Source organism: Serratia sp. M24T3, assembly GCF_000257645.1.
Lineage (GTDB): Bacteria > Pseudomonadota > Gammaproteobacteria > Enterobacterales > Enterobacteriaceae > Rouxiella.
This window is the reverse complement of sequence record NZ_AJHJ01000009.1, coordinates 54,806-112,476: the sequence shown is the minus strand read 5'-3', so window position 1 is coordinate 112,476 and position 57,671 is coordinate 54,806. Positions and strand designations below refer to the sequence as shown.

Genomic DNA, 57,671 nt, shown 5'->3' with positions numbered 1-57,671 from the left:
ACATGCTGAAGTGGGTTAACAGTTCGGCCAAAGGCAGCGTATAATGCTGCACCTGAATTAACCCCGTTGGTTAATGATGAGGGGATTTCCCCACCGAAAGGAGAGAGAAATGACGGCTATGACCTCGTCTATAACCCCAGTGATAACGGTCGATGGGCCTAGCGGTGCCGGTAAGGGCACTCTATGCAAGGCTCTCGCCGAGGCGTTTGGATGGCACTTGCTGGATTCCGGTGCAATTTATCGTGTCTTAGCCCTGGCTGCGCTGCATCACCAGGTTGATATCGTCTCGGAAGAGGCTCTGGTGCCGCTGGCTGCGCATCTTGATGTTCGTTTTGTAGCAAACAACGGTCATCTCAATGTCATTTTGGAAGGTGAGGATGTCACTCATGAGATCCGCACTGAAGCAGTAGGCAATACCGCATCACAAGCCGCCGCTTTCCCGCGCGTACGCGAGGCCCTGCTTCGCAGACAGCGCGCTTTTAAAGAGAAGCCTGGCCTGATTGCCGATGGCCGGGACATGGGCACTGTGGTGTTTCCGGAAGCCCCTGTGAAGATTTTTCTCGATGCCAGCCCGGAAGAACGAGCAAACAGAAGAATGCTACAGTTGCAGGAAAAGGGCTTTAGTGTTAACTTTGAACGTCTTTTAGCCGAGATAAAAGAGCGGGATGACCGTGACCGTAATCGGCCTATAGCGCCTCTGATACCTGCGCAAGATGCATTAATGCTGGATTCAACCAGTATGTCCATCGATACAGTTATCGAGAAAGCGTTGGCTTATGCCACTGAAATTTTAGGATTGCCGCTGCAACAAAAACGGTGATCCCTGCAAATATCTGGTGCTACTCCACTCTTTTTTGTAAAGAATTAGGAGGTAGTGCCAGTTTTTGCTACAGTTTTTTTTAACCTCGCCGCCAGGACGGTAGTGGGGCATTTGAAACAACCCCATCCAGCATGAAGCCAGATGGACGTTAAACTTAAGAAACTAAAGATTATCAATATGACTGAATCTTTTGCTCAACTCTTTGAAGAATCCTTAAAAACAATCGAAACCCGTCCGGGTTCAATCGTTCGTGGTGTTGTTGTGTCTATCGACAAAGACGTCGTACTGGTTGACGCCGGTCTGAAGTCTGAGTCTGCTATTCCAGCAGAGCAGTTCAAAAACGCACAGGGCGAACTGGAAATCCAGGTAGGCGACGAAGTTGACGTTGCACTTGACGCTGTTGAAGACGGCTTCGGTGAAACTCTGCTGTCCCGTGAGAAAGCTAAGCGTCATGAAGCATGGCTGATGCTGGAAAAAGCTTACGAAGAAGCTGCAACTGTTACCGGTGTTATCAACGGTAAAGTTAAAGGCGGTTTCACCGTAGAGCTGAACGGTATTCGTGCGTTCCTGCCAGGTTCACTGGTTGACGTGCGTCCTGTTCGCGACACTCTGCACCTCGAAGGCAAAGATCTTGAGTTCAAAGTCATCAAGCTGGACCAGAAGCGCAACAACGTTGTTGTTTCTCGTCGTGCAGTGATTGAGTCTGAGAACAGCGCCGAGCGCGATCAACTGCTGGAAAACCTGCAGGAAGGCATGGAAGTTAAAGGTATCGTTAAGAACCTCACTGACTACGGCGCCTTCGTTGATCTGGGCGGTGTTGACGGCCTGCTGCACATCACCGATATGGCTTGGAAGCGCGTTAAGCACCCAAGCGAGATCGTGAATGTTGGCGACGAAATCACTGTTAAAGTTCTGAAATTCGACCGTGAGCGTACTCGTGTTTCCCTGGGCTTGAAACAGCTGGGCGAAGATCCATGGGTTGCTATCGCTAAACGTTACCCAGAAAGCACCAAGCTGACTGGTCGTGTAACCAACCTGACTGATTACGGCTGCTTCGTAGAAATCGAAGAAGGCGTTGAAGGTCTGGTTCACGTGTCCGAAATGGACTGGACCAACAAAAACATCCACCCATCCAAAGTTGTTAACGTTGGTGACGTAGTGGAAGTTATGGTTCTGGACATCGACGAAGAACGTCGTCGTATCTCCCTGGGTCTGAAGCAGTGTAAAGCTAACCCATGGCAGCAGTTTGCAGAAACTCACAACAAGAACGACCGCGTTGAAGGCAAAATCAAGTCAATCACTGACTTCGGTATCTTCATCGGTCTGGATGGCGGCATCGACGGCCTGGTTCACCTGTCTGACATCTCCTGGAACGTTGCAGGCGAAGAAGCAGTACGTGAATACAAAAAAGGCGACGAAATCGCAGCTGTTGTTCTGCAAGTTGATGCAGAGCGTGAGCGCATCTCCCTTGGCGTGAAGCAACTGGCAGAAGACCCGTTCAATAACTACCTGTCTGTAAACAAGAAAGGTACTATTGTTACTGGTAAAGTCACTGCAGTTGACGCTAAAGGTGCTACAGTTGAATTAGCAGGCGGCGTAGAAGGTTACCTGCGTGCTTCTGAAGCTTCTCGCGACCGTATTGAAGACGCAACTCTGGTTCTGAACGTTGGTGATGAAGTTGAAGCTAAATTCACTGGTGTTGACCGTAAGAACCGTGTTGTAAGCCTGTCCGTCCGTGCTAAGGACGAAGCAGACGAGAAAGATGCAATCGCCGTGGTTAACAACAAACCAGACGAAACCAACTTCTCTAACGCTATGGCTGAAGCGTTCAAAGCGGCGAAAGGCGAGTAATAACGGGACGCAGCTCTTATTAAATTAAGAGCTGTTTCTATAACGGTAGTTTAGCTGCAAAGCTTGGAGGTTATATGACCAAGTCTGAACTTATTGAAAGACTTGCTGGCCAGCACTCTCATGTCCCGGCGAAAGCCGTTGAGGATGCCGTGAAAGAGATGCTTGAACATATGGCTGCAACCTTAGCTGATGGAGAACGCATCGAAATCCGCGGGTTTGGCAGTTTTTCTCTTCACTACCGTGCTCCGCGCGTGGGACGCAACCCTAAAACGGGCGACAAAGTTGAGTTGGACGGCAAGTACGTTCCTCACTTCAAGCCAGGTAAAGAGTTGCGCGACCGTGCGAACATTTATGGCTAAGGACTCGTCCTTAATATGAACGTATGCCTATAGCGAACAAAACGGTGCCTTAACGGGCACCGTTTTTTTTGGGCTGTGACTTGCCGAACCCCTCTAACTGCAACAAGTTTGATAATCGACTTTTTGTTCTGCGTGACATCTCGCAACCTTCTATTTTGTTGATTGAACCCACTTCCTATCTCGACAACAATCCTTTCTCGCCGGACTTGCACGCTCGTAAATCTTTCGAGGAGAGGAATGATCACTATCACCCTGACACAGGCCGCGTTGGCTTTAGTCGCTGGTATCTTGCCTTTGACGGTGCTACCCGCTTTACCCGGACTTTATTCTGGCATTACGCTGTTTGTTATCGCCTGTATTGCGGGGAGCTTACCCTATCATTTTAGCAAGCTGCTGAGCGTGGCTCTGTTAGGCCTGCTTTGGGCAACTTTTAATGCCCAGCAGATTTTGCAACAAACCAGCGCCCTTGTCGGCAACCGCCAGCAGGTTGTTGCTACCGTCAGCAGTTCATATTTGCAGAAAGAAGAATCACATAAAGTCGTTCTAACTTTAAAAGAAGTAAACGGGCAACGGGTTTTTCCACCCCTTACGGTCAAAGTTTCTAGTGATGGTTTCCCTGGTGGGTACTGCGCCGGGCAGAACTGGCTTTTGACGATGAGTTTGAGGCCGGTACACAGCCAGCTTAATCTGGCTAGTTTCGATGCTCAGCGCTGGGCTGTGGCGAATCGGCAAACGCTTCGTGGAAGTATTCGCTCGGCAGGGCTGTTGTCTGGTGAATGTTCTATTCGTCAGGAGAAAATTAATGTCGCTTCCGGGCAACTTGCTGGCCTGAAGAATATGCCAGTACTACTGGCGCTGGCCTTTGGCGAGCGTGGCTTAATTGACCAAAAGACCCTTCAGCTATTCAAGGTCACCGGAACGGCACATCTGATGGCGATTTCCGGGCTGCATATTGGAGTCGCTGCGCTAATAGGCTGGTTATCGGCTCGCGGATTGCAGTTTCTTCTGCCACTGCGGCTCATTGACTATCGTTTTCCGATTCTCCTGAGTTGGCTGGCAATGGCCTATTATACTTGGCTATCGGGTCTGAATCCTCCTGCAATGCGCGCAGCGCTCGCAATTACACTGTGGCTGGTATTACGCTTGTGCAAGGTGCGTAGCGATCCATGGCAAGTCTGGAGCTGGGGCGTGGCATTGTTGATGGTAAGTGACCCCCTTGGCATTCTTTCCGACAGTTTCTGGCTATCGTGCTTTGCGGTAGCCGGGCTGATTTTCTGGTTTCAATGGGCACCTTTACCCAGCCGCTATTCTCGGCACTGGTATTGGGCCTGGGGTCGATGGGGACATCTTCAGGCGGGTATGACCTTTTTGCTCTTACCGATGCAAATAGGGCTGTTTCACGGTTTAAGCAGCGCATCTTTTGTGGCTAACCTTTGGGCAGTACCCATTGTCTCTCTATTCACTGTTCCACTGGTGCTGCTGGCACTGTTCCTGAACCATTTCCCCTATGATTTAGCTCAGCCCTTGATAGACCTGCTTTGGTTATTGGCCGACCATAGCCTCAAATGGGTCGTTGCAGGTTTACAAAGGGTTGAACATTACTGGTTGCCCTTGGGTGAAACTTCGGTTGCGCTAAGTTTTAGTGGCTGGATAGCGGTGATCGTCTGGCGAATGGGGTGGTTCAAAACGCATTATACGAGCGTGATGGCACTATGCGGTCTAATGTTGCTCTGGCGGCAAACGACGAATAAAGAGAATTGGCGGCTTGATATGCTCGATGTTGGTCACGGACTGGCAATTTTAATCGAAAAGAACGGTCGCGGAGTTCTTTATGACACTGGCAATCGCTGGGAAGGGGGATCGCAAGCTCAAATGCAGATCCTGCCTTACCTGCAGTGGCGAAATATCGATTTGGATCAAATTATTGTCAGCCATAGCCACATGGATCATCACGGCGGTACCGAGCTAGTCAAGGCCGCTTTTCCCGCTGCCATTGTACGTTCATCTTTTATCGGTAACCGGCCTTGTATAAAGGGGCAGATCTGGCATTGGCAAAGTCTACGTTTTGAAGTTCTATGGCCTTTGACTTTGAAGGAATATGCGAATAATAACGACAGCTGCGTGATAAAAGTCAGTGACGGCAGATTTAGCGTGCTGCTCAGCGGTGATATCGAGAAAGAAGCCGAGATGCAGCTAGTCAGAGAGAATAGAAAAAATTTGCGAGTAAATTTATTGCAGGTTCCCCATCACGGTAGCAACACTTCATCTATTGGACCTTTCCTGCGCGCTACAGGTGCCGAGGTTGCAATAGCCTCAGCTGCCCGTTTTAATGTATGGCGCTTACCGGCTGAAAAAATTAAGCAGCGCTATCGGAAAAATGGCGTAATCTGGCGCGACACTGCGCGTTCCGGTCAGTTAAGTGCATTTTTTTTCAACAATCATTGGGTTGTGAAAGGTCTACGCGAGCAATTAATGCCGCGTTGGTACCATCAGTGGTTTGGTGTTAGGGGAGATAATGAGTAGAATAGGCCGCTGTTTATTTCGCTGCTGGTTAATTGCATGATGAATGATAAAGATCTCTCCACCTGGCAGACCTTCCGTCGCCTTTGGCCGATGATCACACCTTTTAGAACCGGGCTTATTGCCGCCGCAATTGCGCTGGTAGTCAACGCTGCCGGTGACACCCTCATGCTATCGCTGCTTAAGCCGCTCCTGGATGATGGTTTTGGTAAAACTGACCGTTCCGTGTTGCTATGGATGCCGCTGGTGATTATTGGACTGATGCTCGTGCGTGGCGTCAGTAGTTATATCTCGAGTTATTGTATTTCCTGGGTTTCCGGCAAGGTTGTGATGCAAATGCGTCGTCGCCTGTTCGGCCACATGATGAGAATGCCGGTGGCGTTTTTTGACCAACAGTCCACCGGGACCTTGCTGTCGCGCATTACTTACGACTCCGAGCAGGTTGCATCGTCTTCTTCCAGCGCCCTGGTTACCGTGGTGCGTGAGGGGGCCTCGATTATCGGCCTGTTTATTATGATGTTCTACTATAGCTGGCAGTTGTCGGTGATCTTGGTTGTTATCGCGCCGATCGTTTCTACTGTGATCCGCGTGGTATCCAAGCGTTTCCGTAATATCAGCAAAAATATGCAGAACACTATGGGTCAGGTAACCACCAGTGCCGAGCAGATGCTGAAAGGCCATAAAGAAGTATTGATCTTCGGCGGTCAGGCTATCGAAACCGAGCGTTTTGATAACGTCAGCAACCACATGCGTCGCCAGGGGATGCGCCTGGTGTCGGCATCTTCTATTTCTGACCCGATAATTCAGCTGATTGCTTCATTGGCCCTGGCTTTCGTGCTTTATGCTGCCAGTTTCCCATCGGTTATGGAAACGCTGACAGCCGGTACCATTACTGTGGTCTTCTCTTCGATGATTGCGCTGATGCGTCCGTTAAAATCACTGACTAACGTCAACGCTCAGTTCCAGCGCGGTATGGCTGCTTGCCAGACGTTGTTCCATATCCTGGATTTAGAACAGGAAAAAGACGAAGGGAAACGTGTAGTTGAACGTGCCAAGGGCGACATTGCTTTCAAAAATGTCACCTTCAGCTATGGCAGCAGTGAAAAACCGGCTCTGCGAGACATTTCTTTTGAAATCCCCGCAGGTAAAACGGTGGCGCTTGTCGGGCGCTCCGGTTCTGGTAAATCGACAATCGCCAATCTGATGACGCGTTTTTATGATATTCAACAGGGTGAGATTTTGCTCGACGGCCATGACTTGCGTGAATATACCTTGTCATCACTGCGCGATCAGGTCGCCTTGGTTTCGCAAAACGTTCACCTGTTTAATGACACCATTGCCAACAATATCGCCTACGCACGTACTGAAAAGTACAGCCGTGAGGAAGTGATTAAAGCAGCGACCATGGCACATGCGATGGATTTCATCAGCAAGATGGAAAATGGCATTGATACGGTGATCGGCGAAAACGGCGTGCTGCTGTCAGGGGGGCAACGCCAGCGTATTGCGATTGCGCGTGCACTGTTACGTGACTCGCCGGTACTGATTCTCGATGAGGCGACTTCGGCGCTGGATACCGAGTCTGAACGCGCAATTCAGTCTGCATTGGATGAACTGCAAAAAAACCGTACTTCATTAGTGATTGCTCACCGCCTCTCAACCATCGAGAAGGCCGATCAAATCCTCGTTGTCGAAGATGGCAAAGTTGTTGAACGCGGTGCCCATGCAGACCTCCTCGCCGAGCGCGGAGTCTATGCCCAGCTTCATCGGATGCAATTTGGCCAATGATTGAGCGTATCTGGTCAGGTCAATCCGCATTGTATCGGCTGTTGCTTCCGCTGAGCTGGCTGTACGGATTGATCACGCTGGTACTACGTTTTTGCTATAAAAAGGGCTGGAAGAAAAGCTGGCGAGCACCGGTACCGGTAGTCATCGTCGGTAACCTTACTGTCGGGGGTAACGGCAAAACGCCAGTAGTTATCTGGTTGGTCGAGCAGTTACAACAGAAGGGGCTAAGCGTAGGCGTAGTTTCTCGCGGCTACGGCGGTAAGGCTGACAGCTATCCTTTAGTTCTTGATAACACTACTACTACCGCAAAGGCGGGGGATGAACCGGTGCTGATTTATCAACGCACCGGCGCCCCGGTTGCCGTCTCGCCATTGCGTTCAGATGCTGTTAAAGCGCTGCTTGCCGCCACGCCGATTGATATCATTATTACCGATGACGGTTTACAGCATTATGCCTTGCAGCGGGATTTCGAAATTGTAGTCATTGATGGTGCCCGTCGTTTCGGCAACGGCCATTGGATCCCTGCTGGCCCAATGCGCGAGCGGGCATCCAGATTACGTAGCGTTGATGCGGTTATAGTGAACGGCAGCAATCAAGAGCAGGGCAGTGAGACATTGATGCAATTGCAGCCGGGTTTGGCTGTAAATTTATTGACTGGCGAAAAGCGCGCTGCAAACACATTGCAAAACGTGGTTGCCATGGCTGGCATTGGCCACCCGCCACGGTTTTTTGCCACTCTGAATCAGCTTGGTGTGGTTATCGATAAAGAGGTGTCTTTTGCCGATCATCAGGCGTATCAGGCTGCCCAACTCACGGCATTAAGCAACGGCCAGCAAACATTGCTGATGACAGAAAAAGATGCCGTTAAGTGTCGTAGTTTTGCTCAGAAAAACTGGTGGTATCTTCCTGTCGATGCTCATCTTTCCGAGCCAGGTGCTACAGCTTTACTTGAGAAAATCAGTGCGATTGTCATTAAAAATAGCTAATCGGGAGGGAATTGTTTCAAAGCGAAAGAAATTAAATTAGTAATTACTTTGATCTTTAAGGAATAATTTCTAAAATTTTGCTTTATCGATAATAACCCCCGACGAAAACTTGACCATCATCACGTTTTATGAGTTAATAAGGCACAGCCTATGAAGTTGAAGGGCTATTTATGAGACAGTATCGTTAGCATCCCTCCAGTTGTTCACTGATTTGTGTGTTAACCCTAAAAATTAGTTGTTCCTCCCAAATACGTTATCTCCTTTGTGACTCACTTTTGTTGACTTTAACAAACTGATTCACTAAAAGTCTGATTCCGCAATAAGACGAAACTTCTGAACATCTCCCATAAGTAACTTTCTTGATCATAGTCAATAAGTCCGTGGATCATAGCTAATATGCCACTGGCAGAACTTGATGAATTGCGCTTTGTGAACTATGTTTGAAACGTGTTGTCAAATTTAACGAACACAAAGAGATGCGTCGATTTATCGTTAAGAATACCCTCCCTGACGGCGGGTTAAAATGTGCTCATTAGAGGTTTATATAAGAATAACTTTAGAATGGGCCAGCGCATCCGAACAATAATAAAAAAGCGTTGTAATGGATGCCCGAAAAAAGGAAATAAATAATATGATGTTAAAAATGGGTTTAGTGAAATGGTTTAATCAGGCTAAAGGCTACGGTTTCATTTCTCCACTCGATGGCACTTCCGAAATTTACGTTAGCCGCAATTCTATTGCGACACGTACTAAATCTCTTAATGCCGGTCAAAGCGTAGAATTTACTATTTATAATAGTTCTTCTCATGGCCCAGCGGCCGCAGACGTTATTGCTTTCTAAGCTGACTTCTTCCGCTAGCCAATAGTCATCACCACCTTAGCGTGATGACAAATCAGCGTGGTGAATTTTACCCTCTGATAAAAATATGATATCGATATCCGTACACAGGTTAAACGCGCTGCTTTCTCCAAATAATTGAAATCAGGCTCGGCCAGCAAACACGGATATCGATATGCCCACAAACAGCATTTCTCTTTCTGCCGCTCGCACGATTCATCTTGCTGCTCAGCAATTGCAACATCCCCCTAAAACTCAATCTACCCCACAAGACGTAATTACTTCTATCCAGCGCATGGCGTTACTGCAAATCGATACCATTAGCGTGGTTGCGCGCAGCCCGTATCTGGTTCTTTTTAGTCGTCTGGGTAACTATCCTTCCGAATGGCTTGAGTCTGCTCTCGCCGACCGCAAAATATTTGAGTATTGGGCTCATGAAGCCTGTTTTATTCCGATTGAAGACTATCGCCTGCTGCGTCACAAGATGTTGAATCCACATAATATGGGCTGGAAATTTAATCCGACATGGTTTGCCGAGCATGAAACCGATATTCAGGCGCTGCTGCAGCTCATTGCTGAAAAAGGCCCGGTGAGATCTGCCGACTTTACTGCCGACAAGCGTGGAAGCAGCGGATGGTGGGACTGGAAACCGCACAAGCGCCATCTGGAAACACTGTTTACCAGCGGTGAGTTGATGGTGGCAGAGCGCCGTAATTTTCATCGCGTTTACGATCTCCGAAAAAATATTTTGCCGGAATGGGATGACGTCACACAGGCACTGGACCAGCAGAGCGCCGAGTTTGAAATGCTCTGTCGATCCGCTGAGGCGTTGGGTATCTTCAGAATTGAATGGTTAGCTGATTATTATCGACTCAAACGAGTTAACGGCAAACAATTGGCCATCAAGTTGCAGGAGGAAGGGGTGATAAAGCCAGTGCAGGTCGAAGGCTTTGCCGAACCGTTGTTTGTTCACCAATCAAGTTATAAATTGCTGGAAGAAGCGCTGACGCGAAAAATTACCTCTACTTTGACCACGCTGCTTTCTCCTTTTGATCCCGTAGTTTGGGATCGAAAAAGAGCGCTGGAGCTGTTTAATTTTGATTACCGGATTGAATGCTATACCCCCGAGGCCAAGCGAAAATACGGTTATTTCACCTTACCAATCCTCAATCGTGGAGAAATCATCGGCCGCACAGATGCCAAGATGCATCGTAAAACGGGCATCCTGGAAATAAAAAGCCTGCATATTGAACCCGGCGTCAAGATCGGATCGCGCCGATCTCGCGATATTCGCCAGGCAATTAGCCGTTTTGGTTGCTGGCAGGGGGCGAGCCAGGTGATCGTGGGCAATATTCCACAGGTGCTTCTTGAGAATTGGGGGGAGGGCTGGGGTCTGACGGAATAATATTCTGCTGAACGGGACTATGAATTGAAAACGGCTGCATTCGGCAGCCGTTTATCTGTCTCTCAACCAGATTAATTACTGTAGTTGGCAAACATAGCGATGATTTTATGGAAAAGTTTCATTTCTTCACTCTTAAATGGCAGTTTTATGTGATGTTGCTCACAAAAAAATCATACGCCCGCTCTTGAGTTTTCGCAATATTCACTCAAAAACTTCTTCCGTCAGGATAGTTAACGGCAGGTAGTCGCTGTGCTATTCTCTGTCACCATAATGGCTTACCTGCTGTCGGCTTTTCGATACAGAGTGAGTGCTCTTTTACGCCTCACGGAGGAATTATGGACCATCGTTTACTTGAAATTGTTGCTTGCCCAGTCTGCAACGGAAAATTGTACTTTAACAAAGAATCCCAGGAACTTGTCTGTAAAGCCGATGGTTTGGCTTACCCGGTTCGTGATGGTATTCCGGTGCTGCTCGAAGTTGAAGCCCGTTCATTGTCTGCCGACGAGATCCATCCATGAGTTTTGTTGCCATTATTCCAGCTCGCTATGCGTCGAGCCGCCTGCCGGGTAAACCGCTGGCCGACATTAATGGCAAGCCAATGATAGTGCACGTGATGGAGCGCGCTCGAGAATCGGGAGCCAAACGCGTGATTGTGGCGACCGACCATCCTGACGTTAAAATCGCGGTTGAGTTGGCGGGTGGCGAAGTTTGCATGACCCGTCCCGATCACCAGTCAGGTACCGAGCGGCTGGCAGAGGTTATCGAGCTGTGTGGTTTTGCCGACGATGAAATTATCGTTAATGTGCAGGGCGATGAGCCATTAATACCGCCGGTCATCGTGCGTCAGGTCGCTGACAACCTCGCCCGGTGCGCTGCAGGCATGGCGACTTTGGCGGTACCGATTACCGACGCGGAAGAAGCGTTTAACCCTAATGCAGTCAAGGTGGTAATGGATGCTCAGGGCTTTGCGCTGTATTTTTCTCGTGCAGCCATTCCTTGGGATCGCGAACGTTTTGCCGTTTCAAAAGAAATCATCGGTGATGCCTTCCTGCGCCATATCGGAATTTACGCCTATCGCGCCGGTTTTATTCGCCGTTACGTGGCATGGGAGCCGAGCCAGCTTGAGAAGATTGAGCTATTGGAGCAGTTGCGCGTGCTGTGGTATGGCGAGAAGATCCACGTTGCCGTAGCGAAGGCTATACCTTCTGTAGGCGTTGATACTCCAGAAGATTTGCAGCGCGTGCGCGATTTTTTTACCAATAAATAATCTTTTCTGAACTGCTTTATGTACCGTTCTTCCCTGAACGGTACAATATTCTGCCGAAATAAATCCCCGTTGTTAATTTCCCGTGCTGGTGGGCTGAGGGTCGCTTCCTGACACTTTGTCGGTGATGAATTGCCAGACTCTCCCGACAAACTCGTACCAGAAACGTTCGCTATGCACTAAATACAGTGGCTGAGGGATGACTCTCTCCCAAGGTTCCATCGGCGAGTCGATAGCCATTTGATTGGCCGGACCCGGAATTGGTGAAAGTCCCTGTTGGTGGAAAAACTCCATTGCGCGCGGCAAATGATTCGCTGATGTCACTAAAACGAAAGGCTGATGTCCAATGCGTTTTGCCACCTCTTTTGCTTCGGCACGAGTATCAAGAGGCTGGTCGAGAATAATAATATCTTTGGCCGGAACGCCCAGGCTTTCTGCTGTCAATGCGCCCACTTCAGCGTTACTTTTCGGATTGGTAAACGCTGCTGCGCCGGTGAAAATCATCTTGGAACCTGGATTCATCAGATAAATCCTGACACCCTCAGTGAGACGCGGTAGCTGGTTATCAATCAGATTCGAACTCGGCGCCCATTTGGGGTTATAAGTATAGCCACCACCCAGCACCACGACATAGTCGACTGGACCCTGACCGTGATAGGTATCATAAGTATTTTCAAACTGTCGTAGCAGGCTATCAGCAACAGGTTGCAGGCTTAGCAGCCCAAGACACAGCCAACTGAATAAAAAAATAACTTTCCCTGTTTTTTGTCTGCGGGTGAACCACAGTAAAAACAGTGCCAACGCCATCAGAGACAACAAAAAGGGCAGAGGCATCAGGAGACTGCCTACAATCTTTTTCAGGATAAAAAGCATCGGTTTTTACTTCCTTTTGGGTGAAAAAACGCCATCCGGCCGAGATTCTCGGTCAGGATGATTTATTCTAGGTCAGGCTGTGCCAAAATAGCAGATTAAGCGGTTCTTCCATACCCGGTCAACTTAGTGGCGCGATGCCAATCAATAAGGGTAATACCCAGGGTAAAAGCAAACAATTGAGCAAGAAAAAACGTATCGAGGTAGAACAACCGTCACCTCAGGGCCGTAACTTCGATGATATGGCAGAAAAATTTTCGCGCAATATCTATGGGACGACGAAAGGGCAGATTCGTCAGGCTGTCCTCGGACAAGACCTGCGACAGCTTTTAACCGAGCTTCCCCAACGCCCTTTGCGTATACTTGATGCCGGCGGCGGCGAAGGTCAGATGGCCTGCGAATTGGCCGCTTTAGGACATCAGGTATTGTTGTGCGATCTTTCAGGTGAGATGATCAAGCGGGCGAAGGCCGCGGCCGCCGAAAAAGGTGTGAGCGACAACATGCAATTTGTACAATGTCCGGCTCAGGACGTTGCGCAGTATTTGGAACAGCCGGTTGATCTGATATTGTTTCATGCTGTAATCGAATGGCTGGCAGAACCTCAACAGGCACTTCAGGCCTTGAACGACTGTCTGTTGCCCGGCGGCGCTATATCTTTGATGTTTTATAACGTCAATGGTTTACTGATGCGCCACATGGTGTTGGGGAATTTTGGCCATGTCGAAGCAGGGTTACCCAAAATAAAAAAAAGCTCGTTGCTCCCCGATTACCCGCTGGAACCCAATCAGGTTTACCAGTGGCTAGAAGAGATGGGATTGCAGATTACCGGCAAAACCGGTGTAAGAGTGTTTCACGATTATCTGCGAAACAGGCAACAGCATAAGCAGGATTTTGACGAGCTTCTGGCGCTGGAACAGCGTTATTGCCGACAGGAGCCTTTTGTTAGTTTGGGGCGTTATATTCACGTGATGGCGCACAAACCCGATCGGAAGGACGAATTATGAGTGAATTTTCCCAGACTGTCCCTGAACTGGTCGCCTGGGCACGTAAAAATGATTTCTCAATTTCATTGCCGACGGAGCGACTCGCCTTTCTTCTGGCGATTGCCACGTTAAACGGCGAGCGTCTTGATGGAGAAATGAGCGAGGGCGAACTGATAGATGCTTTTCGCCACGTCAGCAAAGGGTTTGAGCAAACCAACGAGACGATTGCCGTACGTGCCAACAACGCCATCAATGACATGGTGCGTCAACGATTGATCAACCGTTTTGTCAGTGAACTGGCTGACGGCAACGCGATTTATCGTTTAACACCGCTTGGGATTGGCATTACCGATTACTATATTCGTCAGCGTGAGTTTTCCACGCTGCGACTGTCAATGCAGTTATCGATTGTTGCTCAGGAACTAAAACGCGCAGCGGATGCGGCCGATGAAGGTGGCGATGAGTTCCACTGGCATCGCAATGTGTTTGCCCCTCTGAAATACTCCGTGGCTGAAATTTTTGACAGCATCGACATGACCCAACGCATCATGGACGAGCAGCAGCAAGGTGTGAAAGACGACATCGCGGCGCTGCTCAGCAAAGACTGGCGTGCGGCGATTTCCAGCTGTGAACTATTGCTGTCTGAAACGTCGGGAACTTTGCGCGAGCTTCAGGATACGCTGGAAGCTGCGGGCGATCTGCTGCAAGCCCACCTGTTGCGGATTCAGGACGCGACCATGACCGGTCCGGAAGATCTTGGCTTTATAGACAAGCTGGTTTATGACCTGCAAAACAAGCTGGACCGAATTACCAGCTGGGGTCAACAGGCAATCGATCTCTGGATTGGCTACGACCGCCACGTACACAAGTTTATTCGTACTGCCATCGACATGGACAAAAATCGCGTGTTCGCCCAGCGCCTTCGCCTCTCGGTGCAAAACTATTTTGATAATCCGTGGACACTCACCTTTGCCAATGCCGATCGTCTGCTAGACATGCGCGACGAAGAGCTGGCACTGCGGAGTGACGAAGTGACCGGCGAACTGCCGGCGGATCTCGAGTTTGAAGAGTTTAGTGAAATCCGCGAACAGCTTGCGGCGCTGATTGAAAAAGCCTTGCTGATTTATCAGCAAGATAAAGTGCCGCTGAATCTGGGACTGGTGATGCGCGACTATCTCGAACAGTATCCACGCGTGCGCCATTTTGACGTGGCGCGAATTATGGTCGACCAGGCAGTACGCCTTGGTGTGGCTGAAGCAGATTTTTCAGGGTTGCCAGCACAGTGGCAGGCAATCAATGATTACGGAGCCAAGGTGCAGGCCCATGTCATCGACAAATATTGAACAAATAATGCCAGCCAAGCTGGCGCAGGCGTTGGCTAATTCTCTGTTCCCGGCTCTCGACAGTCAGCTTCGTTCTGGCCGTCATATCGGAATTGATGAATTGGATAACCACGCTTTCCTGATGGATTATCAGGACGAAATCGAACAATTTTACAGCCGTTACAGCGTTGAGCTGATCCGCGCGCCGGAAGGCTTCTTCTATCTGCGCCCGCGTTCAACCACGCTTATTCCACGTTCAGTATTGTCTGAGCTGGACATGATGGTAGGTAAAATTCTTTGTTATCTGTACCTTAGCCCGGAGCGTCTGGCGCATGAAGGCATTTTTACTCAGCAAGAGTTATTTGATGAATTGCTGAGTCTGGCTGATGAAAGCAAACTGCTGAAGTATGTCAACCAGCGTTCTACGGGTTCGGATCTCGATAGACAAAAACTTCAGGAAAAAGTCAGAACTTCACTCAACCGTTTACGCCGACTTGGCATGGTTTATTTCATGGGTGCCGACAGCACCAAATTCAGAATCACCGAAGCCGTGTTTCGCTTTGGAGCAGATGTGCGCAGCGGTGATGATGCCCGCGAAGCGCAGCTGCGAATGATCCGTGACGGCGAAGCGATGCCAATTGAAAACAGCCTGTTGCTCAATGATGAAAATGACGAAAGCGAAGCGCAGGCAGACAATGGGCCAGAAGGTGCAGAGGATGAACACGAATGATTGAACGCGGTAAATTTCGCTCGCTGACGCTGGTTAACTGGAACGGTTTTTTTGCCCGCACCTTTGACCTCGATGCGCTGGTGACCACGCTGTCCGGTGGTAACGGAGCCGGTAAGTCAACCACCATGGCCGCGTTTGTCACGGCGCTTATCCCCGATTTAACCCTGCTGCACTTTCGTAACACCACCGAAGCAGGGGCAACCTCAGGTTCCCGCGACAGAGGTCTGCACGGCAAGCTGCGCGCCGGGGTGTGTTATTCGACCCTCGACGTGGTTAACTCGCGCCACCAGCGCGTGATTGTTGGCGTGCGCCTGCAGCAAATTGCCGGACGCGATCGCAAGGTTGATATCAAACCTTTCACCATTCAGGGGTTGCCAACCGCGGTTCAACCAACGGAAATTCTTACCGAAACCGTGGGCGAGCGCCAGGCGCGCGTGCTGTCTCTGCAAGAGTTGAAAGAGCGCGTTGAAGAGATGGAAGGAGTGCAGTTCAAGCAGTTTAACTCCATTACCGACTATCACTCGCTGATGTTTGACTTGGGTGTGATCCCACGTCGCCTGCGCTCGGCTGCCGATCGCAGCAAATTTTATCGCCTGATTGAGGCCTCGCTGTACGGCGGTATCTCCAGCGCTATTACCCGATCGCTGCGTGACTATTTGTTACCGGAAAACAGCGGCGTGCGAAAGGCGTTCCAGGATATGGAAGCCGCACTGCGTGAAAACCGCATGACGCTGGAAGCAATACGCGTTACGCAGTCTGATCGTGACCTGTTCAAGCATCTGATTTCAGAAGCAACTTCATACGTAGCCGCCGACTACATGCGCCACGCCAATGAGCGTCGTATTCATCTCGACGGTGCGTTGGTACTGCGTAATGAACTCCTGAGCAGCCGTAAACAGCTGGCCGGTGAACAATATCGCCACGTCGAAATGGCGCGTGAGCTTGCAGAGCAAAGTGGATCGCAGAGCGATCTTGAAACTGATTATCAGGCCGCCAGCGATCACCTGAATCTGGTGCAGACCGCGATGCGCCAGCAGGAAAAAATCGAACGTTATCAGTCTGATCTAGAAGAATTGACCTATCGCCTGGAAGAACAGAACGAAGTGGTCGCCGAATCCAGCGAGCTGCACGCCGAGCACGAAGCCCGTGCCGAAGCCGCCGAGCTTGAAGTGGATGAGCTTAAAAGTCAGTTGGCCGACTACCAGCAGGCACTCGACGTTCAACAGACCCGTGCTATTCAGTATCAGCAAGCGTTGCAGGCTATCGAGCGTGCCCGCGAGCTGTGTCAGCTGCCAGATTTAAGTATCGCCAATAGCGAAGACTGGCTTGAAACCTTCCACGGACGTGAACAGGAAGCGACTGATATCCTGTTGCAGCTCGAGCAGAAAATGAGTGTGGCGCAGGCCGCACACAGCCAGTTTGAAAACGCTTATCAGCTGGTGGTGAAAATCGCAGGTGAAGTTAGCCGCAGTGAAGCCTGGCAGACTGCCCGCGAACTGCTGCGCGACTGGTCTTCTCAGCAGCATCAGTCTGAACGCGTTGAGCCGCTGCGCGTGCGTTTGTCCGAGCTGGAAGGGCGTTTGCGCGAGCAGCAAGACGCCGAGCGCCAGCTGCAAGAATTCTGCAAACGTACTGGGCAGGACGTGCAGCCGGAAGATCTCGATGAACTTCAGCGCGAACTCGACGTGCAGATCGAAGAGTTGTCGGTGACCGTTTCGCAAGCCGGCGAACGTCGCATGGAAATGCGCCAGGAGCTGGAACAGATTCAGGCACGTATTCGCGAGCTGACTACCCGCGCCCCAGTGTGGCTGGCTGCGCAGGATGCCCTGAGCCAACTAAGCGAACAGAGCAAAGAGCCGCTGGAAAGTAGCCAGCAGGTGACCGAGTTCATGCAGCAGCTGCTGGAAATCGAGCGCGATACCACGGTTGAACGCGACCAGGTCGCTGCCCGCAAACGCAAGATTGAAGGGCAGATCACTCGCCTGAGCCAGCCGAGCGGCGCTGAGGATCCGCGCATGATTGCACTGGCCGAGCGTTTTGGCGGTGTGCTGCTGTCCGAAATTTATGACGACGTAACCATTGACGATGCGCCTTACTTCTCCGCGCTGTATGGCCCGTCGCGTCATGCGATCGTGGTTCCTGACCTGTCGCGCATCCGCGATCAGCTAGACGGCCTCGACGACTGCCCGGAAGACCTTTACCTGGTTGAGGGCGATCCGCAGTCATTTGATGACAGCGTATTTGCGGTCGAAGAGATGCAAAAAGCGGTGCTGGTGAAAACCGGCGATCGTCAATGGCGTTATTCCCACTTCCCGGAGGTGCCGCTGTTTGGCCGTGCCGCGCGTGAAAATCGCCTGGAAGTGTTAAATAAAGAACGTGAAATGCTGTCAGAACGTTATGCCAACCTGTCATTCGACGTACAAAAAATTCAGCGTTTGCATCAGGCATTCAGTCGCTTTATCGGCAGCCATCTTGCGGTAGCTTTTGATTCCGATCCTGAAGCAGACATCCGCTCATTGAGTGGCCGTCGCGGCGAGCTTGAACGCGCTTTGAGTGCCCACGAAGGTCAGAATCAGCAGCAACGTCAGCAGTATGAACAGTCGAAAGAAGCTGCGGCTTTACTGAACAAGCTGCAACCGCGCGTTGGCCTGCTGTGTGATGAAACACTCATTGATCGCGTGGAAGAGCTTCGCGACGAGCTGGACGAAGCCCAGGACTCTGCGCGCTTTATTCAGCAGCACGGTGTTTCGTTAGGCAAGCTGGAGCCGCTGGTTTCCGTGCTGCAAAGCGACCCGGAGCAACACGAGCAGTTAAAGGAAGATTACGCACAGGCGCAGCACGCTCAGCGTCTGGCCAAGCAGCAGGCGTTTTCCTTGACGGAGGTGGTCCAGCGTCGCGCGCACTTCAGCTATACCGACTCTGCCGGCATGTTGACCGAAAACTCGGATCTCAACGACAAGCTGCGTAACCGTTTAGAAAGTGCCGAAGCGGAACGCAGCCGTGCCCGTGAACAGGTGCGTCAGCATCAAACTCAGCTGACTCAATACAGCCAGCTTCTGGCCTCGTTGAAAAGCTCGTTCGAAGCCAAGCGCGACATGCTCAAAGAGCTTGGGCAAGAGCTGCAGGACATTGGTGTTCCAGCCGATCCAAACGCTGAGGCCCGTTCCCGCGCTCGTCGTGACGAACTGCATCAGATGCTGAGCACCAACCGCGCGCGCTGCAACCAGCTGGAAAAACAGATTACCTTCTGTGAAGCCGAGATGGACAATTTGCAGAAGAAATTGCGCAAGCTTGAGCGCGATTATCACCAGAGCCGTGAGCACGTAGTCACAGCGAAGGCTGGCTGGTGTGCGGTGATGCGTTTGGTGAAAGACAACGGCGTCGAACGTCGCCTTCATCGCCGCGAGCTGGCCTATATGGACGGCGACGAGCTGCGTTCTATGTCGGATAAATCACTGGGCGCGCTGCGTCTGGCCGTTTCAGACAACGAACATCTTCGCGATGTGCTGCGCCTGTCGGAAGATCCGAAACGTCCTGAGCGTAAAATTCAGTTCTACATTGCGGTTTATCAGCATCTGCGCGAACGTATTCGTCAGGATATTATTCGTACCGACGATCCGGTAGAGGCCATCGAACAGATGGAAATCGAGCTGGGCCGTCTGACCGAGGAGCTGACTGCACGCGAACAGCAGCTGGCAATCAGCTCGAAAAGCGTGGCCAATATTATCCGTAAAACCATCCAGCGCGAGCAGAACCGTATTCGCCAGCTGAATCAGGGATTACAGGCTGTGGCCTTTGGACAGGTGAAAAGTGTTCGTTTGAATGTAAACGTTCGCGAGGCGCATGCCGGGCTGCTGGACGTATTGTCAGAACAGCAAGAGCAGCATCAGGACTTGTTCACCAGCAATCGCCTGACCTTCTCAGAAGCGTTGGCGAAACTCTATCAGCGCCTCAATCCGCAGATTGATATGGGCCAACGCACGCCGCAGACCATCGGCGAAGAGTTGCTGGACTACCGCAACTATCTCGAGATGGAAGTGGAAGTTAACCGTGGCTCCGACGGCTGGCTGCGCGCAGAGAGTGGCGCGCTGTCCACCGGCGAGGCGATCGGTACCGGTATGTCTATTCTGGTGATGGTAGTACAGAGCTGGGAAGACGAGTCCAGCCGTCTGCGCGGCAAGGATATTTCCCCTTGTCGCCTGCTGTTCCTCGACGAAGCCGCGCGTCTGGATGCCAAATCCATCGCTACGCTGTTCGAGCTGTGCGACAGATTGCAGATGCAGTTAATTATTGCAGCGCCGGAAAATATCAGTCCCGAGAAAGGCACCACCTACAAGCTGGTACGTAAGGTGTTCCAGAATACTGAACACGTACACGTAGTGGGGCTGCGCGGATTTGCCGCCGAGCTTCCAGCGGTGGAAAATTCGGCGGCAGATATTGCTGCTGAAGGCTGATTACCTACGCTGAAGCCTGAAAGCCATATTTAGTTGCAAATTAGTCAGCTTAAAATATTGCTCATTTTAAAGCCTCAACCGAATACTATTGGTTGGGGCTTTTGTTTTTTTTCATAAAAATAGGCCACAGATACCAGCAAAAGTTGCAATAAATAGATGATTGCCGATTTTTCACTCATTTAACAGATTAAAAACTATAAAGCGCAACACAAGGCTTTAATTTGTACAGCCGCTAACATAGAGTCTCCTTATGAATGAGGAGGCAATTATCTTGTCGGCCTGAGCAATTTAAAATTCTGTCTATATACTTAATCTATGGGCAGTTTCCGGCAGTAATTTTATGTTATTCAAGTGAGGCAGGGGATGATGCTTAAGCGTAATGAGTCTCTGAGGGTGCTGCTGGCGGGGAGTTTGTTGGCTGCCAGTATTGCCCCATTAACCCAGAGCTATGCGGCAATGCCGACAATGCCGGTGAGAACCACCACGCTTTCCAGCGTGCAAAGTATGAATCACCTGCAGGCTGAGCTGCCGATTGGGGTTAAGCCGCTGTATCTTTCCACTTTGTCCTCGCTCTATGCGGCCAACCATATGCAGCCAATGTGGCAGGACAGGGACGCCGTGCATCAATTCCAGCAGCAGCTGGCAGAGGTGGCGATCTCCGGTATTCAACCGCAGTTTACTCAATGGGTGAGGTGGCTGACTGATCCTAGCATCAAAGGCATGGCCCGCGATGTCGTGCTGTCCGACGCGATGATAGGCTACCTGCAATTTACCAGCGGAGTTGAGGTCAACGGCAGTAACTGGCTGTACAGTAATACTCCTTATAAAATGACTACGCCGCCGCTGACAGTCATCAATCAGTGGCAGCTTGCGGTGCGCCACGGGACGACGGCCCACTACGTGACGACGCTTGAGCCGCAGCATCCGCAGTACAAGAAAATGCATGCTGCGTTGAAGACTTTGCTGGCCGATAGTCAAACTTGGCCGCAAATGACGAGTCGCGTTAGTCTGCGTCCTGGACAGGTCAGCGACGACGTGCCGGTACTGCGCCAAATTCTGGCTCGCAGTGCTTCAATGATTGACGTAACTGATAATTCGACCCCGGCTCCAACTGCAGAAACTATCGCCCAGAATCCGACCAACAATAATGTCGAGGATTTCTCTGTCGATGAGACGGCTGATAAAACTCAGAAACCGACCCCGGCAGTCAGTCCTTCAGCGACCTCGGTGCAAGACGTTTTGCCGACACCCACTCCTGATTCAACTCAGACGCCAGCCACACAGACAGGTTCTGCGCCGATTGTGACTGTGTCTGATAACATTTATACCCCTCAGCTGGTGGACGCGGTCAAGCGATTCCAGAAATGGCAGGGTCTGGAGGCTGACGGTATCATTGGCCCCGGCACTCGTCAGTGGCTGAATGCATCGCCGCGACTGCGTGCCACTTTGCTGGCGTTGAATATTCAGCGACTGCGGATTCTGCCGGGTGATGTCAGCACCGGCATCATGGTCAATATTCCGAACTATTCGCTGAAATACTATCTTAACGGCAGTGAAGTCTTGGCTTCCCGAGTGATTGTCGGCAGGCCAAGCCGCAAGACGCCGTTGATGAGTAGCGTCTTGAGTAACGTGGTGCTGAACCCGCCGTGGAATGTGCCAACCACTTTGGTGCGTGAAGATATCGTACCTAAAGTGATGCGTGACCCGAGCTATTTGCAAAAACATGGCTTCCAGCTGTTATCTGGTTGGAGCAATGACGCGGAAGTGATTGATCCTTCAACCATAAACTGGAGCATGGTATCACCGGACCACTTCCCGTACCGCGTTCGCCAGGAAGCCGGTTCGATGAGCGCGCTGGGTCGTTACAAATTCAATATGCCAAGCTCGGACGCAATCTATCTTCACGATACGCCAAATCACAATCTGTTCCAGCGCGATGCGCGTGCTCTAAGCTCTGGCTGTGTGCGTGTCAATAAAGCTTCCGAGCTGGCAAATATGCTGCTGCAGGATACGGGTTGGAATGACGCAAGGATCTCTTCAACCGTGCAGGGTGGCAGCACGACATTTGTGCCGATTCGCCATCGCATACCGGTAAAATTGTTCTATCTGACAGCTTGGGTCGCGGAAGATGGTAAGCCTCAATTCCGTACAGATATTTACAATTATGATTCCACAGTGAGATCTGGCGCACAAATCCTGACACAGGCAGAAAAATTGCTTTAATAAATGCAGTAAATTTAACCTGATAAGTGTCTGAAAGACTGACTCGAAATGATTGAATTGGGTGTTATAGGCGATTATGACTGCCTGTACGCCCGGTTGACTCACCAATTCGGTGCGGTTATGGTTGCCAGGGGCCAAGATTTGGCCCTGCGTAATAACCTTCTTTTTTGACATAGCTATCGGGTAATTGACTGTTCATGGACCAAATAGACAAAATTCGTCGTAAATGGCTCGCACTTGGTGGTGCGGCCATGGGCGCAGCGATGCTTCCCCGTGAAGCATTTGCCATGCTTGCCACACCAAGACCCCGTGTTTTGGTGATTAACAACCTCCACACTGGTGAAACCCTCAAAACCGAGTTTTTTGACGGCAAGAAATACAACAGGGATGAGTTGACGCGACTAAATCATTTGTTCCGCGATTATCGCGCTGGCGGCCAGGTCACAAAAATCGATCCTCAACTGTTTGATCACCTCTATCGCTTGCAGGTTGCCCTGGGTACCAATAAGCCGGTACAGCTGGTTTCCGGCTATCGGACCTTGGCGACCAACAATATGTTGCGCAAGCCAGGCAGCGGCGTTGCAAAACACAGTTACCACACGCTGGGAAAGGCCATGGATTTCCATATTCAGGGCGTTGATTTGGCAAATATCCGCAAAGCGGCGTTAAAAATGCGGATGGGTGGTGTAGGATATTATCCACGAAGTGACTTTGTGCACATTGATACCGGACCAAACCGTACCTGGTCCTGATCTTGTGCAAAAATCAGGAAAAAATCATAGCCTTCGTCCTTGAAACTATTGTCAGAAAATAAGTTTTCATCCTAATGAACTGGTTTAGGCCACTAATTCGGATCGAGAACTGAGGCAATGCTGTAGTTTAGGGGCGAGGGTTATGCGTGGAGAGCCAATGAAATATCATATCATCCCGGTCACGGCATTCAGCCAGAACTGTTCAGTTATCTATTGTCCCCAAACCCAGCAGGCCGCAGTAGTTGATCCCGGCGGTGACGCCGAAAAAATCATCAAAGAAGTCAGCTCGTTGGGGGTGACTGTGACCCAGGTTTTGCTGACCCATGGGCACCTTGATCACGTAGGGGCCGCCGCTGAGATTGCCGCGTATTATCAGGTGCCAATTATTGGCCCGCATAAAGAAGATGCCTTCTTGCTGGAGTCTCTGCCACAGCAGGCAAGGATGTTTGGGCTCGAGGATTGCGCGGCTTTCACGCCAAATCAGTGGCTTGCCGAGGGCGACGTGGTCAAGGTCGGCGAAGAAACTTTGTCTGTTCTTGAATGTCCTGGGCATACTCCGGGTCATATCGTGTTTATCAACGATGCTGCTAGATTCGCTGTCTCAGGGGATGTGATTTTCAAGGGCGGAGTGGGGCGTAGCGATTTTCCACGCGGCAGTCATGAAGATTTAATCAACTCGATCAAAACCAAACTGCTGCCTCTGGGCGATGACATTGTGTTTCTGCCGGGACACGGCCCAATGTCCAATCTAGGCTATGAAAGAAAGACGAATCCGTTCCTGCAGGATGAGCAGCCAGTCTGGTAAAGATTACCCTCTAAGACTTGAACTTCACTTGCGCGCCCAAACCGCTTAACTGTGTAAGCTCATTCTCAAGCCTGCTGCACTAATGACTTTGCAGAGATTTGTGATTAAAAAAGCCAGCGGGCGATTAACCGGCTGGCTTTTTTATTTCTTCTATATCAATAGCTTATAAAACGGCGACAATGGCTTCACACAGTGGCGCCATGTTGTCCAGCGTGATGCCGGCAACATTGATACGACCAGAATTCACCGCGTAAACACCAAATTCTGAACGCAGGCGCAGAACCTGATCTTTGCTCAGTCCACTGAACGAGAACATACCGTTCTGTTCAATGATAAAGCTGAAATCCTGGCTGGCACCTTTCTGCTGCAAAGTAGTGACAAACAGCTCGCGCATGCGGTGAATACGCTGGCGCATATCGCTTAACTCTTGTTCCCACTGCGCACGCAGCGCGGGGTTGCCAAGAATAGTCGCGACTACCGCAGCACCATGCGCCGGTGGGTTGGAGTAATTGGTGCGAATTACCGATTTCACCTGGCTGAAAGCGCGATCGGCAGTTTCAGCGTCGGCAGTTACCAGAGTGAAAGCCCCTACGCGCTCGTTATACAGGCCAAAGTTTTTCGAGAACGAGCTGGCAACCAGCAGTTCATGATGTTTGGCAGCAAAGATTCGCAGACCTTGTGCGTCTTCCTCTAGCCCCTTTGCGAAGCCCTGATAGGCAAAGTCGAACAGCGGCAGCCAACCGTTAGCTACGGAAAGTTCTGCCAGTTGTTGCCATTGCGCCACGGTAGGGTCGATACCGGTCGGGTTATGGCAGCAGCCGTGGAACAACACGATATCGCCCGCTTTGGCTTCGCTCAGGCTTTTCAACATGCCGTCAAAATCTAAAGCGTGCTTTTCGGCGTCATAATAATTGTATTCTGCAACTTCCAGGCCAGCGGAAGAAAATACGCCAACGTGGTTTGGCCAGCTTGGATTGCTTATCCAAACGCGTTTAGCGTCGGTCTGGGTGGCAACGAAATCAGCGGCGATACGCAGTGCTCCAGTGCCGCCAGGAGTCTGAGCGGTACGCGCACGCTTGTCGCGAATCAGGGCGCTATCGGCACCAAACAGCAGTTCTTGCGTGCAGTGGGCGAAGTCCGGCAAACCGTCGATGCTCAGATAAGTTTTAGTGGTTTCATTCTCCAGCAAGAACTGTTCGGCTTTTTTTACACTGGCGAGAACCGGTGTCTTACCTGTTTCGTCTTTATATACACCAATCCCCAGGTTAATTTTGTCCTGACGAGCGTCGGCGCGGAAAAGATCGGTAAGACCCAGGATAGGATCAGCGGGTGCGGCAGTGATTTTTTCAAACATTGGGTGACTTCCATGGCCTGTTATTAACAGAAATAGGTGTTCAGGTTACCGTCTGAATAGGTCTTTGCCAACCGTTTGCGGCAAAAAGAAAGCAGAGTTGTGAGCGGTCTGTCAGCATTAATTTTACTGATAACGGGTTTTAATTTTCATGATAAAAATAAGTCTGCTAAGGAATCGCACAATCCGGTAAAAGTTTTAACCGAGAAAGGTATTTAATAGTTTTAGACAATAAAAAAGCAGGGCCAAAGCCCTGCTTGATTTGAATCGTTGAATACGACTTAAGCTAGATTAGAACTGGTAAACCAGACCAACAGCAACAATGTCGTCGTTCGCCAGACCCAGTGGGTTGTCTTTCTTCAACTGGTTGATTTTGTAGTCAACATAGGTAGACATGTTTTTGTTGAAGTAGTAAGTCGCGCCAACGTCGTAGTATTTGTACAGGTTAGCTGAGCCGATACCTTCGATATCTTTGCCTTTAGACTGAACATAGGCGATAGAAGGGCGCAGGCCAAAGTCGAACTGGTACTGAGCGATAACTTCTGTGGTGATCGCTTTGTTGGCGAAGCCTTGCAGATCGTCGCTCACATCAATGCGGGCTGCATCGCGAGTTTCGGTGTAGAGAGCAGCGATGTAGATGTTGTTGGCATCATACTTGACTGCAGTACCCCAGCTTTTAGCTTTGTTTTTACCGTTGCCGTAAACCAAGTCTTTCTGGCCATCGGTACGGTTGGACTCAGACCAAGAACCTACGATGCCCAGGCCGATTGAAGAGGTGTAAGAGGTTGACAGTGCATAGCCGTCACCGTTTCCACGCAGAATGTCGCCGTTGTCACGGTCATTTTTGCCCTGGTACTGAACGGCGAAGTCCCAACCGTCTACCAGACCAAAGAAGTTGTTGTTACGGTAAGTTGCTACGCCGGTAGAACGACCAGACAAGTAACCGTCCGAGTAACCAGAGTCGCCGCCGTATTCAGGCATCATATCGGTCCAGCCGATAGTGTCGTACATCAGACCGTAGTTACGACCGTAGTCGAAAGAACCGTATTCATTAAATTTCAGACCAGCGAAGCCCAGACGGGTTTTGTTGCCGCTTTGCGCGTCAGAACCTTCAGAATTATTAGCCTGAATGTTGTATTCCCACTGGCCGTAACCGGTGATGTTGTCATTGATTTTGGTTTCGCCTTTGAAGCCGAAACGCACGTATGACTGATCGCCATCGCTGCCGTCATCGTTAGAGAAATAATGCAATCCGTCGACTTTACCGTACAGATCCAGCTTGTTGCCGTCTTTATTATAGATTTCGGCTGCATTAGCTGCGCCAGCAGCTAACAAGGCTGGAATTACCACTGCAAGAATGTTGCGCTTCATCATTTATTATTACCCTCATTGGAGTTATTTGGACACCTTGCCACTGCCTACAATATGTTACGGAACTATTGTTGAAAGTTTGGTGTCTCCTGTGTCTGAACGCAGTGTTCCATTGAGGGTGCGCTTAATCTACATCGAAAATGCTACTAAACACCTAAATATGTTTCAATAAGAAAATTTGTGTTACAAAATATTAAATTTACGGAACTTTGTGACAGGGATCTTGGTTTAAAAATAGCTAAGGCCAGCATTGCTGGCCTTAAATTTGTATCAAAACTTGTTTAATTAATAACTTTTAATTAATTAGAAGGTTGCACTGCGTGGAGTACGTGGGAAAGGAATGACATCGCGCACGTTTTGTACACCAGTAACGTAAGCAACCAGTCGCTCGAAACCGAGGCCAAAGCCTGAGTGTGGCACGGTGCCGTAGCGACGCAGATCGCGATACCACCAGTAATCTTCTTTATTAAGCCCCATCTCTTCCAGACGAGCATCCAGAACATCCAGGCGTTCTTCACGCTGAGAACCGCCGATTATCTCGCCAATTCCCGGTGCCAATACGTCCATCGCGGCGACGGTTTTGCCGTCTTCGTTCATACGCATGTAGAACGCCTTGATATCTTTAGGGTAATTTTTAACCACTACCGGCGCTTTGAAATGTTGCTCTGCAAGGTAACGTTCGTGCTCTGAAGACAGATCTACGCCCCAAGAGACGTCATTTTCGAATTTTTTACCTGAATCGATCAGAATTTTTACAGCGTCGGTATAGTCGACCTGTGCGAAATCGGAAGTTACAAATCGTTCAAGGCGTGAAATAGCATCTTTGTCTACGCGTTCGGCGAAGAAGGCCAGATCGTCGGCTCTTTCGTCCAAAACTGCCTGGAAAACATACTTCAGCATGTTTTCGGCCAGTGCAGCGATGTCATCCAGAGTGGCAAAGGCAACTTCCGGCTCCACCATCCAGAACTCGGCCAGATGGCGGCTGGTGTTGGAGTTTTCAGCGCGGAAGGTCGGGCCGAAGGTGTAAATTTTTGACAGCGCACAGGCGTAAGATTCGCCATTCAGCTGGCCCGATACGGTCAGGAATGCTTCTTTGCCGAAGAAATCTTCGTTGAAGTCGATCTCGCCCTTGTCGGTACGCGGCAGGTTTTGCAGATCTAACGTTGAAACACGGAACATCTCACCGGCGCCTTCTGTATCAGAAGCGGTGATCAGTGGGGTCGATACCCAGAAGTAGCCGTTTTCATGATAGAAACGGTGAATCGCCTGCGACAGGGTGTTACGAACGCGCGCCACGGCACCAATCAGGTTGGTACGTGGGCGCAGGTGAGCAACTTCGCGCAGATATTCGATGCTGTGGCGTTTGGCCGCCATCGGATAGGTGTCAGGATCGTCAACCCAGCCGACTACCTTGATAGCCGTTGCCTGCAGCTCAAAACTCTGGCCTTCGCCAGGCGATGCCACAACGGTTCCGGTCACTTCTACAGAACAGCCAGTGGTCAGGCGCAATACTTCATCCTGATAATTAGGCAAAGAATTATTTACGACGGCCTGTAACGGATTAAAGCAGGAGCCGTCATATACGGCGAGGAAGGAGATGCCAGCTTTTGAATCTCTCCGGGTACGTACCCAACCGCGTACGGTGACTTCACTGTCAACCGCAGCACGGCCTTGCAGTACGTCGACTACAGGCGCAACGCTCATAGATTTCTCTCTTAAATAGTTCTGATGATACCGATGGTTTTAAATTCGATTTTAAAAACCTGCTAGAAAGCCACACACCTTTTTAAAAAGGGTTTTGCTATGTTACTTAGGGTTTTTCAGGACACAAGCAGAAATCACCCATTGACCGCAACATTTGTGCCCTTGCAGCGATAACTTTAAGCATGACAAAACGAGAGAGGGTAAAAGTGGTGAAAAAGTGGCTTATTCAGTTTCTGTTTCTATATATAGAAAGGAATCAAGCAGACGGGTGGGTAATGAAGGAAAAAATCTGCAGCATTTGTTGGCGGGTAAATGTTGGCGGGTAAAAAGCCGGAGTCCACATTCCCCCCACTTTTATAGCTGAATCCCAGATTTAGCGCAGGCTTCATAAGCAGGGGGAGGGCAGGCATCGGCAAGGAGAGAAGCCGAGCTGCCTTGGGCAAAACAAATCAGGACGCTTTCTTTATCAGCGGTAAATCGAAAGCTTTGCGCAATGCCTGCACAAAGGCTTTATCCTGACAGATGGTTTTACCCGGACTGTCGGAAAGTTTAGCTACCGGCTTACCGTTGCACTGCACCAGCTTGATCACGATGTTCAGCGGTTTAACCTGCGGAATGTTACAGGTCAAACGAGTACCGATGCCAAATATCAGATTGACTCGCTTATGGAAGCGACGATACAAATCCAACGCTTTATCAAGGTCAAGATTATCGGAGAACACCAAAGTTTTAGTCAGCGGATCGATGCCAAGCTTTTCATAGTGAGCCACGGCTTTCTCGCCCCATTCAAACGGGTCTCCAGAATCGTGGCGCAGTCCCTGATAGGCATTCGCGAATTTGCTGCCAAAATCACGCAGAAATGCATCCATAGTGATGCAGTCAGTGAGCGCAATACCGAGCTGGTCAGGATATTCATCCAGCCAGGCCTGCAACGCGGCACGTTGACTGTTGGCCAGCACCGGGCTCAGCTGCTGATGCGCCTGGAACCATTCGTGTGCCTGAGTCCCCACCGGATTGAGTTGCAACTTATGGGCTAAATCGTAGTTGCTGGTCCCCACCAGATAAGGGAATTCTGCTTTCAACGTACTGACAATGGCTCGCTGCACCGCGCCTGAAAAACGACGACGGGTGCCGAAATCCATCAGCTTGAAAGCCGATATGTCGATGTCCGCCGATGCCTGCTTAAACTTCAGCAAATTTTTACGCAGCTGGGCAACCGCCATTTCCGGCGTGACGTCAGGCGAGCGATGCTGATGCACCACTTCACTTATCACTGCCAGCAACGGCACTTCCCACATAATCACTTCCCGCCATGGACCCGCGATACGAATGTGCAGATGCCCGTGACGGTCGGAAACCTCGACATGCGCCGGGTTATAACGGAACGATCGCAGCCATTGCAGGTAATCCGACTTGAAAAATGGCAGGCCCGAGAGATAGGCAAACTCTTCTTCGGTCAGTGCCAGCTCGCTCATCAGCTCAATCTGGTGGCGGATTTCATCCGCATATTCGCCCAGTAATTCGTCACCACGGCAACGGAACTCGGCTACAACATGACTATTAGCATATCGATGATAGACCGCCTGCTGCATGTGGAGCTTATAGGCATCGGTATCTAACAGCGAAGTCAAAATCGGGGAGGCGAATGAGGTCATACGCGCAACATCCTCGTCAGAAGCAACAAACCTTACTCTCCGTCCTGGAAACTGCAGCGGCGTTAGCTGCGCTCACTCACCCGAAGCACTGACCTGTGTCAGCTCATCGGGATTCGGCTCGCTTGCTGCCTTGCTGCCGCTCCAATGACATAGAGTAATAAAAGTTAGTTAGTGGCCTGAATAAAAGCGGCAAAGTTCGAGAAGTATACCGCATTATCAAGTCAATGAACCCACATCTCAGCACAATCCCCCGCCTGAGGTCGAGGGCTAAACGTGCCTTGTTCAGGATACTAAACACGAGTTTCCGATAAATATTAACAAAGTAATAACCCGTTAGTTATTAATGTTTTTCACTTAATTTTCATGAAATACATGGAGTTGATCACATTTGTAGCGGCAGTAAACTTATGCTGGAGCGGAAGTCGGAATTGACGACAGGCGAAATTATTTAATTGCGGTGTTAACGTAAATAGCACTAAAAAGTTAAAAAAAAGTGAAATATAAGCTGAAATATTTTTTAGCTTTTAATGGCGCTTTTGACTGTTTCGTCTAAAAGCTCGCCTGTTGCAGCTATCAGCCCGCCAGCAGTCTGGGAATTTTCACCTTCTGTGATAAAGTTTATTTAACCCGCGTCACGCGTATCCTCCTGTAAAACGCCAAAAGGTTCTTTTATGACTGACCAGCTGCAAACAGAACAACAGACCGACGCACTATCACAACCGCAGGTAAAATATCGCCATGATTACCTTGCGCCAGATTACACCATTACTGATATCGACCTCGATTTCGACCTTGATGCGCAGACGACGACCGTCACCGCCGTTAGCCAGATCAAACGTCTTGGCGCTGAAGGTGCGGCCCTGGTATTAAACGGTGAAGATCTTACTCTGATCAGCCTGCGCGTTAACGGCCAGGACTGGCCAAACTACCAGCTGCGCGAGAATACGCTGGTGATTAACGGCCTGCCGGAGTCCTTCGAGCTGTCAGTGGTCAACGAAATCCATCCGGCTAAAAATACCGCGCTGGAAGGGCTTTACCTTTCAGGTGAAGCCCTTTGTACTCAGTGTGAAGCCGAAGGGTTCCGCCACATTACCTATTATCTGGACCGTCCAGACGTTCTTGCACGTTTCAGCACCCGTATCGTCGCCGATAAAGCGCTGTATCCTTATTTACTTTCAAACGGCAATCGCATTGACGGCGGAGATCTTGAAGGCGGTCGTCACTGGATAAAATGGCAAGATCCGTTCCCGAAACCTTGCTACCTGTTTGCTGTCGTTGCCGGTGATTTTGACGTGCTGCGCGACAAGTTTGTGACGCGCTCGGGCCGTGATATCGCACTGGAAATCTTTGTCGATCGCGGCAATCTTGATCGTGCCGACTGGGCAATGGAATCATTGAAGCAGTCGATGAAGTGGGACGAAACGCGCTTTAATCTGGAATACGATCTCGACATCTTTATGATCGTGGCGGTAGATTTCTTCAACATGGGCGCGATGGAAAACAAAGGTCTTAACGTATTTAACTCTAAATACGTGCTGGCCAAGGCAGAAACCGCCACCGATAAAGACTATCTCGGCATTGAAGCGGTTATCGGCCACGAATATTTCCATAACTGGACCGGCAACCGTGTGACCTGCCGCGACTGGTTCCAGTTGAGCCTCAAAGAAGGTCTGACGGTGTTCCGCGATCAGGAGTTTAGCTCTGATCTGGGTTCTCGTTCGGTCAACCGAATTGATAACGTGCGCGTAATGCGTGGCGCTCAGTTCTCGGAAGATGCCAGCCCGATGGCGCACCCGATCCGCCCTGAAAAAGTTATTGAAATGAATAACTTCTACACGCTGACGGTATACGAAAAGGGGTCTGAAGTTATTCGCATGCTGCATACCCTGCTGGGCGAACAGCAGTTCCAGGCGGGTATCGCGCTGTATTTTGAGCGCCATGACGGCAGCGCAGCAACCTGTGACGATTTTGTACAGGCGATGGAAGATGCCTCTAATGTCGATCTGTCGCTGTTCCGCCGCTGGTACAGTCAATCCGGTACGCCAGTCCTCACCGTGCGCGATGACTATGACGTCGAAAAGCAGACTTATACTCTGACTGTTAGCCAGAAAACGCCGCCGACGCCGGACCAGACCGAGAAGCTGCCTTTGCATATCCCGCTGGATATCGAGCTTTACGACCCGCAAGGCGGGGTGATTGCGCTGAAACAGCATGGCCAGAAAGTCAGCAACGTGCTTAACGTGACCGAAGCCGAGCAGACTTTCGTGTTTGAAGATGTCGAATATCAGCCGATCCCTTCTTTGCTGCGCGAATTCTCTGCGCCGGTGAAGCTGGACTATAAATATGGTGATCATCAGCTGACTTTCCTGATGAAACACGCGACCAATGATTTTTCGCGTTGGGATTCCGCGCAAAGCCTGCTGGCGATTTATATCAAGCTTAACGTGGCGCGCCATCAGCAGAAACAGCCCCTGTCATTGCCGCTGCACGTTGCGGACGCGTTCCGCGCCGTACTGCTCGATGAAAATATCGATCCGGCACTGGCGGCGCAGATTCTGACTCTGCCTTCTGAAAACGAAATCGCCGAGCTGTTCGAAACCATTGATCCAGAAGCGATTAGTGCGGTTCATGAGTCAATCACTCGCTGTCTGGCGGTTGAGATGGCCGATGAATTCCTGGCGGTTTATCACGCCAACAGCCTGCCGTCTTATCGCGTTGAGCATGGTGATATTGGCAAGCGTTCGCTGCGCAACGTGTGTTTGCGTTACCTGGCGTTTGCCGATCAGGTTCAGGCTGACAGGCTGGTCAGCGCGCAGTTCGAGCAGGCAGACAACATGACTGATTCACTGGCGGCGATGTCTGCGGCGGTGGCGGCCAACCTGCCTTGCCGCGATCGCCTGCTGGCGGCTTACGATAACCGCTGGCATCAGGATGGTCTGGTGATGGATAAATGGTTCATTCTGCAAGCCACCAGCCCGGCAGCCGATGTGCTGGCGCAGGTGCGCGGCCTGTTGAACCACCGTTCGTTTACCATGGGTAACCCAAACCGCATTCGATCGCTGATTGGCGCGTTTGCACAGGGCAATCCGGCAGCGTTCCACGCGGCAGACGGCAGCGGTTATGCCTTCCTGACTGAAATGCTGACTGACCTCAACACCCGTAACCCGCAGGTTGCCGCGCGAATGATCGAACCACTGATCCGCCTGAAACGCTATGACGAAAACCGTCAGGGCCAGATGCGTCAGGCGCTGCTAAAACTGAAAGGGCTGGAAAATCTGTCTGGCGATTTGTACGAGAAAATCACCAAGGCGCTGGATGCCTGATTAACGGCTGACATTTAGTTTGCAAAAGACAAGGGCGACAGAGATGTCGCCCTTTTTTAATCGCTTGAAAATAAGATCAACGCCTTGCCACTTTAACTTCGGCGGCAACGGGCTGAGGGCGCAGCACGCGGTCGAGCACCTGTTCTTCCAGCTCGGCAAGTTTTATAGAACCTCGTCGGCGAGGACGGGGTAAGTCAACCAGCATATCCAGGCCTATTTCACCTTGCTCAATCAAGATCACTCGGTCAGCCACGGTTACCGCTTCGCTGACGTCGTGAGTGACCAGCAACACCGTGAAGCCGTGCTGTTGCCATAGGCGTTCAATCAGGCTCTGCATCTCGATACGTGTCAGAGCATCCAACGCGCCTAAAGGTTCGTCAAGTAACAGCAGGCGAGGTCGGTGAACCAGTGCGCGAGCCAGCGCGACGCGCTGCTTTTGTCCCCCGGATAACGCAGCGGGCCACTCATTGGCGCGGTCAGCGAGGCCGACTTCTTCAAGCGCGGCCTGTGCTGCCGGTCGCCAATGGCCTTTCAGGCCCAATCCGACATTATCAATCACTTTCTTCCACGGCAGCAGGCGGTCATCCTGAAACATCAGGCGGGTGTCTTCCTGCACCTTGCTCAGTTCGGCACTGCCACTCAGCAGATCGCCGCTGGTGGTTTTCTCCAGCCCGGCCAGCAGGCGCAGCAGGGTGCTTTTACCACAGCCGCTGCGGCCTACCACGGCGACAAACTGTCCGGGAGAAATCCGCAGATTGACTTCTCTCAGCACCGTGCGATTGCCGTATTTTTTAACAATACCAGCCAGAGTAACCGGCGTGCCTTGCGGAATTCGAGTCGGTTCAGTCATGCGGTTGCTCCTTGTTTACTCTGGTAAGCCGGGTGCCAGCGCAACCAGACATGTTCAAGCGAACGCGCCACGATATCGGCCAGTTTGCCGAGGGCAGCGTACAGGATAATGGACACGACCACGACGTCGGTTTGCAGGAATTCGCGGGCGTTCATCGCCAGATAACCAATCCCCGAGTTGGCAGAAATAGTTTCGGCAACAATCAGCGTCAGCCACATAAAGCCCAAGGCAAAACGCACACCGACCATAATCGAGGGCAGTGCGCCCGGTAATACCACCTGCCAAAACAGTGGGAATCCGGATAAACCATAGCTGCGCGACATTTCGAGCAATCCACGGTCGATATTACGAATGCCGTGATAGGTGTTGAGGTAGATTGGGAACAGCGTGCCGAGGGCAACCAGAAAAATTTTCGCCGACTCATCGATGCCAAACCACAGGATCACCAGCGGGATCAGCGCCAGATGCGGGATGTTGCGCAGCATCTGCAGCGAGCTATCCAGCAGGCGTTCGCCCCAGCGTGAAAGTCCGGTAATAAAGCCGAGCAACAGACCTATGCTGCCGCCAATCACAAAACCGGCCAGCGCCCGATAGGTACTAATTTTCAGGTTGACCCAAAGATCGCCGGATTTGGCCAGCGTCCAGAAGGCTTCAATTACCGCACTGGGCGAGGGCAGAATGCGGGTTGAAAGCCAGCCTGCCTGCACGGAAATCTGCCAGCTGGCGACTAACACCACCGGAACAATCCACGGCGTTAAGCGATTTATCCAACGTTCAGTCATGTTGCTCATGATTCGTCCTTAACTTTCTGACACGCGCTGTGGTGCAAAATCATGGGCAACCAACTCACCGTGAGCCTTGATGGCGCGGCGGGCAGGGCTTTCAACGTCTTCGGAGGTTGCCAGATTTAGATGTGGGAACAGCAGTTCGCCGACTCGGTAGGCTTCTTCCAGATGCGGATAACCGGAAAGCACAAAGGTATCGATACCCAAGTCAGCATATTCCTGCATTCTTGCGGCGACTGTTGGACCGTCACCGACCAATGCAGTGCCTGCGCCACCCCGAACCAGGCCAACGCCGGCCCACAGGTTCGGGGCGATTTCCAGCTTGTCGCGCTTGCCGCCGTGCAATGCCGCCATGCGGTGCTGCCCCACAGAGTCGGTTTTAGCAAATTTGGCCTGCGCCTTGGCGATGGTCTCATCATCCAGATTGGCAATCAGGCGGTCGGCGGCTTTCCAGGCCTCTTCCGTGGTTTCGCGCACAATTACGTGCAGACGAATGCCGAATCGCACTGTACGGCCATGTTTGGCGGCCTTGGCACGGACTTCAGCAATCTTTTCCTTAACTGCCGCCAGAGGCTCACCCCAGGTCAGATAAAGTTCGACTTGTTCACCCGCCAGCTCTTTTGCAGCTTCAGAAGAACCGCCGAAATAAAGAGGTGGGCGCGGCAGTTGAACCGGCGGATGCAGCAGGCTGGCACCCTTAACGCTGATGTGTTTGCCTTCGAAGGTCACGGTTTCACCTTCCAGCACTCGACGCCAGATATGAGTGAACTCGGCAGAGGCCTCATAACGTTCTTCATGATTGAGGAACAAACCTTCTGCGGCCAGCTCTTCCTCGTCACCACCGGTCACCAGATTGAACAGCGCACGGCCATTGGACAGGCGATCCAGCGTGGCGGCCTGACGGGCGGCGAGGGTCGGGGAGATGATCCCCGGACGCAGCGCGACTAAAAACTTGAGCTTTTGCGTAACCGGGATAAGCGACGCAGCCACCAGCCAGGAATCTTCACATGAGCGGCCAGTCGGGATAAGCACGCCGCCAAAACCGAGGCGGTCTACGGCCTGGGCAATCTGGGTCAGATAGCCGTGATCCACGGCGCGCGCGCCTTCGCTGGTGCCGAGATAGTGACCGTCACCGTGAGTAGGTAAAAACCAGAATACGTTCAGACTCATGTGATATTCCTTTTTTCTTTACACCGCGTGGGTGTGCTTTCAATTTGGGTAAACAACGGCGCTTTGCGCCATGGTCGATGGATTAAGTAAACTTACTGGGCCAGCGCAGGCGCCTGCCAGATACGATCTTTTATCTCGATGGGTTTTGGCAGCAGGTGATTGGCATAGAACAAATCGGCCGTGGCCTGTTGACGTTTTTCTGTTTCTGCATCTACTGGGCGAATTGTTTCGTCATCAGGTAAATGAGAGAAATATGTGGCGATGACTTTTTCTGGCAAACCAGTCGATTTCGCCAACAGTTGAATACTCTGCTTGGGCTCGCTTTTGATCAGCGCATTCGCCTGACTCAATACCTGCAAGACTTGCGAAATAAACTGCGGATGGCCCTCGGTAAATTTCTTCGGCGCCAAGTAGAAAGAACCGGTCTGGTTCAGCGTGCTGCCATCGAGCAGGACGCGAACGCCACCGTGGTTCAGTGCCGCAGAATAGTACGGGTCCCAAATCGCCCAGGCATCGACGTCGTGCTGCTGGAATGCGGCCATTGCGTCTGAAGGTGCCAGATACTGTGGTTTGATATCGGTGTATTTCAGGCCGGCATTTTGCAGTGCGCGCAGCACGAAATTGTTGGAGCTGGAACCTTTCTGGAACGCCAGCGTGTGTCCTTTGAGGTCAGCCACAGTTTTAATCGGGCTGTTTTCAGGCACCAGAATCACCTCGGCCTTGGGCTGCGGGGGCTGATAACCGACATAAAGCAGGTCAGCACCGGCTGCTTGAGCAAACAGCGGCGGTAAATCACCCGTGCCGCCGAAGTCGATACTGCCGACGTTCAGTGCCTCAAGGATCTGCGGGCCTGCGGCAAACTGATCCCAGGTAATCCTGGTATTCGGAAAACGCTTTTCGAATAAATGATGGCTTTGCGCCAAAATCAGCCCAATCGATCCTTTCTGAATCGCAATATGGAATTCAGCCGGATCTTTTTCCTGCGCCTGAACCGACATGACGCTGCTCAAACCTAATGTGAGGGCCAAGGTGGCAAAAATACGGGAGCCAAAAATAGTCATTAATAGTTATCCATATCAGGCGTGAGCGTGTTGACGTTTTGCACGGGCAATAGCAAGAGAATGGCGATGGCCCAAAGCGGCCAGGAAAGTTTCCAGGGAGTCATCAAGACGTGACTGCAAACCCTCTTCCAGTTCGGCCGGGAAGTTCTGGTATTGGCCGACCAGCCGGTCGTCGGCAAACACACCTTGCAACACTTCTTGAGCTTTCAGTGCATTGAGAACGGGTTTCAGCGCGTAATCGATTGCCAGCATATGACCGATCGAACCGGCGGTGGCCAGTGGCAAAACGACTTTATGTTCAAGGGCGCGCTCGGGCAGAAGATCAAGCAGCGTTTTCAATGCACCAGAAAATGAGGCTTTATATACAGGGGTAGCAATAAGCAAACCATCGGCGGTCTCTAACTGCGCAATGAGTTCTTTCAGCTGCGGGCTATTGAAGTTGGCAAACAGCAAGTCTTCGGCTGCAAAGTCTTGCAGGCTGTAAGAAATAACTTCTACGCCACGCTCCTTTAACCACTGTTGGCTAATGGCCAGCAAGGCGGAAGAGCGAGACGGCTGACGCGGGCTACCGGCGAGTGATATGACTTTCATTGCATCCCCTTATAACTGTAAGTTATATAACTAACAAATTTGTGCAGAATTTGAATTAAATTAACAGGCCTTAGCTTATGACTGGAAATCTAAATTCTGGGTTTTAATAGATTGAAAATGGATATAAGGTTAAAAATCGTCCGACATTGAGGAGTTACTGTGGCGGGAATGTTTTAGAGAAGAAGATAAAAAAGGTATCGTTTGCCTGCCAGCGCGATTTTTCACGGGAATCAATTCCAATTAGTCGTGCCTTAGTCGATAATATCGCCCCGACTGGCCACCAGCCATTAGCCACCGGGACCTCAGGAGAATCCATGTTTTATCCCTTAGTAAAGAAAGCACTGTTTCAGCTCGATCCAGAGCGTGCGCACGAATTAACTTTTCGCCAACTCAGCCGTCTTTCAGGTTCTCCGTTCGAGTTTCTGATCCGTCAATCGGTGCCTTCCAAACCTGTTACCTGCATGGGATTAACCTTCAAAAATCCATTGGGGCTGGCAGCAGGTCTGGATAAAAACGGTGAATGCATTGACGCCTTTGGCGCAATGGGATTTGGATTCGTAGAGGTTGGAACCGTCACGCCACGCGCGCAGGATGGCAATCCCAAGCCGCGTATGTTTCGCGTAGTTGAAGCGGAAGGCATAATTAATCGCATGGGGTTTAACAACCACGGTGTCGATAATTTAGTCAATAACGTTAAAAAATCACACTTTGGCGGCGTGCTGGGTATTAATATTGGCAAGAATAAAGATACCCCGGTCGAAAATGGCGCAGACGATTATTTAATCTGCATGGAGAAGGTTTATCCTTATGCCGGTTATATCGCCATTAATATTTCGTCACCAAACACTCCGGGATTACGTACTCTGCAATATGGTGAAGCGCTTGATGATCTTTTGGGGTCAATCAAGAATAAGCAGCTTGAATTGCAACAGCGTCATCAAAAATATGTACCCGTTGCGGTTAAGATCGCGCCGGATCTTTCTCATGAAGAGTTGATCCAAATAGCCGACAGTTTGGTCAAGCATAATATGGATGGCGTAATTGCGACCAACACTACGCTGGAGCGTAATTTAGTTGCCGGTCTGAATTATGGTAATGAAGCGGGTGGATTAAGCGGTCGCCCCGTGCAGCTGCAAAGCACGCAGATTATCCGCATGTTGTCCGAAGAATTGAAAGGCAAGATGCCAATTATTGGCGTTGGCGGTATTGATTCTTTAACTTCTGCGCGTGAAAAAATGGCTGCGGGTGCATCATTAATTCAAATCTATTCCGGGTTTATCTATCATGGCCCGCAACTGATTAAAAATATTCTGATGAATATATAGTTGTTGCTCACAATTATTTTGTAAACAAAACGGGCCGGGGCTTTATTTCTGCTTCCGGGTCGTTTATATTTTATTCATTGAGTATTTAGTGTACTAGTCAGTGATTATCTCTCTTTGCGGGCCACCAACCTACGATTTGTCCTATATTGAGGTTCCCGCAAATAGTGTTACCGTTGGGCAATAAATTCTGTGGCCGGTCACTTGCATTGAGTGGCACTGTGCCAATCATGCGGGCGAGGTAAATAGGATAACGTAATGAAAATCAAACCAGACGATAATTGGCGTTGGTATTTTGACGCTGAACATGACCGATTGATGCTGGACCTTGCCAATGGCATGATTTTCCGTTCCCGTTTTCCTGCGAAAATGCTGACGCCTGATGCTTTTGCCGAATCTGGTTTTTGTGTCGACGATGCTGCGTTATATTTTGATTTCGAAGAGCAGTGTAAGAAAATTAAATTAGCCGCCGAACAACGCGCTGAATTAGTTCTCAATGCCTTAGTCGCTTTTCGATTTTTAAAACCGCTGATGCCAAAAAGCTGGCATTTCACTCAACAATATCATCCTTTCCAGCCGGATAATGGTCAGTTGGCCTGCGTTAATGTTATGGAATCGGGTGAACAGGTCACTTTGCTGGTGGTTGAGTCAGGGGATAATGCCAGTTTGTGCCTGTTGGCACAGGAACGGCTGACTTTGGCCGGCCGAGGCATGGTGCTGGGTGACGCCATTAAAATCATGCATGACCGTTTGATGCCGGCGCAAATTAAAGCTGAAGCCGTTTACGACAGGGCAGTATAAACAGGCTCCTGAGTACTTTTATTACCCGACTCACTTTTCTATTTAAGATCATCGGGTTTATAAACCGCTTCGCTGAAGCCGAACTCTATATTATTCCAATATTAGATCCGACGCCGGAACACAGCTGCAAGAAAGAATTTTACCCTGTTTACCAATGGCGCTGGCTTTAAGTGCATTAACTTCACCCTCGACCATCGTCAATTTACAACTTCCGCAAATCCCCGCGCGACACGAGTAAGGGATCTTGAATCCTTGCTGCTCCAGCTGTTCTAACAGGATCTGCTGATTATTACCCTTAAACTCGCTGCCTTTATATGTGATAGCCACTGGTTGCGCTTCGGTTTCCGGCAGTTCGACATTCTCGACCACAACACCGGCCGAATAGCGGCGCGCAGGTTTGGTTGCGAGGATCTCCACGCTGTCGCCAGCGCGAATAATGCCACTGTTACGGGCAATCATATTCTGGCCGAAATCGACGTCGCCATCATCGGCGGTGCGATAACTCTGCAGCGTTTTCAAAGGTTCACCGGAAGGATGCTTCCTGCCGCGTTCGGTACTGACAGTAGTCAGCACGCAGCGGCTGCAAGGTTTGACCAAATCAAAAATCACGCTGCCGACGCGGATAGTCTGCCAAGTATCTTCGGCGTAGGCTTCAGCACCTGTTATCACCAGATTAGGTCGGAACTGCTCCAGCTTGACGCTGGCCGGGCATCGCTGCTTGAGATCGAACATCGAGGCTTCGTTGAGTAATAGATAAGGGAAGCCGTCAGCAAAAGAAAGCGGGATCTCAGGCTGGTTTTTAACGCGGCGAGTAAGATCCTTTCCGACCCAGCGCAACTCTACGTCACGTTCAAGATAACCGCTTAACCAGCGGTTGATGTCGGCGGGGGCAATCTGGGCAGTGAACTGATTTCCCCACACCTCGGTGGGTGCAGGCTGCTCGGCAAATTCAGCGAATTTTACCGATACGCTGTCGCGACCATCGGGGCTGGTTAAAATTAAACCATCAGGTAATAAAGCCGGTGTAAACTGCACCAGCTGCGGATACTGGCGGGCGGTAATAAACATTCCCTGGGGATCGGTTAGCATGAAGAGGCGGTCAAATGCCAGACCGCTGGGTGTAACCTGAGCATGCGAAAGTTGCAGACCGCGCATGGATTTGACTGGGTGAACGTACAAGCGTGACAAACTGACCACTATTACCTCCGGGCCACACCAACAATCGGCTTTCTATACGGGCGCTAATTATTTGGTATTGGGCTCTTTTTATGTTGTAGCCACAGACTTTATGACAATCTTGCAAGATTAGCTATAATGCGCAGCTCATTATACCCGTCGTCCTTGCAACCGCAGCGGTGTTGGCTGCGCTCGCGCGCCCTAATCACTTACTGATGTAAGCTCTCGGGGAGATTTACTCGCTTGCCGTCAGGCTGTCTCATCTGGAGTTTTCTCCAGCAAATGCCAATGGCGTTGGGTATGTACCTTACTGATTAAAGTAAGGAAAGTTTTTAATTGTAGGAAATAACTTCTAGGTGATTACGTCAATATGAACTCTTTGTTTGCCAGCACGGCGCGTGGATTGGAAGAACTATTAAAAAGCGAACTTGAAACGCTGGGTGCGCAGTCCTGCAAAGTAGTGCAGGGAGGAGTCCATTTTGAGGGCGACGATCGCCTGCTTTACAAAAGTCTGCTGTGGAGCCGTTTGGCTTCGCGCATCCTGCTTCCTTTAAATGAATTTAAAGTTCACAGCGATCTCGACCTGTATCTGGGCGTGATGGCTATCGACTGGCCGAGCATCTTTGGCGTCGAGAAAACCTTCGCGGTGCATTTTAGCGGCCTGAATGATGAAATCCGCAACAGCCAATACGGCGCGTTGAAAGTTAAAGATGCGATCGTTGACAGCTTTACCCGCAAGATGGACGAGCGTCCGAATGTGGCAAAGCAGCAGCCTGATATCCGCGTCAACGTTTTCCTGCAGCGTGATACTGCAAGCGTTGCCCTCGATCTCAGCGGCGAAGGCCTGCATCAGCGCGGTTATCGCGACCTGACGGGTCAGGCTCCGTTGAAAGAAAGCCTGGCGGCGGCAATCGTCATGCGATCCGGCTGGCAGGCGGGCACGCCGATGGTCGATCCGATGTGTGGTTCTGGCACCCTGCTGATTGAAGCCGCGATGATCGCCGGCGATCGCGCTCCGGGCCTGCATCGTCAGCACTGGGGCTTTACCGCCTGGTCTAACTTTAATGAGGAACTGTGGCGCGAGTTGACCACTGAAGCCCAGGTGCGTTCGCGCCGTGCGGTACAGGAAACCACCTCACGCTTCTTCGGTTCAGACATCGATCGCCGGGTCATTGAAATGGCGAAAGCCAACGCCCGCCGCGCCGGTGTTGCCGAGTTGATAAGCTTTGAAGCCGCAGAAGTCGGCAAGCTGAAAAACCCGCTGCCTGAAGGTCCGGTAGGTACTATTATCAGCAACCCGCCCTACGGCGAGCGACTGGAAAGCGAACCGGCACTGATTGCCTTGCACAACCTGCTGGGCCGCGTAGCTAAAACGCAGTTTGGCGGTTGGCAACTGTCGTTGTTCAGCGCCTCACCAGAATTGTTGAGCTGTTTGCAACTGCGTGCCGATCGTCAGTTCAAGGCGAAAAATGGCCCGCTGGAGTGCGTGCAGAAAAATTATCAGCTGGCTGAAAATCCAAATGGTACCGCCGGAACACAGATTGCCGAAGATTTCGCCAATCGCCTGCGGAAAAATGTTAAGAAATTGGAAAAGTGGGCGAAGCAGCAGGGCATTGAATGTTACCGTCTATACGATGCCGATTTGCCAGAATACAACGTTGCGGTAGACCGTTACGGCAGCAAGGTTGTGGTGCAGGAATACGCGCCGCCGAAAACGGTGGATGCGCAAAAAGCCCGCCAGCGTTTGTTTGATGTGATCAATGCCACCTTGTCGGTGCTGGATATCTCTTCCAGTCAGCTGGTGTTGAAAACCCGTGAACGGCAGAAGGGCACGAGTCAGTACGAGAAGCTGGCACAAAAAGGTGAATTCTTGCAGGTTGAAGAGTTTAACGCCAAATTCTGGGTTAACTTGACCGACTATCTCGATACCGGCCTGTTCCTGGACCACCGTATCGCCCGCAAAATGCTGGGTGAAATGAGCGATGGCAAAGATTTCCTGAATCTGTTTGCCTACACCGGAACCGCAAGTGTGCATGCGGGCCTGGGTGGCGCGCGCAGTACGACGACTGTCGATATGTCGCGCACTTATCTGGAATGGGCTGAAAAAAATCTGCGAGTTAATGGCCTGACCGGTCGTCAACATCGCCTGATCCAGGCCGACTGCCTGTCGTGGCTGGCCAATGCCGATGAGCAATTCGACCTGATCTTTATCGATCCGCCAACGTTCTCCAACTCGAAACGTATGGCCGAAAGCTTTGACGTTCAGCGCGATCATCTGGCGCTGATGAAAGATTTGAAACGCATTTTGCGTCGCAACGGCACTATCATGTTCTCAAACAACAAGCGCGGTTTCCAAATGGACGCCGAGGGTTTGAGCAAACTTGGCCTGAGCGCGAAAGAAATTACCGGCCAGACTCTGTCTCAAGACTTTGCCCGTAACCGCCAAATTCACAACTGCTGGTTAATCACTCACGCCAGCGAGGAAAAATAAAGTCTATGTCGTTAATTAGCATGTCAGGTGCTTGGTTGTCTTACAGCGATGCGCCTATTTTGGATAACACCGAACTTCATATCGAACCTAACGAGCGCGTCTGTCTGGTTGGGCGTAACGGCGCGGGCAAATCGACTCTGATGAAGATCATCAACCGCGAAGTGCCGCTGGATGATGGTCGTATTGTGTACGAGCAGGACTTGATTGTGGCGCGACTGCAACAGGATCCGCCGCGCAATGTTGCCGGTACGGTATTCGATTTCGTTTCTGAAGGTGTTTCTGAACAGGCCGAACATCTGAAAGCCTATCATGCCATTTCTCATTTGGTCGAAACCGATCCGAGTGAGAAAAACATGAACAAACTGGCACAGGTTATGGAAATCCTCGATCATCAGGGCCTGTGGCAGCTCGACAGCCGTATCAGCGAAGTGCTGTTGCAGCTGGGTCTTAACGGCGATACTGAGCTTTCTGCCTTGTCCGGCGGCTGGTTGCGTAAAGCCGCGCTGGGCCGTGCGTTGGTGAGCAACCCGAAAGTATTGCTGCTCGACGAACCAACGAACCACCTTGATATCGAGAGTATCGCCTGGCTGGAAGAGTTTCTGAAAGAATTCCAGGGCAGCATCATCTTTATCTCGCATGACCGTTCATTTATCCGCAACATGGCGACCCGCATTGTCGATCTCGATCGCGGCAAGCTGGTGTCTTATCCGGGTAACTACGAGCTGTATCTGACCAGCAAAGAAGAAGCGCTGCGCGTTGAAGACTTGCAGAATGCCGAATTCGACAAAAAACTGGCGCAGGAAGAAGTGTGGATCCGTCAGGGCATTAAAGCGCGTCGTACCCGTAATGAAGGCCGCGTGCGTGCATTGAAAGCCCTGCGTAAAGAGCGTTCCGATCGCCGTGAAGTGATGGGGACCGCCAAAATGCAGGTTGTCGAGGCTTCCAGCTCCGGCAAAATCGTCTTCGAGATGGAAGACGTTAACTACAGCGTGGCCGGTAAGCAGCTGGTTCGTGACTTCTCTGCGCAAGTTATGCGTGGCGATAAAATTGCTCTGGTTGGCCCGAACGGCTGTGGTAAAACCACGCTGCTCAAGCTGATGCTCAGCCAGCTGGAGGCCGATAGCGGCCGCGTACACTGCGGGACCAAGCTGGAAGTCGCCTATTTCGACCAGCACCGCGCAGAGCTTGACCCGGAACGTACCGTGATGGACAACCTGGCCGAAGGCAAGCAGGAAGTCATGGTAAATGGCCGTTCACGCCACGTACTGGGCTATCTGCAAGACTTCCTGTTCCACCCGAAACGTGCAATGACGCCGGTCAAGGCGCTGTCTGGCGGTGAGCGTAACCGCCTGCTGCTGGCAAAACTGTTCCTGCGTCCAAGCAACCTGTTGATTCTCGATGAACCGACCAATGACCTGGATGTTGAAACACTGGAACTGCTGGAAGAGCTGATCGACAGCTATCAGGGTACTGTGATGCTGGTAAGCCACGACCGTGAATTTGTTGATAACTCGGCGACCGAGTGCTGGATTTATGAAGGCGACGGGGTGATCAACAGCTATGTTGGCGGTTATCACGATGCGCACCACCAGCGCAGCTCGCAGCGTATCCTGCGTTCTTCTGCTCCGGCCGAAAGCAAGGCAGCGCCAGCGGCCAAAGCTGAACCGGCAAAACGCACCGCTAATAAAATGAGCTACAATCAACAGCGCGAGCTGGAACAGTTGCCTCAGAAAATCAGCGAGTTGGAAGGGCGTATCGAAGACCTCGGCAAGCAGATGAGCGATGCCAGCTTCTTTACGCGTCCTCACGATGAAACCCAGCAAGTGCTGAATGCTCTTGCCGGCGCCGAGCTCGAGTTAGAGCAGGCGTTTGAGCGCTGGGAAGCGCTTGAAGCTCAGAAGAACGGCTAAGTTCGCATCTTGCTTCTGCCGTCTCTCCCTTGAGAAAGGCGGCAGAAGTGTCGTTTTTCCCCGTGTTTCGCCATTGAGGAGTTGAATGTGTGTTCACACTCTAATGACCCGCACATCTTGTGCCCCCAGTGCGATCTGCTCGTTACTCTGCCCACTTTACAATACGGCCAGAAGGCTAACTGTCCTCGTTGTAAATCAACGCTTACCACTCGCTGGCAGGAGCCGCGCAAACGCCCGGTGGGTTACGCCATAAGCTCGCTGTTTATGCTGCTGTTGGCTAACCTGTTCCCGTTCGTGAACATGAATGTCAAGGGTCTGACTAGCCAGATTACCTTGATTAAAATCCCTCAGGTGCTGGTCAGTGATGACTATTCCAGCATTGCTTCACTGTTTATGATCGTGGTGCAACTTATCCCGGCATTCTGCATGGTGTCGATCATCATCCTTTGCGGCGGCGTTCCGTTGCCCAGAAAATGGAAAATCCGCATCGCCTGGGTGTTGTTCCACCTTAAAGCCTGGTGCATGGTCGAAATTTTCCTGGCCGGCGTGCTGGTCAGCTTTGTGAAACTGATTGCCTATGGCGAGGTCGGGATTGGCACCAGCTTCATTCCTTATGTCTTATTCTGCCTGTTACAAGTGCGCGCGTTTCAATGCACGGATCGCTTCTGGCTATGGAATCAGGCGGTACCGGCACCGGTGATTGCCCAGCCTTTGCGCGTCGGCCAAAGCGGGCTTTCTCAGGGATTGCGTTCTTGCGCCTGCTGTATGGCGATTTTGCCGGTCAGCCAGCAAACCTGTCCGCGCTGCTTTAGCAAAGGCTATGCCCGTAAAAAGCACAGCCTGCAGTGGACCATGGCGCTGCTGATCACTTCCATGATGCTGTATATCCCGGCAAATTTAATGCCGATAATGATCACCCAGTTCCTCGGCACCAAGATAACCTCGACTATTATGGCGGGCGTGGTGTTGCTGTGGAGTGAGGGATCTTATCCGATAGCGATGGTGATTTTTATCGCCAGTATCATGGTCCCTTCGCTAAAAATGCTGGCTATTGCCTGGCTTTGCTGGGACGCCAATGGGCGTAAGAAAGTTGACCGTGAAAGACTGCACGTTGTCTATGAGGTGGTTGAGTTTGTCGGGCGCTGGTCAATGATCGACGTTTTTGTAATCGCGGTGCTGTCGGCACTGGTCAGAATGGGGCAATTAATGAGTATTTATCCGGATATCGGCGCGTTGCTCTTTGCACTGGTCGTGATCCTCACGATGTTCGCCGCAAGTACATTCGATCCCCGTCTGATTTGGGATCGCTCAGGAATCTTTGAAACCAAGGAGCAACTCGATGGCGGAAAATAAGCCTACTCACGAGGAAAAAAACGCCGGGATCGCTGAGGTCGGCAAGATCAAACGCTGGTCGCCCGTGTGGATCATTCCGGTACTCACCGCGCTGATAGGCGCGTGGATCCTGTTCTATCACTTCAGTCATCAGGGCCCGGAAGTGACGCTTATTACCACCTCCGCCGACGGCATTGACGCGGGTAAAACGGCAATCAAAACCCGTAATGTGAACGTCGGGCAGGTTGAAAGCGTGACCTTAAGTGATGACTTGCAGCATGTCATCCTCAAGGCGCGTCTTGATTCTGGCATGGAAAAAATGCTCAAGAACGATTCTGTGTTCTGGGTGGTCAAGCCGCAGATAGGCCGCGAAGGGATCTCGGGTCTTGGCACGCTGCTGTCGGGCGCTTATATCCAGCTGCAACCCGGCTCAAAGGGCGATGAGAAAGAACAGTATAAATTACTCGATTCTCCGCCGCTGGCCTCCCCGGATGCGCAGGGTATTCGCGTAGTGTTGACCAGCGATCGTGCCGGTCAGCTTAATCCGGGCGATCCCGTGCTGTTCCGAGGTTTCCAGGTGGGTACAGTGGAAACCAGCCACTTTGATCCCGCTTCGCGTCAGCTTCGTTACCAAATTTTCATCCGTGCGCCTTACGACAGTCTGGTGACGACCAATGTCCGATTCTGGAAAGACAGCGGCGTTAACTTCGATATGTCATCGTCAGGTATTCGTGTCGAGATGGGCTCGTTGACCACGCTGTTTACCGGCGGTGTCAGCTTCGACGTGCCAGACGGCTGGGAGCGCGGCGCTAAAGTTGATAGCAGTGCAACCTATGCATTGTTTAACGATCAGCGCAGCATTCAGGATTCTCTGTATACCAATCACACCGACTATGTGCTGTTCTTCAGCGATTCCGTGCGTGGCCTGCAACCTGGTGCGCCTGTTGAGTTCCGCGGCATTCGATTAGGTACTGTCGGACAAGTTCCGTATCAGAAATTCGGCATGCAGAATCAAATCGACAGCGATTATCGTATCCCGGTGTTAATCCGTATCGAGCCTGAACGCTTCAACAAGCTGTTGGGTAAAGATTTTAATATGGATGAACGTTTGCAGGACGCGCTGAAGCACGGCTTACGCGCTTCGCTGAAATCGGCCAACCTGTTGACCGGTTCGCTGTATGTTGATTTGGACTTCTATCCGAATGCTAAACCGTGGAAAGGTCCGTATGCCCTTGATGGCCAGGCACTGTTGCCAACGGTTAGCGGCGGATTGGCGCAGATTCAACAAAAACTGATGGCAACATTGGATAAAATCAACGGCTTGCCATTGAATCCTATGATTACCGAAGCGACGAAGACGCTGGCGCAAAGTCAGAAAACGCTTCAGTCGACGCAGAAAACCATCGATTCGCTCAACGCTATTGTGGCGAGCAAAGAGATGAAAAATCTGCCACAGGATATGCAGAAAACGCTGTTGCAGCTCAATCGCAGCATGCAAGGCTTCCAGCCTGGTTCACCGGCCTATAACAAGATGGTTGGAGATATGCAGCGCCTGGATGAAACTTTGCGTGAACTGCAACCGGTGCTTAAAACTCTGAATCATAAGAGTAATGCGCTGGTATTCGCCGCCCCAGGGCAAGATGATCCTCAGCCGAAGAAGGCCAAATAATGATGAAATGGATACCTGTCGTCTTAGCGTTGTTTCTGGCTGCCTGTAGCAGCGATGGCAAGAAAACCTATTACCAGTTACCGACTGTCAATAGTTCAGCTCCGGTAGCGCTGGTGAGCACGGGCGGCGGATTAACACCGACCGTTGAACAGCCAAAACTGTGGATTTCGCAGGTTAGCGTGGCTGATTTCCTCGGCACTTCGGGACTGGTTTACCAGACCAATGATGTGCAATACGTGATGGCGGCCAATAATCTGTGGGCCAGTCCGCTGGACCAGCAGTTGCAACAGACTTTGCAAACCTATCTGGGGCGCAGTCTGCCAGGCTGGGTTATTTCGGGTCAGCAGGCCAGTGACGGCAAGCAGGAGCAGCTTGCGGTCAACGTGACGGGCTTCCACGGCCGTTATGATGGCAGGGCGCTGATAAGCGGTACGTGGACGCTTACGCGCGATGGCCAGGTCACTCAGCACAACTTTAATATCGAATTGAAGCAGCAAAAGGATGGCTACGATGCGCTGGTCAGAACTTTGGCTAGCGGATGGCAGCAAGAAGCCAACAGCATTGCTGCACAAATAAGATAAATTATTTTTATTGGTTCGATAAAAAATCCCGATTTTTCCGCTTGGAGAGGTCGGGATTTTTTTATGGTGATCAGGTGGATGAGGCTCTGGCTTGCACGATTAGCTAGTGCGCAATCTATAAAGATAGCCCAATATTGTGACAATGGCGTGAATTTTGCGCATTGACCTGCACGACGATCGAGGCTATTTGTTAGATGTGGACGCAGATGCGCACCACTGTTTTCTTTCCACTTGACCTGAATAACGAGGGACACGAGGCATGAAGAGACAAAAACGCGACCGCCTGGAACGAGCACAATCACGTGGATACCAAGCCGGCATTGGAGGACGTTCGAAAGAAATTTGTCCTTACCAATCATTAGACCAAAGGTCACACTGGCTTGGAGGTTGGCGAGAGGCCATGGAGGTTAGGGCAGTTAACGCATAACTTGCGCCTGACAGTAAAGGGATAACCTCCGCCCGCGGCGGAGGTTTTTTGTTTTGAGCCTGAGTTTTACCTCTTCTCTTTAGTTTTCCGAATCAGATTTCTTCCTGCATAACCTGTTCTTTGATTGCTCTGGCTGTCTTTGAGGCATCTGTTGGGTTATCTATTAATAAGCTTTTTTCCCGCAGACTGTCTTCCAGAATATCTAAAATTTCCCCATCGACCTCACTGTCAAATTTTCGGGCAAACAGGTTCGGATTCGTCAGCAGAAAATTGGCATCGTTTGCAGTAAAATCACGCGGACGCAGTTTGACTGTTCCCATCGGTACCCAATCAATTGCTCGCATATCATCATTCACCAACTGTGGCTGGAAGCTGGTATTCATCATCACAGTCTGGAAAAAACCTTCATCGGCGATCAGCGTATTACGATAAAAGTCTTTAAACTTTTTAATCTCGGGGCTGTGGGTAACAAATTCGCAAAATTCACGGCTGAGGATCACCCACTGATTACCGATATAGGGCGTGATGTTGGGAATAAATTTGCGCTCAATAATCGGATCACAAACCACTTCATTATCATTTTCATAAACATAGTTGTGAATACGGTGCAGAGTATCTGGCCTGACTTTTTTCTGATCTAATACTTTCAGAAATTCTTTACCCTGATGCGCTGACAGGTATTCGCGAATATATTCCTGCGATTTAAGCGGAAAATCCTGACCGCTAAGATTGATAAAGAACTTCCATTTATTACTCATTTTCAGCAGCTTATTAATGCCGCGCAGTTCTGCGTCCACCAGGCTGTAACCTCCCCAAACTGCATTTTCACTTTTCAGCAGAGTCGTATTGGGAAAGTGGCTAAGGAATTCTTTAATTTCTTCCTGTAATACCGGACCTGAGCGTTTATCAATGTGGATAACATAATGATTTTCAAGGTGATAGATAGCTTTGAAAAGGCGTTTGAACTGATTCGGAAAACGGTGAACCAACAAAAGATAGGCAATCATGATTAAAATCCTGGGTGAGCCATTCTTTTGTCTACATTTATATTTAATCAACGCAGCGCAAACTCTGCCGGTGAGCTGACTCAGGCAAACAAAATAAGGATAAAAATAAAATGAAAACCCCCCGTCTTAATCGATTAAGACTGGCGGCAGCAAATGTCACTAAAAAAGTAAAGAATTGACGGACTTGATGAGGATGGAAGGAATGAATTGTGCAAGACAAACAGCAACGCTTCTGCGCCACTATAACACAGTTAGGTGGCAACACTGTTGGATTGCCAGAGATAAACGCTTAGAGGACAGTTACGCGCAATAAAAAAGGCAGGAACCGTGAGGAGCCTGCCTTTTTATCGAGACGAAAAGTATTAGAAAGCGGCTGTGTCTTTAAACAACCCAACTTTAAGATCGGTAGCGGTGTAGATAACCTCGCCATCAACCAGTACTTCGCCATCTGCCACACCCATGATCAGTTTACGATTAATCACGCGTTTGAAGTGCAGACGGTAAGTCACTAATTTTGCCGTTGGCAGAACCTGACCAGTGAATTTAACTTCACCTACGCCCAGTGCGCGGCCTTTGCCTTCGCCGCCCAGCCAGCCGAGGTAGAAACCTACCAGCTGCCACATAGCGTCGAGGCCCAGGCAACCTGGCATTACAGGGTCACCAACAAAATGGCAACTGAAGAACCAAAGATCTGGATTGATATCTAACTCGGCTTCAACGTAGCCTTTGTCGTAGTTACCACCATCAACGGCCATTTTGACGATACGATCCATCATCAGCATATTGCCTGACGGCAATGGTGGTCCACCTGCTCCGAAAAGTTCGCTACGGCCAGAGGCCTCCAAGTCTACTTTCGTATAGGAATCGCGTTTTTCTACCATGTCTTCTTTAAGCCTTATTTTATTGAAGCACGCATGTTAGCTAACACCTGTAAGCTGAACAAGTCCGATCAGCTGCGACTGAACCAGTTTAACCAGCGAAGAGGCCATATGAACCGCGGACGTTCTGATGCAGAAACCAGCGCAATCCTTTCCTGAATTAGCCCCAATAGATTAGGGGTTTCCTGTTCTTCTTCCGAAACAGTATAAGGTAAGCCAGTCAAGATAGGGAGAGCATCTGCAGCATTTTCTACCGCCCAAAGATGGAATGTTCCTTCACGCACGGCATCGATAACCTGTTGATGTAAACAAAGATTACGCACGTTGGCGAGAGGAATAATCACCCCTTGCCTACCGGTCAAACCACGGCGCTGACAGACCTCGAAGAACCCTTCGATTTTCTCGTTGGCACCGCCGATAGGCTGCACGTTACCGAACTGATCGACTGAGCCAGTAACGGCAATTTGCTGATTAATTGGCTGCATCGCCAATGCGCTGACCAAGGCGCAAAGTTCTGCCAGCGAGGCGCTGTCACCGTCAACCTCACCATAAGATTGTTCAAAAACGATCGATGCCGAGAAGGGCAGGGGCTGATCGAGTTCGAGTTCGGCAATCAGGAAGGCTTGCATAATCATCATGCCTTTAGCATGAAGATTGCCGCCCAGTTCAGCTTTGCGCTCAACGTCCGTGAACTCGCCGTCGCCAGTATGCACCACGCAGCTTATCCGCGAAGGTTCGCCGAATGCGCGCGGATGACCCGGATATTCAAGCACTGACAGGCCGTTGATCTGGCCAATCACTTCGCCGTCGGTCTCAATAAAGATCTGTCCGAGTTCGATTTCGTCCTGCATACGCTCTTGCAGGTAGCTTTCACGCCACGCACGGGTAGAAATGGCGGCATCAAATGCTTTGGCTGTCAGCTGAGGTTCATCATTGTACAGCTCGGCTTCCAGCAGTTGGGCAGACAGCCATGACGGACAAAGTGGCAAACAGCCCTGATCGCTGCTAAATCGCACGGCGGCCTTCAGTAATTCAGGCCACGCGTCTACGGAAAGACGAGGTATTTCCAGTTCATCTGCCAGCGTATTGACGTAAGCGCACCATTTTTCCATGTCGTCAGTGTCGGACAGTGGCAGGTCGGCTTCAAATTCGCCATAAAACGCGGATTCCAGAAGCTCTGGCTCCATGTCATTAAGTTCCCCAAGGGAAACGCGATCGCCAACCAGGATCAGTTTGACGTCGAGCGGCATAGGGGGAATGCTGACAGGTAAAGGCCGAGATTCATCAGGAGAAACCCAGTAATAGCTCTCCTGAGTAATCATTTGCTTGAGGCGAAGCCACAGTAGCGGTTGCGCCAGCAGCGAGCGAATCGACAGGATCAGCACACCGCCATTAACCTGATGAATTAAACCGGGTTGCAGTTCAACTTGGTCCTTATAAACGCGGACACAGCCGAACAGCTGCTCTGGCTCAATCCATTCCTGATAAAGACAGCCTGATGTTCCGACGAAAGGTGCATTGGCATCCTGTGCAGGCTTAACCTGGATCTTGCGTCCGTCAATCTGGTATTCGCTGCCTGCGAGTTCATCGGCTTCTGGCAATATCTCGGTTACAGCGTCGGCAAGACGTGAGAGGTAGTCTCGGCTTTCCTGACCTTTAACGGTCATAAAACGCGTGCGCGAATTGGGATGACAAAACAGCGAAAGCCCATTTTCCAGACGTGGCTGGATCGCGGAGAAATCAACCGGCTCCAGCTGATCGGCTGTAGCAAAAATTGTCTGGTATGGCGTAGAATCCGGCAGTAAGAGCTGCCAATCAAGTCGGTTATTGGTCAATGTGTTAGCTGTAGTCTTCAAAAGGGAAAGGGCGATTATACAAGAATAAGTTCTGCTGCATACCACGAGAGTCACGCAAAGGTCATGCAGATGTGACATTCTGTCGCTTATGGCTGAAAAATAACCACTTGGTTCCTCTGGATGTCGTGACATATTTAGAGTAAAAAGTGACATAAAGCTGCTATGCTTATCAACGTTACGGGGTCACAGAAGAGCTTGCGATGAAATATCAGCAACTGGAAAATCTTGAGAGCGGTTGGAAATGGAAGTATCTGGTCAAAAAACACCGCGAAGGTGAAAGGATCACCCGACATATCGAGAACAGTGCGGCGCAGGAAGCCGTGGATCAACTCCTTCGACTCGAAAATGAACCGGTAAAAGTGCTTGATTGGATCCACAATCACATGAGTAAGGCGTTAGAGAATCGCCTAAAGCAGACTATCCGTGCGCGCCGTAAGCGCCATTTCAATTCAGAGCATCAGCACACTCGTAAAAAATCTATCGATTTAGAGTTTCTGGTTTGGCAGCGACTTGCCGCGCTGGCACAGCGTCGAGGATCAACGCTTTCTGATACTATCATTCAGCTGTTGGAAGATGCGGAACGTAAAGAGAAGTACGCGACACAAATGTCATCTCTCAAGCATGATCTTTTACAGATCCTCGATAATAAAGAAAGCCAAGGTTAAACAGGGCATTCAGGCCAAGTGCCTGATTCAGCTAAAGCTAAGGCATAAAAAAAACCCCGCAATGCGGGGTTTTTTAATTCAGAGCTATCAAAAGATAGCGCTATTACTTAAGCCTGTGGCTGAGTAACAACGTCTTTGATGCCTTTAACTTCAATTTCTACGCGACGGTTTGGTGCAAAGCCAGCGATCTGAGCTTTAGTTGCACGACCAGATTTGTAACCGAGGTTACCAGTGATCTGGTTACGTTCGCCTTCACCACGTGCAGAGATCTTGTTAGAAGGGATACCTTTAGATACCAGGTAATCCACTACTGATTGAGCACGTTGCTCAGACAGTTTCTGGTTAGATGCTTCTGAACCGACTGGGTCAGTGTAACCCAGAACTACTACTGAACCGTCTTTCGGATCCAGTGAGCTCAATTGGGTGTACAGCTGATCCAGAGCCTGACGGCCTTCTGGTTTCAGAGTTGATTTGCCGAAGGTGAACAGAACGTCAGATTTCAGAGTGAACTTGTGAGTCTGTACAACTGGAGCTGGTGCTGGTGCCGGAGCAACAACTGGAGCTGCTGCATCTTCCTGACCGAAACGGTAAGAAACACCAACAGACAGGTTAGCGTTGTCTGGACGCGCGCCAACAGTAGCAGCATCACCAATGTTGTTAACCCACTGGTATTCCAGGCGGGTAGCCCATTGTTTGGTGATTGCATATTCGAAACCAGCTGCAGCCACTGGAGAAACACCAGTGTCGTTATCGCTGATGCGAGTGCCGTTGCCAAAGTTGCCTTTAGAATCTGCACGCCAAACCATTGCACCCAGACGAGTGTAGACATCCAGATCGTCAGTCAGTGGGTAGCTCAGTTTGGTGGTCAACTGAATACCTTGAGTTTTGAATGCGCCGTTGTTTACGCTGCCCTTGTAAGCCATACGACCAAGCCAGTCATATCCCAGTTCGAAGCCCACGTATGGGTTCACTTGGTAACCTACAAACGCACCAGCACCCAGTTGGCTGTCACGAGTTGGGCCATTGCCTACGCCTTTGTATGCGTTTGACATACCATGGTCGTGATACTGGGACCAGCCCAGTTTACCACCGGTGTACCAGGTGTTATCTTGCGGTGCGGCTTGCGCTACGGTCGCGAAACCTGCCAGTGCCACTGCTAATGCGATAGCTGTCTTTTTCATTTTTACGCCTCGTTATCATCCAAATAGGCAATTGAGCTTTAAGCTTTAAGCCCTTGGTTAAATTCCTTCGTCCAAGTTATTGCTTCACTTAGGTACTTGCTACTTTATCGTAAGCATTATAAGAGCAACCTTGGCGAACTAAAGTCTACAACGTGGCGGGAAAGTTACAAGCTTGATGTGATAACGCTCAGGAAAAAAAGAGGAAAATGTACACATTTCTTAACATCATAGACAAAATGTTGACGAAACTATGGGTTTTAAAAGCTCTAAAACACCCGAATTTACTGGGCTAAAAGGCCTTTTCAGCACAAAAAACTGAAAAGGTCTCATTTTTCGTAGGATTACTCCTAATTTGAATTAATGGTATACGGAAGAGTGAATTTTTACTGCTGAGGGTTGTCCGGCGACAGAAAAGGGGTCGTTTTGAGGCTTCATGATGAAACCATATGATCCTCCGACCTCTGCCGCGATCTGCAATCTTTTGCGATCTGAGTCACTTAATTCTGGCAACCATCCCAGCACAACGCTGTAGTTCCCGGTCAATAAAGCGCGCTCCATGGCATCGACGGATGCGATCCCCTGTAATTGGCTTACCTGCACTATTTTACTGACCGGCAGACCTGATTGAGCAAGCCAGCGACGGCTAAGCTTTTGCGTTGGCGTCAGCCACAGTAGCCACCGAGACTGCTCACCGAGGTGGTGTAAAAGAGGTAAAAGCAACTGAACTAGCGCGGGTTGATCTTCACTATAGACGAACTCACTGAGTAAGCCACTGTTAGCCTTGGAATTCTGGCTCATCGGCGCAGCGCTTGCCGAAAGGGGATGCTGACTTAAATGAGGGTAATGACGGTGATGAGTTCGCATAGTATTGTTCCACTAGTGAGTAACTGTATGGATATACAGTACTGCTGCTGTGGCGAGAGATCAACCTAAATTTTCCAAGACGTCTCGCATTTTTTTAATGCAATGGGCAGTAAATGAATTTTAGATTTGGCGGCTTCCCTCGCTTTGCGTATTTTGCCTTTAGCGTTTCATGTACTTATAAATTTCTCATTGATAGCTACCATGGATAAGGAAATCAATATGTTAAATGCAACTAAAGCAAGGGTGGCTCAGGCCATAAAAGTGCTTATACCACTTGGATTGATCCAATCACGGCCACAGTTTGGTGGTTACAGTCTGTCATCGGGAGGCGCGATGTTTGCTCTTGTCGCCGAAGGGGAACTTTATTTGCGTGCGACTCATGAAAACGAAGCAATGATGAAGCAGCTTGCGATGCGGCAGTTTATCTATCCCAAAAGAGGGATCGAAATCTCGCTGCGATATTTTCAGGTTGACGAAGCTCTGTGGCAACAGCCGCAGCGTCTGATTGAGCTTGCCAATGACTCAATTGCGGGGATGCACAGTGAGCAAGCGCAAAAAAAGAACAATCCTGCACGATTAAAAGATCTGCCCAACATTAGTCTGTCGATGGAGCGTCTGCTGTGGCAAGTTGGGGTGAAAAGTTTCGATGAACTGCGATCGCAAGGCGCAATCAACACCTACGTTAAGCTAACTTTAATCAATAAGAAGGCGGGGTTGAATATGTTGTTTGCGCTGGAAGGGGCGATTTTAGGGTATCATCAGACCGTATTACCTGACGCTTCCCGCCATGAACTCATTAACTGGTTCAATCTGCAAAGGCAGGAGGGCCAAGTGTAAGCATAACCAGCAGGCAAACACTTTCCCTGCTGGTTAATGCGTTAATTTTATGCGACTTTTTCGACGGTGGAGATTTTCACACCCAGCGTGGTCATTTCCGGCAGATGCTCAATCAACAATCTAAGCTGCTGTAGCACCAGCTGTTCTTTGGTATCTGCAGCCGTGGTTTTAGCCTGGATCCTTTCTGACAATTGACTGCGCAACTGATGGATATGGGCCTTTTCTGCGCCTTCGCTATGCAGTGCTCCATCAACATAGCTGGCTGCATCATCCAGCAGCTTTAGCGTTTCAGTATCCTCAAGTTTTTCACGATGAGCCCCCAGCGTGGAGATATAGCTGAGCATGGTGTGATTGAGGCAAAGCAGGCGAAATGCCGATTCCAGCGTGTCCGGATTATTGTCTTTCTCAGACGTCATATTCGACACCACCGACGCTAACTCCGCGTCGCAATTATGCGCGTCGCGCCTGGCGATACGATAATCCAGGCCATTATCTTTGCCCTGATGATATTGCACCAGAATGGCATCCAGATAACGACAGTTGGCGTAAAAGGTTTTGTTGACCACCGCGGGTAACTGTCGGAATCGCCAGTCCGGCCAAACATAGCTGACGGCCAACCAGGCAATCAGGCAGCCTAGCAGGGTGTCGATGATGCGCGGGATAGCGACCTCAAACCCTTGCCCCATGAGGTTGAACAATAGCAGCGCCAGCAGCGTAATAAACATGGTGGCCTGCGCGTATTGCACGCTGCGAAAGGTAAAGAACAGCATCCCGCAGAGTACAATCAAGATCATTTGCCCCTCAAGAGAGGGGATGAAGTAGAGGATTGGCATCCCCAGTGCC

46 protein-coding genes (1 of these 46 cut by a window edge) are annotated in these 57,671 nt (G+C 50.5%); 28 read left to right on the top strand and 18 right to left on the bottom strand.

The window, feature by feature from the left end; all coding sequences use genetic code 11:
• Window positions 1-118: 118 nt before the first annotated feature.
• The 10 genes from cmk to kdsB all read left to right on the top strand — a co-directional run bounded on the left by cmk (window position 119) and on the right by kdsB (window position 11,834).
• Entirely contained in the window at window positions 119-820 is a 702-nt protein-coding gene (gene cmk / locus SPM24T3_RS10055) for a (d)CMP kinase (protein WP_037378180.1), read from the top strand.
• A gap of 177 nt (window positions 821-997) precedes the next feature.
• Entirely contained in the window at window positions 998-2,671 is a 1,674-nt protein-coding gene (rpsA, locus tag SPM24T3_RS10050; RefSeq protein ID WP_009636639.1) for a 30S ribosomal protein S1, read from the top strand.
• Window positions 2,672-2,745: 74 nt separating this feature from the next.
• Complete coding sequence (ihfB, locus tag SPM24T3_RS10045; RefSeq protein ID WP_009636638.1) at window positions 2,746-3,030, top strand: integration host factor subunit beta; 285 nt, start codon at window positions 2,746-2,748, stop codon at window positions 3,028-3,030.
• A 237-nt stretch (window positions 3,031-3,267) separates the two neighbouring features.
• Window positions 3,268-5,553, top strand: coding sequence for a ComEC family protein (locus SPM24T3_RS10040; RefSeq protein WP_009636637.1), 2,286 nt, complete (start codon window positions 3,268-3,270; stop codon window positions 5,551-5,553).
• Window positions 5,554-5,589: 36 nt separating this feature from the next.
• Window positions 5,590-7,338 (top strand): lipid A ABC transporter ATP-binding protein/permease MsbA, encoded by a 1,749-nt coding sequence (gene msbA / locus SPM24T3_RS10035; RefSeq protein WP_009636636.1) that lies wholly within the window; start codon window positions 5,590-5,592, stop codon window positions 7,336-7,338.
• On the top strand, window positions 7,335-8,324 hold the full coding sequence (gene lpxK, locus SPM24T3_RS10030) for a tetraacyldisaccharide 4'-kinase (protein WP_009636635.1): 990 nt from the start codon (window positions 7,335-7,337) through the stop codon (window positions 8,322-8,324). The genes msbA and lpxK overlap by 4 nt, the downstream gene beginning before the upstream one ends.
• A gap of 631 nt (window positions 8,325-8,955) precedes the next feature.
• The gene (locus SPM24T3_RS10025) at window positions 8,956-9,165 is read left to right on the top strand and encodes a cold-shock protein (protein ID WP_009636634.1); all 210 of its coding nucleotides are present in this window, start codon (window positions 8,956-8,958) and stop codon (window positions 9,163-9,165) included.
• A gap of 172 nt (window positions 9,166-9,337) precedes the next feature.
• Complete coding sequence (locus tag SPM24T3_RS10020) at window positions 9,338-10,567, top strand: winged helix-turn-helix domain-containing protein (protein ID WP_009636633.1); 1,230 nt, start codon at window positions 9,338-9,340, stop codon at window positions 10,565-10,567.
• Between the two features lie 335 nt (window positions 10,568-10,902).
• Window positions 10,903-11,085 (top strand): Trm112 family protein, encoded by a 183-nt coding sequence (locus tag SPM24T3_RS10015; protein ID WP_009636632.1) that lies wholly within the window; start codon window positions 10,903-10,905, stop codon window positions 11,083-11,085.
• Entirely contained in the window at window positions 11,082-11,834 is a 753-nt protein-coding gene (kdsB, locus tag SPM24T3_RS10010; protein ID WP_009636631.1) for a 3-deoxy-manno-octulosonate cytidylyltransferase, read from the top strand. Before SPM24T3_RS10015 ends, kdsB begins: the two co-directional genes overlap by 4 nt.
• Before the next feature lie 72 nt (window positions 11,835-11,906).
• On the opposite strand, the gene elyC is transcribed toward kdsB, so the two are convergent.
• Window positions 11,907-12,704, bottom strand: a complete 798-nt coding sequence (elyC, locus tag SPM24T3_RS10005; protein ID WP_009636630.1) for an envelope biogenesis factor ElyC — start codon at window positions 12,702-12,704, stop codon at window positions 11,907-11,909.
• Window positions 12,705-12,838: 134 nt separating this feature from the next.
• On the opposite strand from elyC, the gene cmoM reads away from it, so the two are divergent.
• The 7 genes from cmoM (at window position 12,839) to SPM24T3_RS09970 (ending at window position 23,970) form a co-directional block, all read left to right on the top strand.
• Window positions 12,839-13,705 (top strand): tRNA uridine 5-oxyacetic acid(34) methyltransferase CmoM, encoded by an 867-nt coding sequence (gene cmoM / locus SPM24T3_RS10000; RefSeq protein WP_009636629.1) that lies wholly within the window; start codon window positions 12,839-12,841, stop codon window positions 13,703-13,705.
• Complete coding sequence (gene mukF / locus SPM24T3_RS09995) at window positions 13,702-15,027, top strand: chromosome partition protein MukF (RefSeq protein ID WP_009636628.1); 1,326 nt, start codon at window positions 13,702-13,704, stop codon at window positions 15,025-15,027. The genes cmoM and mukF overlap by 4 nt, the downstream gene beginning before the upstream one ends.
• Window positions 15,008-15,736, top strand: coding sequence for a chromosome partition protein MukE (gene mukE / locus SPM24T3_RS09990; protein ID WP_009636627.1), 729 nt, complete (start codon window positions 15,008-15,010; stop codon window positions 15,734-15,736). Before mukF ends, mukE begins: the two co-directional genes overlap by 20 nt.
• Window positions 15,733-20,190: a chromosome partition protein MukB gene (gene mukB / locus SPM24T3_RS09985; RefSeq protein ID WP_009636626.1), complete on the top strand. Its 4,458-nt coding sequence runs from the start codon at window positions 15,733-15,735 to the stop codon at window positions 20,188-20,190. Before mukE ends, mukB begins: the two co-directional genes overlap by 4 nt.
• A gap of 363 nt (window positions 20,191-20,553) precedes the next feature.
• A complete protein-coding gene (gene ldtD / locus SPM24T3_RS09980; protein ID WP_009636625.1) occupies window positions 20,554-22,413 on the top strand; it encodes a L,D-transpeptidase in 1,860 nt (619 codons plus the stop codon).
• A 197-nt stretch (window positions 22,414-22,610) separates the two neighbouring features.
• Window positions 22,611-23,165, top strand: a complete 555-nt coding sequence (locus tag SPM24T3_RS09975) for a YcbK family protein (RefSeq protein WP_009636624.1) — start codon at window positions 22,611-22,613, stop codon at window positions 23,163-23,165.
• A 157-nt stretch (window positions 23,166-23,322) separates the two neighbouring features.
• The gene (locus SPM24T3_RS09970; protein WP_009636623.1) at window positions 23,323-23,970 is read left to right on the top strand and encodes an MBL fold metallo-hydrolase; all 648 of its coding nucleotides are present in this window, start codon (window positions 23,323-23,325) and stop codon (window positions 23,968-23,970) included.
• A 163-nt stretch (window positions 23,971-24,133) separates the two neighbouring features.
• Here the strand turns inward: SPM24T3_RS09970 and SPM24T3_RS09965 are convergent, their stop codons facing one another.
• The 4 genes from SPM24T3_RS09965 to pncB form a co-directional block, all read right to left on the bottom strand.
• Entirely contained in the window at window positions 24,134-25,324 is a 1,191-nt protein-coding gene (locus SPM24T3_RS09965; RefSeq protein WP_009636622.1) for an amino acid aminotransferase, read from the bottom strand.
• Window positions 25,325-25,612: 288 nt separating this feature from the next.
• Window positions 25,613-26,695 carry a porin gene (locus SPM24T3_RS09960; RefSeq protein WP_009636621.1) on the bottom strand — a complete coding sequence of 361 codons (1,083 nt, stop codon included), beginning with the start codon at window positions 26,693-26,695 and terminating at the stop codon, window positions 25,613-25,615.
• A 300-nt stretch (window positions 26,696-26,995) separates the two neighbouring features.
• A complete protein-coding gene (gene asnS / locus SPM24T3_RS09955) occupies window positions 26,996-28,396 on the bottom strand; it encodes an asparagine--tRNA ligase (protein WP_009636620.1) in 1,401 nt (466 codons plus the stop codon).
• Between the two features lie 449 nt (window positions 28,397-28,845).
• A complete protein-coding gene (pncB, locus tag SPM24T3_RS09950; RefSeq protein ID WP_009636619.1) occupies window positions 28,846-30,051 on the bottom strand; it encodes a nicotinate phosphoribosyltransferase in 1,206 nt (401 codons plus the stop codon).
• A 671-nt stretch (window positions 30,052-30,722) separates the two neighbouring features.
• Here pncB and pepN point away from each other — a divergent pair.
• Window positions 30,723-33,374, top strand: coding sequence for an aminopeptidase N (gene pepN / locus SPM24T3_RS09945; RefSeq protein WP_009636618.1), 2,652 nt, complete (start codon window positions 30,723-30,725; stop codon window positions 33,372-33,374).
• A gap of 76 nt (window positions 33,375-33,450) precedes the next feature.
• On the opposite strand, the gene ssuB is transcribed toward pepN, so the two are convergent.
• From ssuB to SPM24T3_RS25455, 6 genes are all read right to left on the bottom strand, one after another.
• Entirely contained in the window at window positions 33,451-34,224 is a 774-nt protein-coding gene (gene ssuB, locus SPM24T3_RS09940) for an aliphatic sulfonates ABC transporter ATP-binding protein (protein WP_009636617.1), read from the bottom strand.
• On the bottom strand, window positions 34,221-35,015 hold the full coding sequence (gene ssuC / locus SPM24T3_RS09935) for an aliphatic sulfonate ABC transporter permease SsuC (protein ID WP_009636616.1): 795 nt from the start codon (window positions 35,013-35,015) through the stop codon (window positions 34,221-34,223). Before ssuC ends, ssuB begins: the two co-directional genes overlap by 4 nt.
• Before the next feature lie 9 nt (window positions 35,016-35,024).
• Complete coding sequence (ssuD, locus tag SPM24T3_RS09930; protein ID WP_009636615.1) at window positions 35,025-36,179, bottom strand: FMNH2-dependent alkanesulfonate monooxygenase; 1,155 nt, start codon at window positions 36,177-36,179, stop codon at window positions 35,025-35,027.
• Between the two features lie 92 nt (window positions 36,180-36,271).
• Window positions 36,272-37,240, bottom strand: a complete 969-nt coding sequence (locus SPM24T3_RS09925; RefSeq protein WP_009636614.1) for an aliphatic sulfonate ABC transporter substrate-binding protein — start codon at window positions 37,238-37,240, stop codon at window positions 36,272-36,274.
• 15 nt (window positions 37,241-37,255) lie between these two features.
• Window positions 37,256-37,831 carry an NADPH-dependent FMN reductase gene (ssuE, locus tag SPM24T3_RS09920; RefSeq protein WP_009636613.1) on the bottom strand — a complete coding sequence of 192 codons (576 nt, stop codon included), beginning with the start codon at window positions 37,829-37,831 and terminating at the stop codon, window positions 37,256-37,258.
• A gap of 154 nt (window positions 37,832-37,985) precedes the next feature.
• Window positions 37,986-38,147: a hypothetical protein gene (locus tag SPM24T3_RS25455; protein ID WP_157135285.1), complete on the bottom strand. Its 162-nt coding sequence runs from the start codon at window positions 38,145-38,147 to the stop codon at window positions 37,986-37,988.
• On the opposite strand from SPM24T3_RS25455, the gene pyrD reads away from it, so the two are divergent.
• Window positions 38,146-39,156 (top strand): quinone-dependent dihydroorotate dehydrogenase, encoded by a 1,011-nt coding sequence (gene pyrD, locus SPM24T3_RS09915; protein WP_009636612.1) that lies wholly within the window; start codon window positions 38,146-38,148, stop codon window positions 39,154-39,156. The two genes, SPM24T3_RS25455 and pyrD, sit on opposite strands and share 2 nt — an antisense overlap.
• Before the next feature lie 255 nt (window positions 39,157-39,411).
• The gene (locus SPM24T3_RS09910) at window positions 39,412-39,954 is read left to right on the top strand and encodes a cell division protein ZapC (RefSeq protein ID WP_009636611.1); all 543 of its coding nucleotides are present in this window, start codon (window positions 39,412-39,414) and stop codon (window positions 39,952-39,954) included.
• A 90-nt stretch (window positions 39,955-40,044) separates the two neighbouring features.
• Here the strand turns inward: SPM24T3_RS09910 and SPM24T3_RS09905 are convergent, their stop codons facing one another.
• Window positions 40,045-41,151, bottom strand: a complete 1,107-nt coding sequence (locus SPM24T3_RS09905; RefSeq protein WP_009636610.1) for a YcbX family protein — start codon at window positions 41,149-41,151, stop codon at window positions 40,045-40,047.
• A 349-nt stretch (window positions 41,152-41,500) separates the two neighbouring features.
• Between SPM24T3_RS09905 and rlmKL the strand changes: the two genes are divergently transcribed.
• The 6 genes from rlmKL to rmf all read left to right on the top strand — a co-directional run bounded on the left by rlmKL (window position 41,501) and on the right by rmf (window position 49,540).
• Window positions 41,501-43,621, top strand: a complete 2,121-nt coding sequence (gene rlmKL / locus SPM24T3_RS09900; protein ID WP_009636609.1) for a bifunctional 23S rRNA (guanine(2069)-N(7))-methyltransferase RlmK/23S rRNA (guanine(2445)-N(2))-methyltransferase RlmL — start codon at window positions 41,501-41,503, stop codon at window positions 43,619-43,621.
• A gap of 5 nt (window positions 43,622-43,626) precedes the next feature.
• Window positions 43,627-45,531 carry an ABC transporter ATP-binding protein gene (locus SPM24T3_RS09895; protein WP_009636608.1) on the top strand — a complete coding sequence of 635 codons (1,905 nt, stop codon included), beginning with the start codon at window positions 43,627-43,629 and terminating at the stop codon, window positions 45,529-45,531.
• An 87-nt stretch (window positions 45,532-45,618) separates the two neighbouring features.
• Window positions 45,619-46,884, top strand: coding sequence for a membrane integrity-associated transporter subunit PqiA (pqiA, locus tag SPM24T3_RS09890; protein ID WP_009636607.1), 1,266 nt, complete (start codon window positions 45,619-45,621; stop codon window positions 46,882-46,884).
• Complete coding sequence (pqiB, locus tag SPM24T3_RS09885; protein WP_009636606.1) at window positions 46,871-48,532, top strand: intermembrane transport protein PqiB; 1,662 nt, start codon at window positions 46,871-46,873, stop codon at window positions 48,530-48,532. Before pqiA ends, pqiB begins: the two co-directional genes overlap by 14 nt.
• Entirely contained in the window at window positions 48,532-49,113 is a 582-nt protein-coding gene (gene pqiC / locus SPM24T3_RS09880; protein ID WP_009636605.1) for a membrane integrity-associated transporter subunit PqiC, read from the top strand. Before pqiB ends, pqiC begins: the two co-directional genes overlap by 1 nt.
• Window positions 49,114-49,372: 259 nt before the next feature.
• Window positions 49,373-49,540 (top strand): ribosome modulation factor, encoded by a 168-nt coding sequence (gene rmf / locus SPM24T3_RS24640; RefSeq protein ID WP_009636604.1) that lies wholly within the window; start codon window positions 49,373-49,375, stop codon window positions 49,538-49,540.
• A 92-nt stretch (window positions 49,541-49,632) separates the two neighbouring features.
• Here rmf and SPM24T3_RS09875 read toward each other — a convergent pair whose 3' ends face one another.
• From SPM24T3_RS09875 to SPM24T3_RS09865, 3 genes are all read right to left on the bottom strand, one after another.
• A complete protein-coding gene (locus tag SPM24T3_RS09875; RefSeq protein WP_009636603.1) occupies window positions 49,633-50,547 on the bottom strand; it encodes a beta-1,6-N-acetylglucosaminyltransferase in 915 nt (304 codons plus the stop codon).
• Window positions 50,548-50,909: 362 nt separating this feature from the next.
• Window positions 50,910-51,428: a bifunctional 3-hydroxydecanoyl-ACP dehydratase/trans-2-decenoyl-ACP isomerase gene (gene fabA / locus SPM24T3_RS09870; RefSeq protein ID WP_009636602.1), complete on the bottom strand. Its 519-nt coding sequence runs from the start codon at window positions 51,426-51,428 to the stop codon at window positions 50,910-50,912.
• Between the two features lie 68 nt (window positions 51,429-51,496).
• Window positions 51,497-53,260: a Lon protease family protein gene (locus tag SPM24T3_RS09865; protein WP_037378122.1), complete on the bottom strand. Its 1,764-nt coding sequence runs from the start codon at window positions 53,258-53,260 to the stop codon at window positions 51,497-51,499.
• 221 nt (window positions 53,261-53,481) lie between these two features.
• On the opposite strand from SPM24T3_RS09865, the gene matP reads away from it, so the two are divergent.
• A complete protein-coding gene (matP, locus tag SPM24T3_RS09860; protein WP_009636600.1) occupies window positions 53,482-53,946 on the top strand; it encodes a macrodomain Ter protein MatP in 465 nt (154 codons plus the stop codon).
• A 107-nt stretch (window positions 53,947-54,053) separates the two neighbouring features.
• Here matP and ompA read toward each other — a convergent pair whose 3' ends face one another.
• Together ompA and sulA are read right to left on the bottom strand one after the other, a co-directional pair.
• The gene (gene ompA / locus SPM24T3_RS09855; protein WP_009636599.1) at window positions 54,054-55,127 is read right to left on the bottom strand and encodes a porin OmpA; all 1,074 of its coding nucleotides are present in this window, start codon (window positions 55,125-55,127) and stop codon (window positions 54,054-54,056) included.
• A 357-nt stretch (window positions 55,128-55,484) separates the two neighbouring features.
• The gene (sulA, locus tag SPM24T3_RS09850) at window positions 55,485-55,991 is read right to left on the bottom strand and encodes an SOS-induced cell division inhibitor SulA (RefSeq protein WP_037378119.1); all 507 of its coding nucleotides are present in this window, start codon (window positions 55,989-55,991) and stop codon (window positions 55,485-55,487) included.
• A 201-nt stretch (window positions 55,992-56,192) separates the two neighbouring features.
• On the opposite strand from sulA, the gene SPM24T3_RS09845 reads away from it, so the two are divergent.
• Window positions 56,193-56,828, top strand: a complete 636-nt coding sequence (locus tag SPM24T3_RS09845; RefSeq protein WP_237713024.1) for a TfoX/Sxy family DNA transformation protein — start codon at window positions 56,193-56,195, stop codon at window positions 56,826-56,828.
• Window positions 56,829-56,875: 47 nt separating this feature from the next.
• Here the strand turns inward: SPM24T3_RS09845 and yccS are convergent, their stop codons facing one another.
• Window positions 56,876-57,671, bottom strand: partial view of a YccS family putative transporter gene (gene yccS / locus SPM24T3_RS09840; protein WP_009636596.1) — the 3' portion only. The gene runs 1,355 nt beyond the window's last position; only the last 796 of its 2,151 coding nucleotides appear in the window; its start codon lies beyond the right edge, outside the window; the stop codon is at window positions 56,876-56,878.

What these genes read in the sequence shown, in the direction of transcription:
- SPM24T3_RS09875 (WP_009636603.1), bottom strand. Translation starts at nt 50,547, where the DNA reads ATGATTGCCTATCTTTTGTTGGTTCACCGTTTTCCGAATCAGTTCAAA.
- SPM24T3_RS10015 (WP_009636632.1), top strand. Translation starts at nt 10,903, where the DNA reads ATGGACCATCGTTTACTTGAAATTGTTGCTTGCCCAGTCTGCAACGGA.
- SPM24T3_RS09970 (WP_009636623.1), top strand. Translation starts at nt 23,323, where the DNA reads ATGAAATATCATATCATCCCGGTCACGGCATTCAGCCAGAACTGTTCA.
- ssuC (WP_009636616.1), bottom strand. Translation starts at nt 35,015, where the DNA reads ATGAGCAACATGACTGAACGTTGGATAAATCGCTTAACGCCGTGGATT.
- mukF (WP_009636628.1), top strand. Translation starts at nt 13,702, where the DNA reads ATGAGTGAATTTTCCCAGACTGTCCCTGAACTGGTCGCCTGGGCACGT.
- SPM24T3_RS10025 (WP_009636634.1), top strand. Translation starts at nt 8,956, where the DNA reads ATGATGTTAAAAATGGGTTTAGTGAAATGGTTTAATCAGGCTAAAGGC.
- ssuD (WP_009636615.1), bottom strand. Translation starts at nt 36,179, where the DNA reads ATGAGTCTGAACGTATTCTGGTTTTTACCTACTCACGGTGACGGTCAC.
- mukE (WP_009636627.1), top strand. Translation starts at nt 15,008, where the DNA reads ATGTCATCGACAAATATTGAACAAATAATGCCAGCCAAGCTGGCGCAG.
- SPM24T3_RS09925 (WP_009636614.1), bottom strand. Translation starts at nt 37,240, where the DNA reads ATGACTATTTTTGGCTCCCGTATTTTTGCCACCTTGGCCCTCACATTA.
- lpxK (WP_009636635.1), top strand. Translation starts at nt 7,335, where the DNA reads ATGATTGAGCGTATCTGGTCAGGTCAATCCGCATTGTATCGGCTGTTG.
- msbA (WP_009636636.1), top strand. Translation starts at nt 5,590, where the DNA reads ATGATGAATGATAAAGATCTCTCCACCTGGCAGACCTTCCGTCGCCTT.
- SPM24T3_RS09965 (WP_009636622.1), bottom strand. Translation starts at nt 25,324, where the DNA reads ATGTTTGAAAAAATCACTGCCGCACCCGCTGATCCTATCCTGGGTCTT.
- sulA (WP_037378119.1), bottom strand. Translation starts at nt 55,991, where the DNA reads ATGCGAACTCATCACCGTCATTACCCTCATTTAAGTCAGCATCCCCTT.
- kdsB (WP_009636631.1), top strand. Translation starts at nt 11,082, where the DNA reads ATGAGTTTTGTTGCCATTATTCCAGCTCGCTATGCGTCGAGCCGCCTG.
- ompA (WP_009636599.1), bottom strand. Translation starts at nt 55,127, where the DNA reads ATGAAAAAGACAGCTATCGCATTAGCAGTGGCACTGGCAGGTTTCGCG.
- SPM24T3_RS09960 (WP_009636621.1), bottom strand. Translation starts at nt 26,695, where the DNA reads ATGATGAAGCGCAACATTCTTGCAGTGGTAATTCCAGCCTTGTTAGCT.
- pyrD (WP_009636612.1), top strand. Translation starts at nt 38,146, where the DNA reads ATGTTTTATCCCTTAGTAAAGAAAGCACTGTTTCAGCTCGATCCAGAG.
- pqiB (WP_009636606.1), top strand. Translation starts at nt 46,871, where the DNA reads ATGGCGGAAAATAAGCCTACTCACGAGGAAAAAAACGCCGGGATCGCT.
- rlmKL (WP_009636609.1), top strand. Translation starts at nt 41,501, where the DNA reads ATGAACTCTTTGTTTGCCAGCACGGCGCGTGGATTGGAAGAACTATTA.
- pncB (WP_009636619.1), bottom strand. Translation starts at nt 30,051, where the DNA reads ATGACCTCATTCGCCTCCCCGATTTTGACTTCGCTGTTAGATACCGAT.
- elyC (WP_009636630.1), bottom strand. Translation starts at nt 12,704, where the DNA reads ATGCTTTTTATCCTGAAAAAGATTGTAGGCAGTCTCCTGATGCCTCTG.
- SPM24T3_RS10040 (WP_009636637.1), top strand. Translation starts at nt 3,268, where the DNA reads ATGATCACTATCACCCTGACACAGGCCGCGTTGGCTTTAGTCGCTGGT.
- SPM24T3_RS10020 (WP_009636633.1), top strand. Translation starts at nt 9,338, where the DNA reads ATGCCCACAAACAGCATTTCTCTTTCTGCCGCTCGCACGATTCATCTT.
- rmf (WP_009636604.1), top strand. Translation starts at nt 49,373, where the DNA reads ATGAAGAGACAAAAACGCGACCGCCTGGAACGAGCACAATCACGTGGA.
- cmk (WP_037378180.1), top strand. Translation starts at nt 119, where the DNA reads ATGACCTCGTCTATAACCCCAGTGATAACGGTCGATGGGCCTAGCGGT.
- SPM24T3_RS09910 (WP_009636611.1), top strand. Translation starts at nt 39,412, where the DNA reads ATGAAAATCAAACCAGACGATAATTGGCGTTGGTATTTTGACGCTGAA.
- cmoM (WP_009636629.1), top strand. Translation starts at nt 12,839, where the DNA reads ATGCCAATCAATAAGGGTAATACCCAGGGTAAAAGCAAACAATTGAGC.
- pqiC (WP_009636605.1), top strand. Translation starts at nt 48,532, where the DNA reads ATGATGAAATGGATACCTGTCGTCTTAGCGTTGTTTCTGGCTGCCTGT.
- SPM24T3_RS09975 (WP_009636624.1), top strand. Translation starts at nt 22,611, where the DNA reads ATGGACCAAATAGACAAAATTCGTCGTAAATGGCTCGCACTTGGTGGT.
- pepN (WP_009636618.1), top strand. Translation starts at nt 30,723, where the DNA reads ATGACTGACCAGCTGCAAACAGAACAACAGACCGACGCACTATCACAA.
- rpsA (WP_009636639.1), top strand. Translation starts at nt 998, where the DNA reads ATGACTGAATCTTTTGCTCAACTCTTTGAAGAATCCTTAAAAACAATC.
- asnS (WP_009636620.1), bottom strand. Translation starts at nt 28,396, where the DNA reads ATGAGCGTTGCGCCTGTAGTCGACGTACTGCAAGGCCGTGCTGCGGTT.
- ldtD (WP_009636625.1), top strand. Translation starts at nt 20,554, where the DNA reads ATGATGCTTAAGCGTAATGAGTCTCTGAGGGTGCTGCTGGCGGGGAGT.
- mukB (WP_009636626.1), top strand. Translation starts at nt 15,733, where the DNA reads ATGATTGAACGCGGTAAATTTCGCTCGCTGACGCTGGTTAACTGGAAC.
- matP (WP_009636600.1), top strand. Translation starts at nt 53,482, where the DNA reads ATGAAATATCAGCAACTGGAAAATCTTGAGAGCGGTTGGAAATGGAAG.
- SPM24T3_RS09845 (WP_237713024.1), top strand. Translation starts at nt 56,193, where the DNA reads ATGGATAAGGAAATCAATATGTTAAATGCAACTAAAGCAAGGGTGGCT.
- ihfB (WP_009636638.1), top strand. Translation starts at nt 2,746, where the DNA reads ATGACCAAGTCTGAACTTATTGAAAGACTTGCTGGCCAGCACTCTCAT.
- ssuB (WP_009636617.1), bottom strand. Translation starts at nt 34,224, where the DNA reads ATGACTGAACCGACTCGAATTCCGCAAGGCACGCCGGTTACTCTGGCT.
- SPM24T3_RS25455 (WP_157135285.1), bottom strand. Translation starts at nt 38,147, where the DNA reads ATGGATTCTCCTGAGGTCCCGGTGGCTAATGGCTGGTGGCCAGTCGGG.
- SPM24T3_RS09895 (WP_009636608.1), top strand. Translation starts at nt 43,627, where the DNA reads ATGTCGTTAATTAGCATGTCAGGTGCTTGGTTGTCTTACAGCGATGCG.
- fabA (WP_009636602.1), bottom strand. Translation starts at nt 51,428, where the DNA reads ATGGTAGAAAAACGCGATTCCTATACGAAAGTAGACTTGGAGGCCTCT.
- ssuE (WP_009636613.1), bottom strand. Translation starts at nt 37,831, where the DNA reads ATGAAAGTCATATCACTCGCCGGTAGCCCGCGTCAGCCGTCTCGCTCT.